The sequence below is a fragment of the Enterococcus alcedinis genome, from assembly GCF_014635985.1.
Classification (GTDB): Bacteria; Bacillota; Bacilli; order Lactobacillales; family Enterococcaceae; genus Enterococcus_I; species Enterococcus_I alcedinis.
Genome location: NZ_BMDT01000013.1, coordinates 1 through 57,671, shown reverse-complemented (window position 1 = coordinate 57,671; position 57,671 = coordinate 1). Strand labels below are relative to the sequence as shown.

The window sequence follows — 57,671 nt, the reverse complement described above, 5'->3', positions numbered from 1 at the left end:
TTAAACCCACTTGGGGTACCTTCTCGTATGAACATTGGACAAGTATTAGAGTTACACTTAGGAATGGCAGCACGTGCCTTGAATATTCATATTGCAACACCAGTCTTTGATGGTGCGAGCGATGAAGATGTATGGTCAACGGTTCGTGAAGCAGGTCTTGCAAGTGATGCCAAAACGGTTCTTTATGATGGCCGTACTGGTGAACCACTCGATGGCCGTATTTCAGTTGGTGTCATGTATATGATTAAATTAGCCCACATGGTTGATGATAAATTACATGCTCGTTCAATTGGACCTTACTCACTAGTTACGCAACAACCTCTAGGAGGAAAAGCGCAATTTGGTGGACAACGTTTCGGAGAGATGGAAGTTTGGGCACTGGAAGCATATGGTGCAGCTTATACTTTACAAGAAATCTTAACGTACAAATCAGATGACGTCGTAGGTCGTGTGAAAACATACGAAGCGATTGTTAAAGGTGAACCAATTCCAAAACCAGGCGTACCGGAATCATTCCGCGTATTGGTGAAAGAATTACAGTCACTAGGTTTAGATATGCGTGTATTAGATATCGACGATCAAGAAGTGGAACTTCGTGATATGGACGATGAAGATGACGATCTAATTACCGTAGACGCTTTAACGAAATTCGCTGAACAACAACAGCAATTACGTGACGCACAAGAAAAAGCACAGCAAGAAGCAAAAGCAGCAGCTGAGCAAGCAACAGAAGAATAAAGGTGTAGCAAAAGTCGCTTTGCTCTGAGCAATTGGAGCGCTTTACGAACAAGTGGGTCTCTCACTTGTTCGTAAAGCGTGAAATTGCCGAGAGAGCAGACCTTAGATACCCGTGAATAAAGGTGATTTTTGAAGTGTCTAGTGACGAGTAATAAGCCAAGAGTCGTTTGAAAGTGTTCTTTACTTTCAAAAAGAATCAGGCTTATTACCGAGTCACTACTTCATAAATCCCGTAGAATAAAGGTGATTGCTTTGGAGCGGTCAGCTGCGAGAGTTAACGAAGCAGATGGAAAAATTGCGTTTTGATTTTATCCATCTGACGAGTTAAATCCGAGCAGTTGCTCCAACAATCCCGTAGATAAAGATGATACGTTTGTCTTTTAAAGAGTGATTATTCTTTGAAAGACGGGCTGTCAATCGTTAAATGTAATAGCCATGAAATGAAATGGAGGGAACCCCTTTTGATCGATGTAAATAGATTCGAAAGCATGCAAATAGGCTTGGCTTCTCCCGAAAAAATTAGAAGCTGGTCTTATGGTGAAGTAAAAAAGCCTGAGACAATTAACTATCGTACGTTAAAACCTGAACGTGAAGGGTTATTTGATGAGCGTATTTTCGGCCCTACAAAAGATTGGGAATGTGCCTGTGGTAAGTACAAGCGTATCCGCTATAAAGGGATTGTTTGTGACCGTTGTGGCGTAGAAGTTACGCGCTCAAAAGTTCGTCGTGAACGTATGGGACACATTGAACTAGCAGCACCAGTTTCTCATATTTGGTACTTTAAAGGGATTCCATCACGTATGGGTCTTGTATTAGACATGAGTCCACGTGCATTAGAAGAAATTATTTATTTTGCTTCTTATGTCGTAATCGAGCCAGGTAACACGAGCTTAGAGAAGAAACAATTATTGACTGAACGCGAATACCGTGAAAAACGTGAGCAGTATGGTCAAGAGTTTAGCGCGGCTATGGGAGCAGAAGCTGTCAAACAATTATTAGACGCTGTAAACTTAGAAAAAGAAGTTGTTGGATTAAAAGAAGATTTAAAAACAGCTTCGGGTCAAAAACGTACGCGTGCGATTCGTCGCCTAGATATCATGGAAGCTTTCCGTGCATCTGGTAATCAACCAAGTTGGATGGTAATGGACGTTGTTCCAGTTATTCCTCCTGATTTACGTCCGATGGTTCAATTAGAAGGTGGTCGTTTTGCGACTTCTGACTTAAACGATTTATACCGTCGTGTAATCAACCGTAATAACCGTTTGAAACGTTTATTAGACTTAAACGCACCAAACATTATCGTACAAAACGAAAAACGCATGTTACAAGAAGCGGTTGACGCTTTAATTGATAACGGTCGTCGTGGCCGTCCAGTTACAGGACCAGGAAATCGTCCATTGAAGTCACTTTCACACATGTTGAAAGGAAAACAAGGTCGTTTCCGTCAAAACTTACTTGGAAAACGTGTTGACTATTCTGGTCGTTCAGTAATCGTCGTAGGCCCAACATTAAAAATGTACCAATGTGGACTACCAAAAGAGATGGCATTAGAATTATTCAAGCCATTCGTAATGCACCAATTAGTAAAACGTGAAATTGCGTCAAACATCAAAAATGCAAAACGCAAAATTGAACGTCAAGAAGACGATGTATGGGACGTTTTAGAAGACGTTATCCGTGAGCATCCAGTCCTATTGAACCGGGCACCTACGTTACACAGATTAGGTATCCAAGCCTTTGAACCTGTTTTAGTTGAAGGACGCGCGATTCGCTTACACCCATTAGTGTGTGAAGCCTATAACGCCGATTTCGATGGAGACCAAATGGCCGTTCACGTACCGTTAAACGAAGAAGCACAAGCAGAAGCAAGAATGTTAATGCTTGCCGCTCAAAACATTTTGAACCCGAAAGATGGTAAACCAGTTGTTACGCCTTCTCAAGATATGGTTTTAGGTAACTATTACTTAACGATTGAAGAAGACGGACGCGAAGGGGAAGGTATGATCTTCCGTGATATGAACGAAGCAGTCACTGCATGGCGCAATGGTTACGTTCATTTACATTCACGTGTTGCAGTCGACCCAAATCATTTAGGTGACAAACCATTTACACCGGAACAAAAATCACAATTAATGGTAACAACAGTCGGTAAGATCATCTTTAACTCAATCATGCCAACAGAGTTCCCTTATTTAAATGAACCAACCGATTTCAACTTAGCGGTGAAAACACCAGATAAATACTTCGTGCCAGCTGGAACAAACATTCCAGAGTTCATTAAAGCACAAGAATTAATTGGACCGTTCAAGAAGAAAAACCTAGGAAATATTATTGCAGAAGTCTTCAAACGTTTCAAAGTAACGGAAACATCTCGCATGCTTGACCGTATGAAAGACTTAGGATATAGCCACTCAACAATGGCCGGTATCACTGTAGGTATTTCTGATATCATGGTTTTAGAAGAAAAACACGTAATCATCGATGAAGCACACAAGCAAGTTAATAATATTACGAAACAATTCCGTCGTGGTTTAATTACGGATGAAGAGCGTTATGAGCGTGTAATTGCTGTTTGGAATACTGCCAAAGATGAAATCCAATTAAAATTAATGAAGACTTTGGATATTAAAAACCCAATCTTCATGATGTCTGATTCCGGTGCCCGTGGTAACATCTCCAACTTTACTCAGCTTGCTGGTATGCGTGGATTGATGGCCGCTCCAAGTGGTAAAATCATGGAATTACCGATCATCTCGAACTTCCGTGAAGGGTTAACCGTCTTAGAAATGTTTATTTCTACCCATGGTGCTCGTAAAGGAATGACGGATACGGCCTTGAAGACAGCCGATTCAGGTTACTTAACACGTCGTTTAGTAGACGTTGCCCAAGATGTCATCATTCGTGAAGACGATTGTGGTACAGATCGTGGTCTTGAAGTTCGTTCAATCCGTGAAGGAAATGAAATCATTGAATCATTAGAAGAACGTTTACTGGGTCGTTATGCACGTAAAGCAGTGTATCACCCAGAAACAGGTGCTGCAATTGTTGTACCTGATCAATTAATTACTGAAGATTTAACGAAGCAAATTATCGATGCTGGCATCGAAACGGTTACGATTCGCTCAGTCTTCACATGTAATACAAAACATGGTGTATGTAAACATTGTTATGGCCGTAACTTAGCGACAGGTAACGAAGTTGAAGTGGGAGAAGCAGTTGGAACAATTGCTGCCCAATCAATCGGAGAGCCTGGTACACAGTTAACGATGCGTACGTTCCATACGGGTGGGGTTGCCGGAGACGATATTACTCAAGGTTTACCTCGTATTCAAGAGATTTTTGAAGCACGTAATCCAAAAGGACAAGCCGTTGTATCTGAAGTTACAGGTGAAGTCATTGATATTTCTGAAGACGCAGCAACACGCGTTAAAGAAGTAACAATTAAAGGTGAAACTGATACAAGAACGTATCAAGTACCATTTACTGCACGTATGAAAGTGGTAGAAGGCGATATGATTGACCGTGGTGCACCATTAACGGAAGGATCAATTGAACCGAAACACTTATTACAAGTATGTGATGTCTTAACAGTTGAGAACTACTTATTGCGTGAAGTACAACGCGTTTACCGTATGCAAGGGGTAGAAATCGGCGATAAACATATCGAAGTAATGGTTCGTCAAATGCTACGTAAAGTACGTATCATGGATCCAGGTGATACGGATATCTTACCAGGAACATTAATGGATATTGCGGACTTTAAAGACCGTAACTATCAAACATTAATCTCTGGTGGCGTTCCAGCAACGTCTCGTCCAGTTCTTTTAGGTATTACAAAAGCATCATTAGAAACAAACAGTTTCTTATCTGCTGCTTCATTCCAAGAAACAACACGTGTCTTAACAGACGCTGCGATTCGCGGTAAGAAAGACCACCTATTAGGATTGAAAGAAAACGTAATTATCGGTAAGATCATTCCAGCTGGTACTGGTATGCCTCGTTACCGTAATATGGAACCAAAAGAAGTGACTGTTGCAAGTAAAAATGTATACAGTATTTCAGATATCGAAGCACAAATGGCTGCGGAAGATGCTGCAGAAGCATTGAAAACAGAGAAGTAATTCGATTCGTTCACATTCTAAATCAAAAGCCTGACAATTTCGGTTGTCAGGTTTTTTTATTGTTCTTTAAATGAGAGTAATAGACTCAAAATGACGAAGAACGGTCGTCAGAATTAGTAGAGGATTTCTACTCTGGAATAGCAAGAAGAGGGCTTTTTGTTCCTGAGATTATTCCAGCTATTCTTTTGAAAAGGTTTTCTTAAAACTGCTGTTATTTAACTCTAGTCATAGTATAATAATTATTGAATAAAAAAATGAAGGAGTGATTGAATTTTGAAGGTGAAATATTTAGGAACAGCGGCAGCAGAACGTGTACCAGCAATCTTTTGTAAATGTGAGGTTTGTGAATTTGCTCGAGAACATAAAGGAAAAGAATGGCGTACTCAACTGCAAACGGTACTTGATGAGGGTGAATTGTTAATCGATTTCCCGGGAGATAGTTTTTTACATCAATGGCAACATGACATTGATTTTAATGATATTGAACATTTGTTATTGACGCATTGGCATGGGGATCATTTATATGCAGAAGATTTGGCACTTAGAATTAGCGGGTATGGCCAAGATTTAGATAAAGTACTACACGTATATGGTAGCCCTTTCACCAAAACGTTCTATGATCGAGCGTTTGAACTAGAGGGTCGTTTTGATGAAAGCCGCTTAGTTTATCATACAATTCGGGCTTACAATCCGATTGAAATTAGTCGTTATAAAGTTTATCCAATCCCAGCACAGCATGGTAATTTTCAAGAAGATTGTCTAATTTATGCAATTGTTGATCGTGAAACAGGTAAATCACTCTTTTATACGCATGATACCGGTATGCCACTTGAAAAAGATTTACAATATTTAGCGACTCAAGGTATCGTATTTGATTTTGTATCACTTGATTGTACGGGTCAAGGTTTTGAGCAAAGTGGTCCAGTTCATATGTCACTAAAAGAAAATGTGCATTTAATTGAAAAAATGCGCCAACTTGGATTGGTTCATGATGAAACGATTTATGTAGCGAGTCACTTCTCACATAATGGTGGGTTGAATCATGAAGCGATGCAAGCTTTAAGTGAAGCTGATGGGATTTTAACGAGTTATGATGGGATGGAAGTTGAATTTTAGAGTCAAAAAAGTCGCCTTGAAATCAAGTAAGAACTGATTTCAAGGCGACTGCTTATGTTTGACTTAAATAAAACGTACAGCGGTCCCGTAAGCTGCGACTGACTGCATGTCTTGTCCGATTGAACCTGAATCAAAGCGCATCATAACAACCGCGTCAGCGCCCATTTTGTCCGCATTTTCAATTAAGCGATTGATTGCTGCCTCACGTGATTCTTCTAACATTTCGGTGTAAGCTTTAATTTCTCCCCCGACAATGTTTTTTAAATTTGCACCAATATTTTTGAAGACATTTTTTGACTGAGTGGTTAACCCAAAAACTTCACCGATAATTTCATATTCTTTACCTGGAATCTTTTCTGTGGTGGTTACAAGCATTCTGTCATCGCCTCTTTCTTATTCTTTGCTATTTAAAATTACATCCTTATACTACTCCTGAGAAGAGTATAGTGCAAGTAATTTGATACGGGGAGAACAAAAAGACTGATTGTAAGTAATCAGTCTTTTTCACGTATTACTTCATTAAGTTTTCGTAGTTAATTGCTGCACCAATCAAATTGGCATCGTTTAAGAACTCGCAAGCAGCAACTTTTGGCATTGCCCCGGGTACGCCGAATTCAACTAATTGATCGTAAAGGCGTTTACGGATTTCTTCTGTGACGTCTGGACGAGCAGAGATACCGCCACCAATAATAATCATTTCTGGATCAATCGAGACTTGAATGTTATAAAGTGCATCGGTTAAATGCGCATACATGCCGTCAAACGCTGCAATCGCTGCTTTATCACCTGCATCGTAACGTTCAAATAATTCTTTTCCAGTAATCACTTCGCCGATTTCTTTTGAAAAACGACCAGCTGTGTTAACCGCTGTACCGTTGGAGCTCAAGTTGCGTCCATTACGGCTAACCATTAAGCCAAATTCGCCACCGAATAAATGAGCACCTTTATATAATTGACCATTAATAAAAATGGCACCACCAACACCGGTACCAATCACGACAAAGGCTACATGATTCATTCCCTGTCCTGCACCTAAGCCCATCTCAGCAATGCCGGCGCAATTTGCGTCGTTTTCAATCGTGATTGAAAAGCCAAGAGCCGCTTCTAGCTCGTCAAAAATTGGACGTTCATGTAAGTAAGGTACCGCGCTAATCCCATCAATTCGACGGTCTTTTACGTTAACTGCGCCTGGTGAACTAATCGCGACACCCGTGATATCGTTACCAAAAGTCGCAATGACGTTTTTCATTTCTTGTTGCATCTCTTCTAGTGTTTCCGGCGTCGTGAATTGCCCAGTTTCACTAAGTTGTTTGTTTTCCCATTTTCCATATTTAACGGCAGATCCGCCAATATCAAAAACTGCTAATGCCATGATTCATCCCTCGTTTATTCAATATTAAACCGCTTCCCTTATCATAGCAAGAAACGCACCAGAATGAAATTGTTTTTGAGTGAATTTTGCAAAAAGGATTGACGTTACGTGACTTTATTTGCTATAGTCAATCACAATTGTTAGGAGTAAACATTCTTCAGTTTGGTTAACTTGAAGGATTTTTATATATAAAAAGGAGTGGTTATTGATGGTAACAACAAAACAACCTTTTCGTGCGGATCATGTGGGCAGTTTTTTACGCCCGACGGAATTAAAAGACGCACGTGAGGCCTATCGCTTAGGAACAATTACAAAAGAGGCGCTAACAGCGGTTGAGGATCAAGCAATTCGTGAATTAATCGCCAAACAAAAGGCAGTGGGATTAAAAGTCGTGACTGATGGCGAATTTCGTCGTCGCTGGTGGCATTTAGATTTCATCGCAGGATTTGAAGGAATTACAGTCTATGATTTTACAACGAACGCCTTTGGCATCGAGTCAGAGATGCAAGCGACATATGTCAGTGGACCGTTACGTTTTTCAAAAGAACACCCGTTTTTAAAACACTTTGCTTTCACAAAAGCTGTTGCAGGAGAGACGTTAGCCAAACAAACCATTCCTGGACCGAATATGATTTTATTAGGATCGGCTATTTCATCGAAAAAGTACCAGGAAAACCCAGTTTATGAAACGATTGAAGCATTAGCGAAAGACCTAGTGACAATCTACCAAGAAACGATTTTGGCCTTTTATGAAGTTGGTTGTCGTTACTTGCAAATCGATGACACGAGCTGGGGCGCCTTATTTGATGAGCGATTCCGCCAAACATTGCAAGAACAAGGTTATGATCCAGAAGATTTAATTGAGTTATTTGCTCGAGTAACAGAAGAAATGTTTCACGTGAAACCTTCTGATATGACAATCACTTTTCATTTATGTAAGGGGAATTTTCAGTCGCATTGGTTGTATAGTGGCTCGTATGATACGATTGCCAAACGTCTATTAAGTTTACCATTTGATGGTTTTTTCCTAGAATTTGATGATGAACGGTCCGGTGGTTTTGAAGCGATGGCAAATTTACAAGACCAACGTTTAGTGCTAGGCTTAGTGACCACTAAAACCCCAGAATTAGAAACAAAAGCGCATTTGAAACAACGAATTCAAGAAGCGAGTCAATTTGTGCCACTTGACCAACTTTGTTTAAGTCCACAATGTGGGTTTTCATCGACACATGAAGGCAATAAAGTTTCGGAAACCGATCAATGGGCAAAAATGGCACTAGTCGTTGAAACAGCTGAAGAAATCTGGGGGGAATAAGGAGTTTTCATCGCCTTTTCTGAAAAAATATGCTAAACTACAACAGTTGAAGATGAGCATTGTAGGTGTAACAAAAGTCATTTTAATCTGAGAAACGAGAGATAAATTCGAATAATCGAGTTTTTCGATTGATCAAATTTAGAGAAGTTGTCGTAAGAGCAGACTTTTGCTACCTATTTATCAAAAATATTCGTGGATAAAAAGGGGATGTGAACATTGTCACAGCCCCTTTTTACGCCATCGATATTGAAAAAGGAAAGGAAACAGCATGTTAAACTTAACAGATATTACCCATCAATTTGCAGATAAAATCTTATATGAAAACTTAAATTTACAAGTCAATCGTGGCGAACATGTCGGCTTGATTGGTCAAAATGGAACAGGGAAGTCGACCTTAATTAAAATTATTACCGGTGAATTATTACCCGATAATGGTCGAGTGGAGATCCCACGTAATAGTCATTTAGGCTATTTAGATCAATACGTTCAAGTCGATGAAACCCTGACGATTTACGATTTTTTAAAGACTGCTTTTCAAAAAGAGTTAGATAAAGAAGCGCGAATCACCGCTTATTACACCGAATACAGTGAAACGATGGATGATCGTTTATTAGAAAATGCCGGACGTCTACAGACGGAACTTGACCAAGGTGAATTTTATCAAATGGATACCTTAATTCACGAAATGGCGACAGGACTCGGGATTCAAGTCTTGGGTCTGGATACCGTCTTGAAAGAACTTAGTGGCGGGCAACGGTCGAAAGTCATTTTAGCGAAATTATTACTCGAAAAACCAGAGATTTTAGTTCTGGATGAGCCGACCAACCATTTAGATGATACCCATGTCTTATGGTTGACCAATTTCTTACAAAATTTTTCAGGCACGTTCCTTGTTGTTTCGCATGACCGTGATTTCTTAAATGAAATTACGACCCATATTGCCGATATTGAATTTGGGAAAATGACGAAATATACAGGAAACTTGAAAAAAGCCTTGAAACAAAAAGAAGCCAACCGTGAAACTTATTTAAAACAATACGAGAACCAAAAGAAACAGATTGAAAAAACCGAAGCCTATATTCGTAAATACAAAGCGGGATCACGCTCGACAATGGCGAAAAGTCGTGAGAAACAACTCGATAAAGTTGAGCGCTTAACACCACCAAGTGAAGCGTTAAAACCGCATTACCAATTTCCGTATCATAATATTGTTTCAACACTCGCTTTGACGACCGATCATTTAGTGATTGGTTACGAAGGCAAGCCGTTGTTAAGTCCGATTCAATTAACGATTCGTTACGGTGAAAAAGTCGCGATTCGTGGCTTCAATGGTGTCGGAAAATCAACGTTACTAAAAACGCTAATTGGAGAAATTCCAGCCGTAGATGGGGAATTTCAATTACCTGCTAATACGAAAATCAATTATTTCTCACAAGATTTGGCTTGGGAATACCCGTTAGAAACACCGTTGCAATACTTAGGCGATCTTTTCCCGAAAGCAAGTATCAAAGAGTTACGTCGTCACTTGTCATTAGCCGGACTCGTCAACCAATTAGCGCAAGAACCGATGAAAAATCTAAGTGGTGGCGAACAAACAAAAGTGAAGCTCGCGCAAATGACGATGACTCCTGGAAACTTCTTAATCTTAGATGAGCCAACGAACCATATCGATCAGCAAGCGAAAGAAAGCTTACAAGAAAGTCTAATAAACTATGAAGGCACCGTGATTGTCGTATCTCATGAACAAGAATTTTATGAAGATTGGGTCGATCGCATCGTTGATATTCGAGAATAGGAGGAGTTATCTTGCGCCAACAGTTTGATCAATTAAAGCTACAAGTTGTTGAATTACCGATTGAATTTAAAGAGGGACAACCCGAGTATGCCGGTTATTTACGTGAATTGCCTTTTATTGCGGCGGAAGCCTCATCGAAAAAACAACTGTATCGCCAATTATTAGAGCAATACCAATCTTATGCGGAAACACAATTAGCCAAACAAGCACTAGAAGTGGAACAAGAAGAAATGACGTCCTCCTTGCTTGATTACGCCGATTTATTAAAATATTATGACGGTGAAACATTCGATGGTTTCGAATGGCCGCATACTTCAGAATAGCAAAAAAAAGGAACAAAAGTCATCGTTAAACATGACTTTTGTTCCTTTTTAGTTATCGAATACGACAGGAGGCTTTACTGGGTTTTTATTTGCCAAAAGATTGATAATTGCTTGCTCAATCGAGAGGTAATCATTTTCAAAAAGCAACGGGTGTACGGATAACCGGTACTCTTGGGTCGGCATTGCAAATTGCTTGACGGTCGAGATAATTAAATCAGCTGATGAAGGGTCATCGACAAACACAAGATGGTATTTTATTTGTAAACGATTCAAAATACTTGAACGAATGTGCGCTAGATGAGCATTAGATAACGGGCATTCCAAGTAAAGATAGACCCGTTTTTTACGCTGCTCTAATGGTGATAAAGATAAGGTTAGCAGCAAAGAATTAATCATAAAATGATATGTATTAAGGTGCGGACAGGTGGGAATAAAAGCTTCTATAAAATGATCGAACCGCTTCATATGTAGCGGATAATGCTCCTTTAACTCGTTTACGGAGACTAAGGGAAAGACACGGAATAAATAAATTTCTTCAGGGTACATTTTTTGAAAATAAAACAAACGAATCAAGTCTGATTTCGTTTCGTTTGGTAACTTTTTTTCCTCACTTGGGAAAAAATAGAAGAAAAGGCGTTCCCAAGTGGCTAATTCTTCCTGATATTGTGGAGCTAAAGTTGCTTGATAGTCAACTTCCTTTGGTGTGTACAAATTAAATAAATAAAGCATAAAGAGGAAAAAATTCCAATCAGCTTCTGACCAGTCATTTAGCTGTTCAGGTTTTGGAATAAAAGCATAATCGCTGAAGGAATCATCTTCAATCAACCAATTTTTTTTAATCCGATAGATTTGTGTCCCGTAAAGTAGAGCAACCATTTCAAGTTGTAAATAAGTATATGATTGATTTAAAACATCTGAAAAGGAGGAGACCTTACGAATGATTGCTTGCTGTTTATCTTCTTCAATCGGTAAGTTCGTGATTCCTTGATAAGTTAAATAATTGGCTAAAAAATAATAAGCACGAATCTTTTCCTCTGGGCCGATGAGTTTTAATTGTCGGCCAATGGAGATTCGAATGCCAAACGGTTGTAAATTTTTATTGACTTGTAGGACTTTTCGTCGGGTAGTTGCCTCGCTGATGTAATATTTTTGACAAAAATCAGTGACCTTAATTGGGTTTTCATAAAATAAATCGGTTAATAAATGGTAAGACAATTCAGAGTAGTGATATTGATTGAGTAGTAACTGCAAATCACCATTATTTTGATACAATCGAAAACCTTGTTTTTGGCTAACGACTAGTTCGAACTCCCCATTTTTATAACATGCTTGAATGTCTTCTTCAATTTCACGACACAACAGTTGCACTTGTTGAGGATTTTTCATTTCCAATTCTGCAGCGATCTCTCTCGACGTTGTATATTCATCTCGATTACTGAGGAAAAATAACAATTGAATTTTTAAAGACGTTTTACGAACCTTACCTAGAAACATATTTGATTCATGAATTTTTGTTTGAAACATCACAAACGACACCCTTCTAATCCCTATGTTTTTGAAATGTTCATAAATAAACTCGTTATGAATGTTAAGAAGAACATTTTAATTGATGTATATGCATTATAATTATTGTATGTAATAAAATCAAGTAAATCAACAGAAACAGCGAGATATGGTGCAAGCATACTCATTTTATTCTGGTGAAATCTTGGTTTTTTCAGCATATAGTTCAATAAACACAAGAGAGGAAGGGTATAAGTGAACAATAAAATCAAAGGCAAGATTTCGACGTTCTTTATGTTAATCGTCTTATTCACACAAACTTTAACCCCTGTGGTAACTGTTTTTGCGGAGGATTTAACGAAGGACACAGAATCGAGTAGCGATATTCGAGTCGAAACACAATCAGCAACTCTAAGCAATAACGACATTGAAAATGTTGTTCAGAGCAGCACAAATACGTTTGAAACGAGTCAGTCAACGATCGTTTCAACTGAAATAACGAATGAAAGTACAACCGTTGAACCATCGACAGAATCAGGTGAGGCGACAACGGAAGAAACAGGTGAAGCAACCGAAGCAACAACGGAAGAAGATGAGGAACCTGCCAGGGAAAGCACGGATACAACGAAAAAGTCATCGCCATCCGTTCAGAATCAAGAAACGGTCGAGGACATCCTTCAATTGCTAACAGGTGTAACAGCACAAATCCAAATTGATGGTAAGTGGCAACCATTTAATCATCAAGGATCAGTTACTGTCGATCCAGAATTGTTAGGTGGTTTAATACTCCACTATGAATTTAAACAGGTTCCAAACGACATTGAATTAGAAGCGGACAAAGTATACGAAATTATTTTACCGAATATAGTCAAGGTTTCTGAGACAAAGACGTGGCAGAATGAGGATGAAAATATCACGTTTGAACTAACTGTAGATGGTAAATTGAACATCGTGTTTTCGGAAAATTTTGTAACAAAAGATCAGCGTGAATTCACAGCAGAAATTAATTTAGCTATCGATCGAACCGTATTTGAAGAAGAACGCTATCAAAAAGTTGAAATTGGTTACGGCGATAATAAAATCTTTGAATCAGAAATTATTGGTGATAACGATAAATATGAAGGTGAAGACAATAAAAAAGGATTCACTTATATTCTAGAAGAGGATGTTAAGCGGGAAACGACAATACGACCAACTCATGCGGATTGGACAGTGACCGTGAATAGTGGCATCAACCGTTACGAGTCAGCCAAAATTCAAGATACGATTGGCGAAGGGCATACGTTAGTTGCAGGCAGCATTGTCGTAACGAAGGTCATACGCAACAAAGTGACTGGAGAAATTCTTGATCGCGAGACAGTAGATGTGCCGAAAGATGCGATTCAAGTTAATGGGCAAAGCTTTACAGTTGATATAGGGGATATTAATGACACCTATGAAGTTTCTTATACGACTTTAATTACAGAAGGTCAGCCAGGAACCGAGAATAAAATTAAAAATAATACTGTGATTATTTTAGACGGTGACGAGACCAAAGTAAACGAAGAACTCGATGTTAGTTGGGGGAAAGAGTATCCAACGATCAAGAAGACATCTCCAAGTGTCGACGGTAAATACATTAATTGGGAAATTAATTATAATTACGCGAATGAAGATTTTGGGGTTGATCCACTGATTTTGACGGATAAACTATCAGAAGGTAGTTACTTTGATTTAAAGGACTTAGGACTTAATATACAAGAAGTCAGTCTGGATCGAGAAGGGAATCCGGTTTATGGCGAGAGCGTTACAATAGAGCCAACCCTCAACGAGCAAGGGCATTTAATTCTTTCGATTCCAAATGCAAAAGGAAAAGGTTACAAGATTACCTATCGCTCTATACTTAAAGGTGATTTAAACGGTGTAACAATTAAGAATGAAGTGACAGTCAATGATCCAGATAAATCAACCGACAGTGCAGAGCAAGTTGTGACTACAACACCAAGTTTAAATAAATCAAGTAAAGTGGTATATGAAGGCGGTAAAGCCTATATTGATTGGACGATTGTGTTTAATGAAAAAGGCTATGCGTTTGATAAATTGACTTTAGTTGATACATATAATACAAAGCATTTAACATTATTGGAAGAAACCATTAAAGTAAATGATGCCGTTTTAGCTGAAAACATGACCTTTAAAAGAACGGACCAAGACTTTACACTAACCATTGAACCAGCTGCAGCTCAACCTTATATTTTAACTTATCGTACAGAAGTGACAGAGTCAGGGCTAAAAGAGGGATTAAGTAATAAAGTCAATGTTGACTGGGGGGATGGACACGGTGTCGAAACTGGAGAAGTCAAACCAGGTGAAATCAAACCAGGAGTGACAAAAGAAGGTAAATACTCCATGGTTGAAGATGAGAACCGTCAAAAAATTGACTGGAAGATTACCTTTAACAACAATAAATTGATTTTAAATAAACCTGTTTTAACCGATACGTTTAATCCAGCTGATTTAGAAGTTATCGATGATGTTGTGATTAAAATTGGTGATCGAGTAGTTGAAACAGGTAAATATACTTACGATAAAACACCTGATGGTTTTACAGTGACATTCAAAGAAAACACTGAACCAGAAATCTACACGATCGAATATTCAACCAATGCACCAGATGCAAGCAATGCTAATAGCGTCAATACCGCGACACTAAAATGGCAAGGAAAAGAGGATACAGCTGAAAGTACTGTGTCCAAACGAACGCCAGGAGTCAATAAAACAGGCGAAACGATTGTTGCGGAAGATGGTACGAAACAAAACAAATGGGAAGTTAAATTCAATACAAATAAACATGTGATTTATGATTTGGTGCTGACAGATACCTTTACACCAGAGACGTCGACACTAGTTGGTGGCTTAGAAGGTGTAAGTATTAAAGTAGGCAGCACTGATTTAAAGGCAGGAACAGACTATACGATTGCTTTTGCAGAAGGGAAAACGAATCAGTTTGTTGTCAAATTTTCAAAAGAAACCGAACCCGTCGTTTATACGATGACCTATGCAACAACGTATACGCCGATTGATGAGATGCAAAATGCGGTCAATAGTATCGATTTAGTATTCCGTGGTGGTACGGAGTCAACAGATAAAACGATTGCAAAACCAACATTAAATGTTGAGAAAAAAGTAACAGGATTAAACAAAAAATCTGATCCTAAAATCTTATCTTGGCAAATTAATGCCAATCCAGGAAAAGAAGCGAAAAATCGCGTTTCACTCTTTGATGCTAAATTGATCGATGAGATTTTAGCCGACCAAGCATACGTTGATGGATCAATGAAGATTGTTCGTTCAGATCAGCCAGAGACGGATTTAGATGTAAAGAAACTCGTCACTTGGAAAGATTCGACCTTTACCATTAGCCTTCCAGATGGTCCGTATGAATACATCGTGACCTATGATACAGCGATTGTGGCATATCCATCGATGAATCCAAATGAGGCAGGCAAATACGATCGTTACTATAATGAAGTCTCACTAACGAATCAACCAGATCCAACGAAAGATCCAGAAAAAGCAATAGCTCATGCTTACAAAGACTACTTTGACGATGGTTCAAACAACAATGCTGAAAAATCAGGTGAACAAAATCCTGATACAGACAATATCGATTGGACAGTCAAGATCAATCCGGCTGGTTTACCGATTCGCGATGCGAAAATCGTCGATACATTGGACGAATACCAAGAGTATCTTGAAGACTCTGTGATCTTGTCACTGGGGGAACTCAAACTTAAAAAAGGCACCGATTACTCGATTGAATTCGGTGAAGATAAAGCCGGGAATAAAACGTTCACCATCATTTTAAATGAACGAAAAGAGACACCAGAAGAAGTCGAAGCAGGCATTAGTTACAATTATCAATTGTCTTATAGCACACGACTACGCGATGGCGCAGTAGGAATCTTTGAGGTCCAGAATGAATTCTCCATCTCAGGTCTCGTCAATGCTGGTTGGACGGAAACGGTCACAACAAGTACGTCAGCTGAGAAATGGACATATGGTGGTAGTGGTTCAGGCGTGCAGCTTTCACTTGAAGGTAAGAAGGTTGATGCTGATCGACCAGATGTGGCATTAGAAGGGGTGAAATTCAACCTTTCGCGTATCACAGGCAGCAATCCAGAAATTAAAAAACCAGCGCCAGGTGAACTTATTACGAATGCTGATGGCGTCATTGCAGTTAAAGAAATTCGTTCCGGTCGTTACATTTTAGAAGAAACTCAAGCCAAACCAGGCTATGAAACAATTCCATCGATTCATTTTATTTTGGGCTACGATCAAAATAAAAATAAGCTCATTACTCTAACCGATAGCAATTGGAAAGCAACAGAAAATCCAAATGTCTCGGTTGAAGAGGGTAAATTGGTGATTCGCAACACGCAAATTACTCGTGCGATTTTGGCGAATAAGATTTGGAGCGATAACTCACCACAACAAAAACCAACGATTTGGTTTACGTTATTCAGTCGAACGAAAGCAACTAAAGCAGGTAGCGCTCGAATTGCCGATTCGACTCAAGAATTATTATCTGGTGAGGAAAATGTATCATGGGACGACTTACCGACTCATAATGATGCGGGTGATATACTCGAATATTATGTGAAAGAAACAGATATAGATGGAACATTATTAATTCCAGAATACTATGAGCAAACCGGTGATGGTCTAACATTAACGAACCATTTCATCGAAAAAACGGTCGAATGGAAAGCAACGAAAATCTGGGAAGATTATGGGAACAAACACTTAACCCGTCCAGAATCTATCTATCTACAACTTTTACAAGATGGTCAAGCTCATGGTGAGATTGTTGAATTAGTCGGATCGAAATTCCTTAATATGTGGGAGCATACTTTCGATAAGTTGCCACAAGTCAATATGATAACGGGTGAAGCTTATGTCTACACCGTACAAGAAGTTGATGAACAAGGGACACCAATTGAACAATTAGGTGACTACGATGTCACTTCGGATGAACAAACGGTGACCAATACGTTACGTAATGTGACGGAATTACATGGTGAAAAAGTCTGGGATGATTTTGATGACCAAGATCAAGTTCGTCCAGCAAGCGTAACCATTAACCTTTTACAAAACGATAAAAAAATCAAAGAAACCACAATTACAAATGAAGAAGACTGGGCCTTTAGCTTCACCGATTTAGTGAAGTACGATCAAGATGGTAATCTTTATGATTATCGCGTGACGGAAGAAACTGTTCCAGGATATACACCAAGCATTGACGGTACGACGATTACCAATAGTTACCGTGGGAATGTCGAAGTCGCAGGTACGAAGACTTGGAAAGATGGGAATAACAAATTCGATAGTCGCCCAACAACGATTACCGTTCAACTATTGCAAAATACGAAACCAATTGATGAACAAATCATTGGTGAAAACGAAGAATGGCACTATGCCTTTACCGATTTAGCGAAGTATGATGAAAACGGTGAGCCTTATGTCTACACTGTGGCAGAAGTTTCGGTCAATGGTTATGAATCAACCATTATTCAAACGTTGGAAGCAATTGAAGGTGAGATTCGTTTCAATCTTATCAACCATTTAGTAACGACTGATGTTCAAGTTGATAAAGTCTGGGATGATTTTGATAATCAATACAACCTTCGTCCAGCAAGTATTCAAGTCAGCCTGTTACAAAATGGAGAACCGCTAGAAAGCGTTGAACCAGCAACCATCGAGCCAGACGAAACGGGTAATTGGCAACACCGTTTTACCAATTTACCGAAGTTTGATTCAGAAGGTAAAGAGTATCACTATACAATAGAAGAAGTGGCTGTCCCAGGTTATGAATCAACCATTATTCAAACGTTGGAAGCAGTTGAAGGTGAGATTCGTTTCAATCTTATCAACCAATTAGCGACCGTGGATATGCCAATTAGTAAAGAGTGGTCGGATAATAACGATCAATACGGTCTACGTCCAGATTCGATTACTGTTCGTTTACTTCAAAACGGCAAAGAAATCGAGTCGGCACCAGCTATCGAAGTGAATGCTAAAAACAATTGGCAGTCTGAATTTACTAATTTACCGAAATTCGACGCAGATGGTCAACCTTTTGAATATATTCTTTCAGAAGATACCGTTACCGGATATGAAGCATCAATTAATCAAGCAACTGGTGTCATCACGAACCAATTGCTGACAACCAATCTAATTGGTGAAAAACTTTGGGAAGATTGGAACAACCAAAGAAATCAACGTCCAGAATCAATTACTGTTAATCTACTACAAGGAGATCGAGTAATCGAGACACTTGAAGTCAAGCCAGATACAACAGGTAAATGGCACTTTAGTTTTGATAACTTGCCGAAGTTAAACGCCAAAGGAGAAGCCTTTGAGTACTCTGTAACTGAAAACGAAGTCGAAAATTATCGCGCGACGATTGAACAAGAAGGAAATACCGTAACAATTACGAACCAATACTTCAGTCGCTTGCCAGGAACAGGTGGCGGCAAGGAGGAAAATAGTGGTGGAAAATTACCAAATACTGGTGGTGGAAGTCAAAAACCACAGCCAGTTCAACCAACCACACCGAAAAAATCATTACCACAAACGGGTGAACAGGTAAATCCATTGCTTTCAATTATGGGTGTCCTATTAGTCGCAATGACTTTGACCATTGGTTTTTATAAACGCCGTAAAAAACAATAATCATTCGCCCCAAAAACCATTAAATGACCTTGAGAGATACAGGGTCGTTTAATGGTTTTTTTTTTTTGAATTAAATGTTCAAAAAAATCACCGAACTACACGCGAGGATGACCAATTATTTATTTACCTATTTTCATCAATGGAAAAAATCAGAAAAGCCGTACTATCAAGAATAATTGTACGATTTATTAAGCATAAATATTGGCAAGAAGGTTAAGATTTGGTTAAATTAACGAGGCGATATCAAAAAATAGGAGGAGTCAATTAAAAAATGAAACATAAAATCAAAGGCAAGTTTTCAACACTATTTATGTTAGTTATTTTATTCGCACAAACGTTAACACCAGTCGTTACCGTTTTTGCTGAAGATACGACATCGGGCACGCAAGCAAGCAGCGAAGTCCAAAGTGTGAATGAAACACTATCAAGCGAAAAAATACCGGCGGAAGGGGTAATTACCACTAGTGCAAGTAGTAGTACCAGCATGCCAACTAGCGAAAATAAAACAGCGTCAACGAGCAGTTCAACAGAACCCTCAACAAGCGCAAATAGCGGAGCAACAGCCGTTAGCCAAGAAGAGACAAGCGCAACGGAAGAAAGTAAAGAAGAAGACGAGGAGCCTGCCCAGAGCAGCACGGGGACGAGTGATGAAACAAGTGAAAAGGAAAGTACAGATGAATTAACGAAAGAGATTAAGCGGAAATCACGCGCAATTTCACAAAATATTATTACTAATTTTAAAATTACGGATCGCTTTGGTAACGAAGGAACGCAAGCTAAACCTTTAAATCCAAACAGTCCAGAGGGAGTCAGTGTTCATTTTGAATGGGCGTTACCAGCGGAACACGAATACCAAAAAGATGACACGTTCGTTTTTTCACTGCCAGATTTGTTCGAGATCAGTGGAGCGATGGAAGGAACATTATCGAACGGGACCACTAATTTTGGAAAATATGTCATTGATACAGATGGCAAAGTAACATTAACTTTTAATGAAAATATTGGTCAAGATGAGGTTAAGGGAACGGTCCAAGTTGATACATGGATTGATATTCAAAAATTAGAAAATGAAACGATCAAAGTAATCGAGAGTCCAATTAGTGGGGACGAAAAAAATTATGTTTTATATTTAGAATCCGCAAATGGAAAGCTAATTAATAAAAGTGGAACAATTGATAAAGGGTTTGGGGCAACAAGTGCAACTTGGAATGTCGATATCAATACGGGATTAGAAAAATTAATCAATCCTTCGGTGTCGGATAAAATTCCAACAGGGATGAAGTATAAAGAGAATAGTTTTGAAGTGATTACACTATCGGTTGGATTAGACGGTACAGTTAAAGAGACCACAGTGAAATTATCTAGTGATAAGTATGAGGTAACAGGCAACCTAGATGTCGTTTTAAAAAATCTAACAGAAGAAGAAAGCTATCAAGCGTATCGTTTGAAATACGAAACAGAGATTGTTGACTCAAATTTAGAAGGAACAAAAACATGGACAAACGAAGCCATTCTAACAAATAACGGAACGGCAACAGAATCTGTCAAGTCATCGGTAAGCTCTGACTATGGAGAAGAATTAACCAAATCAAACCTAGGATACAATGATAAAGAACAAACATTTGATTGGGAAATTCTTTACAACTTAAGTGGTAAAACAATTACCAAAGACAAAGCGATTATTGAAGATACATGGACGCCAAAAGGTTCAATGGAACTGAATAAGTTTAAAGTTTATTCAGTTACACTTGATGAATCGGGAAATGTTATTGCTAGTAGTAAAACAGAGGTTGATAGTAGCCAGTACGACATGAAACCAAAAGCGAATCAATCAGGTTTTGAGTTAACCTTTAATCAAGACGTATCCTCCGCTTATGTCATTGAGTACAAAACAAAATTAATTCAAAACAATGGGGAGATTTTGACTCAAGGTGGAACGATTCAGAATGAAGTAACTTCTGGTACAGGAAAAACATCTGGAAGCGAAGGAACATTTACGCAACCAGGGATTATCAAAACGAGTCCCGGATATGATGTTAAAGAAAAAATCATTGATTGGGAAATCAAAATTAACCAAAACAATTATCAAATGAATAACTTAGTGTTAGAAGATAAATTTGTGGGTGATGGTCTGACATTAAAAGAAGATACTTTTCAATTAATAGATGGTTCCGGTCAGCCATTAGTACGTGATACGGATTATCAATTAGAAGTAACTCCCCCTGCTCCTGGAAATCCCGGAAGTTTTAAAGTTCACTTCACAGGTAACTATGCATCAACGAAGGAATCTTTCACATTAAGCTATCAGACGAATTTTGAGCGAAATTCAGATGGTTCTGCAATATACAAAAATAAAGCAGATATTAAATGGAAAGAAGGAGGAATTGACTATAGTACGAATACTGCTGAAGTTGAAGGGACACCTAGTGGTCACACAGGCCCCAATGGCGTTAAATCAGGAACGTTTAATCCAGTTGATAAACAGATTACTTGGGAAATTAATACCAACTATGCACGTTTGGATATTTCAGCTGAAGATTATAGGATAGAAGACCTTCTTGACGCTTCACAAGAGTATGTCGAAGGAAGCCTAGAAGTATACACTTATACGATTAATGCAAAAGGCGAAATTATAAGCAAGACACCAATTACGAGTGATTATTCACTAAAACAATCAGTAGAGGGTAACCAAAATAAACTGACAGTTACTTTTAAAGAGTCTGCGCGGAAACAGGGTACCATTGGAATTCAATTTAAAACGAAGTTCAAAAATAATCTTATTACAGAAACAGTGATTGAGAATACTGCCACGGTATTAGCTGGCAATAAGGAATATAAGCTTAAAGCTGAAACAACAGCAATTGATGATGGTAATAACTTTGCGAATAAATCTGGAAAACAAACAGGTAATCGAATTAATTGGGAAATTGAATTAAATCCAAACGGTTCTAAAGTGGATGAATTTACCTTGAAGGATACTGTTGCAGCGGCAGGAGACCCTTACAGTGTATTCATTGCAGACAGTGTAAAACTGTATTCAGCAACGATTAATTCAGATGGTAGTTTAACACGAGGAAATCAAGTGCTATCAGAATCCTCAGGGTTATATACATTTAAAGATACGAGTGATCCTCTTACAGGGGAGCAATCTTTTGAATTGAAATTTAATCAAGAAATTAACGAACCGTATATACTGACTTACGATACGTTTATCGATGTTTCAGGAATTTTTACAATCTCAAATAAATATGAGATTTCTGGTAAAAACATCACGACAATTACAGATAGTAAAGTAGAAGAAGTCCCTGTTAAAATGTCCGGATCTTCAGGCTCAGGACAAGGAACAGTCGGATCATTGAAAATTGTTAAACGAGAAAAAGATGGTACAGTGACACCGATTACGGGTGAAGTTGCCAAAGCAGCTTCTTTCGAATTATGGAATGCTACGGGAGATGTGCGTATTCGTCAAGCGGTACATTTAGATGGAGACGGAAAATTAACTTTTGCTAATATTCGTTCGAGTCAATACCGAATTGTTGAAGTTACACCTCCAACGGGATATACGATTAACTCCGAGTATGCTGATCGTGGTGGAAACGATAAAGGAAAACTAGTTGACTTGAAAGATTTAGTTGCTGGAAAGGTCCATGAGTTCGATGCCGAGGATCCTCGCTATCAAGTAATTTTAGAGAAAAAATCTGAGACTGGAGCTCCTTTAAATGGTGCGATTTTTGATTTATATGACGGGACAACCGATGCTATCGTGTCGCAATACCAGGATTTAGAAATCAAAAAAGGTGGAAAATTAGAGTTAAACATTGACCCAGCGCATATTGGAAACGTGATTGAATTGGGCAAAGAATATTATGTCAAAGAGAAGCAAGCTGTTGGGGGCTATCTTTTAAACGAACAACCAAGTGCTCGATTTGTCTTTGAATTAAATTCTAATGGTACGCAAACAGTTCCTACAGTGACAATTATTAACTATCAAGGTTCTGTTCAATGGAAGAAAACCAACAAGAATGATATAGGATTAGCAAATGCTGTTTTTGAAGTACTTAATGAAAAGGGTGTTGTGGTATCAGGAAAAACAGGCAAAACCGATGCGAATGGTATTGTCACAATTAGTGGATTAGCACCCGGGAAATATAAACTCAGAGAAAAGACAGCGCCAGCGGATTATATTAAAAATCCAACGCCTTCTTCTGAATTTACAATTGATGCTTCGGCAAATGGGAAACCTGAGACGATTGTTCTGGCTGGTTCTCTGATTAACTATCAAGGTCAAGCAACAATGAAGAAGATAGACAAAGATTCAAATCCATTGGCTGGAGCAAAATTTGTTATCAAAAAGCTTGATGGGGATAATTATTATAACGGTACCAATGCAAATGGTACGATCAATTGGGTTGCTCAAGAAAGACAAGTGACTGATGTAAACAAATTTACTTCTGATTCAAATGGTATTGTAACAGGCCCGCTTTTAGGCCTAGGTGAATACCAATTTGTTGAAGTAGAAGCACCAACAGGTTATATCATCAACACTAAAGGTGTAAAGTTTGAGATTACAGCAGTAGACAATCAAACCGATGCTGAATTGCCTGTAGTTGATAAAACAGATAAACCGTTAATCAACTATAAAGGTTCCATAGAACTAACGAAAAAAGGCTACAATAACACCCCGTTATCAGACGTAGAGTTCCGATTGCTAGATAGCGATAAAAAGCCAATTAGCGGTCAAGAAAATCTAAAGACTGACACTAACGGGAAAATCAAAATAGAAGAGTTAGCACCAGGAAAATACTATTTTGAGGAATTAAAGGCAGCCGACGGAGGCTACGTATTAAATAAGGAACTCTTAGAATTTACTGTTCCTGAACGTGCAAATGAAAATTTAGCTATCAATTTAACCAAAGATTTTATCAACTATCGTGGTAAAGCAACGTTGACGAAAACATTAGCTAATGAACCGGCAGGATTGAGTGTTGGAAAGACAGCACAATTTTATTTTAAAGATAGCGCTGGAAACTTTTATCAAGGGAGGATTGATTCAGAAGGAGCAGCTGTTTTTAATGCAACGGCTACAGAAATTACCGTTCCAATAACTGGGAATCAAGGGATCACTACGGTCGAAGGTTTAGCACCAGGGATTTATTCTTGGGAAGAGGTAGAAGCACCAACAGGCTATTTATTAAATACTGAGAAACAAGATGTGACGGTTGGTACGGAATATCAGGGAGAACCTACTGCAGAAGCAGCATCTATGACTAACTATCAAGGATCTGCAGAATTAAGTAAAATCAACGAATTGAATCAGGGAGTTGACTTAACCAATTCGGGAGTAGAGTTTAAAGTTTATAAAAAAGATGATTTAGCGAAAACAACAGTGGGTCAAATAGCATACACGGCTGATGGTAAAGTACAAGTCAGTCACCTTGCTCCAGGAACGTATACGATTGAAGAGATCGTTGCGCCAAAGGATTATGTGCGTAATCCAACGACTCTTGATTTCGAGATTTTAGCTAGTGCGTCAGGAGAACCAGCGGCAGTCACGCAAGGACTAACGTTGACTAACTATCAAGGGTCGGCTGAATTTGAGAAAAAAGACAGCCAAAACAATCCAATCAATTTGAACGGCACTGGTGCAATATTTGAAGTATATCAAGTTCAAAATGATGGGACATTAGGAGCAGAACTTCAAGGAAAAGTTACAATCACTGATAATAAAGTTACAGTAACAGGATTAGGATCAGGAAACTACCAGTTTGTTGAAGTTACGGCCCCAACAGGCTATATCATAAACACCAATGGCCCAACATTCACGATTCCAGGTGAAACAAATCAAGAATTAGCACTACAAACAGGCATGGAACTCATTAACTATCAAGGGTCAGCACAATTGGTTAAAAAATCTGGAGAGCAACTTGTTGCTGGTGCCGAATTTAAAGTCGTAGATGGCAAAAACAATGACATCCAAACGGGTCTTATTTCAAACGATCAAGGTGTTGTTAGTGTTGAAGGTCTTGCGCCTGGAAAATATAGTTTTGTTGAAACAAAACCAGCCCCGGGCTATGTTTTAAATACGACAAAAAAAGAATTTACAATAGTTGATACTCACAAAGATTTGCCTGATACAGTAAGTGCGGGTGAATTAAACAATACCCTTACGTCATTTACATTTACTAAACAGGTGGAAGCCAAGCAAGGCTTAACGACGCACGCTTTAAAAGATGTCGTATTTACGATTAAGAATAGCGATGGAAAGCATTATAACGGCTCTTTAAACGAACCAAGCGAAGCATGGGTTGATACAATAGAGCAAGTATCAGATGAAGTGAAAGCGAGCTTGACATCAGATGCAAATGGCAAGGTAAACGTTAACGGTTTAACACCTGGAACGTATACGATTGAAGAGGTTGACGTTCCAACAGGGATTGTGAAAAAAGAAGGCACTGTCCTAACCGTTACAATTAGTGAATTAGGCGCAGCAAGTTTTGCAAACAATGAGTCAACGATTGTTAACGAACGAGAAACGACAACAAGTATTTCAGGTCAAAAAACGTGGATCGATGATAGCAACGTCTTCAACACTCGACCTGCAGACATTACCCTGACACTTTACCGACAAATTGGTGAGGGTGGAACACCGGCGCCAGTACCGGGAAGTACACTGGGTACCAATTACACGATTACAGTAAGTGGTACGGACACAGAGAAATGGGATTACGAATTTACCAATTTAGTGACTCATAATGATAGTGGAGAACCATATATCTTTACCGTTAAAGAAGAAGCGATTAGCGGCTATACAACCACATATGATGGTATGAATGTAACGAATACGTTAGTTCCTACTTCAGTTTCAGGTAAGAAAATGTGGACAGGTGATGGCACTGTGAAGGATTTATCTCGTCCAGAGTCAATTACCCTAACATTACAACGTGATGGAATCGATGCAAAAGATAAAGACGGAAAAATTATCACAGCAACAGCAACAGCTCCAGATTGGAACTATGAATTTACGGATTTACCTGAATTTAAAAAAGCAGATGCAAAGTTTGTTTATACGGTTGTTGAAACTGAGGTTCCTGGATATACAACAGCTTATGATGGAATGAATGTGACGAACACTTTCCAACCGATGACTATTGAAGGTGAAAAAAAATGGTCTGGTGATGATAAGAACACAGCGTTAACACGTCCAGATAAAATTACAATTGAATTGTATCGCAACGGGACAACCGATCCAGTTGATACTCAAGAGATAACGGGCCCTGATTGGAAATATCTATTTACAGGATTACCTAAATTTGATGGACAAAAAGCATATGAATATACTATTAAAGAAGTAGAGCATCCAGGTTATTCATCTGTAACAAGTAACGATAATAAAATCGTCACAAATACACTAAAACTGACTTCTGTTCCAGTTCAAAAAGTCTGGAATGACGCGACAGACCCGACAGCACGTCCAGAATCTGTCACAGTCGAACTTTTACGTCAAGTTAAAGGTGAAGACCGAATTGATGTTGTTACAGAAGCGACTTTAAAAGCGGAAGCGACAAAAGACACTTGGAACCATGAGTTCACAGGATTACCGACACATAATAAAGATGGCAAACCATTTATTTACAGTGTGCGAGAAACGAATGTACCAGCAGGGTATAACGCAACGCAAACGATTGATAAAGATGGGGTAACACACGTCATTATAAATACTTTAATTCCAGAAGGCGTCTTCTTCGCGACAAAAATCTGGGATGATGGAACGGATACAAGTATTCGACCAGATAGTATTCAAGTACAACTTTTCCGTCAAGCAGCAGGTAGTACAAAAGAAGAAAAAGTAGGTACTGAAAGCACGATAGCCATTAAAGACGAACAAAACCCATTAGAATGGCAAACAGAATTTACGGGATTAGCGTCACACGATGCATTAGGGAAAGAATATACTTACTTCCTAAAAGAAATAACAAAATCTGGTAGTTATTTAGAACCTACAGTTAACCAGACAACGATTACCAATACTTTAGAAACAATTAAGAACATTTCTGTTGAAAAAACCTGGGAGGACGAATCAGATATTAGTATCCGGGAAAACGAAGTTATCATTGATTTATATCGTACAAGTAATCCGAAAGTAGAACCTGTTCCAGTGGACGGTCATTCACTTTGGTTGTCTCAAGTTAATAATTGGAAAAGTGAGTTTACAGGTTTAGCCAAAGCAGATAAAGATGGAAAAGAGTTCATCTATTCGATCAAAGAACGTGGAGTCTCAGGCTATACAACAAAAATCACTGGTACTCAAACAGAAGGCTTCGAAGTTACGAATAAACTAGAATTAACGCAAGTAAATGTAACGAAAAACTGGTCAGACTACTCGAATAAGTTTGGCTTACGTCCAGATGCGATTCATTTACAATTAATGAAACGTGTTGGGAAAGAACTTGTTCCAGTAGAAAAACAAACAATTGATAGCAACGGTGAAATCAAAACAACGATCGTTGAAATGACTTTATCGGACATAGTGAAAGAGAATAATCAACAATCAGATGTATTCTCTCGTTTAACAAAATATGATGAGAATGGCGATGAAATTCAATATGCTGTAACGGAAACGCCAGTAACGGGGTATGAGACATCAATTGCCAATGTTACATCTGAGATTGAAGGTCAACAAAATATTAGTATTACAAATACTTTGGAAACAACGACAATCCCAGTGACAAAAACATGGGCTGATGATAACAACCGCTTCGGTTTACGCCCGGCGAGCATTACAGTGAGCTTGTATCAAAATGGGCAAGAATTTAAAATAATTGATCCAGTTGAAATGAAACCAAATAAAGAGGGTGAATGGAACTATACATTCACTGATTTACCAAAAGTGGATACAAATGGTAAAGCGTATGAGTATACTTTATTTGAAGCGACTGTTCATGGATACGAGGGTGTAATTAATCAAGACACAGGCGAAATCACCAACACTTTAGAAACGATTAGTATTCCAGTTAGAAAAATCTGGAAGGATACGTTTAAAGAAACAGAAAACTACTATAAATCTCGTCCAGAGTCCATTACGATTCGCCTATTACAAGGTTTATTAAATGATGGAGCAGATGGTGTCGAGATTGAGCAAATTCCAGCAGAGAAATTAGTAGCAAAAGCAGGAGTTTGGAGTCATACGTTTGAAGATCTTCCGAAGTACAATACTAAAGGTGAAGAGTATATCTACACCATTAAAGAAGACTCGGTTGATAAGTACAAACAAGTCATTGAAGGCAATGCCAAAGATGGATTCGAAGTAACGAACACAAGAAAATCGTACGCAATTGGTGATTACACTTGGATCGATACAAATAAAGATGGGATTCAAGATGCAGACGAAGAAGTCTTAGTCGGTGTCATTGTTGAGCTTTTCGATGAAACGGGTAAAATTAAAATTGGAAAAACAACAACCGATGAGAACGGCCGTTATCTGTTTGATGAGTTAGAAGATGGTACATACACTATTAAGTTCACTCTAACAGAAGAGCAAAAAGAACTTTATGAGTTTACCAAACAAGATTCAGGTAAAGATAACAAAACCGATTCTGATGCTGACCACCTAACAGGTTGGACAACAACGATTACGTTGAACGAAAACAGCAAAGAATTAACAAAAGAGTACAAAGATCAAGAATTCAAAGCAACTGAAGGTATCGATCCAACGTGGGATGCAGGAGTGGTCTTACGTGAAAAGATTGAAATCACAGGTACGAAAGTTTGGATAGGTGGACCAACAGTTAAACCAACGATTGAGTTCCAACTTTACAGAAATGGTGAAGCACTAGGTGAGCCGGTTGAACTGAAAGATGGTACGACGACTTATACTTGGAAAGATCTGTATAAAACAGATACAAACAAGGAAGCTTATGTGTATACGGTCCAAGAAGTTGGGACACCAAGCGAGTACAATAAGACAGAACAAGACTTAACCGTAACGAATACAAGAAAAACGTATGCAATTGGTGATTATACTTGGATCGATACGAATAAAGATGGTATCCAAGATAAAAATGAACCAATCTTATCAGGAGTAAAAGTTGAGCTCTTTGACGAGAAGGGTAAGAAAATTGCGGAAACAACGACAGATGAAAACGGTCGTTACCTCTTCGACGAATTGGAATCTGGCAAGTATAAAGTGAAATTCACTTTAACATCAGAGCAGAAAAAACGTTACAAATTCACGAAACGTCATTCGGGAGATGCAGAGAAAGATTCAGATGCGGATGAGGAAGGTTGGACAATTGATATTGATCTAAACGAAAACAATGCGTTCTTAACATTGGATTACGCAGATCAAACGTTCAAAGCTTCAGAAGGAATTGACCCAACATGGGATGCAGGAGTCGTATTAATAGAAAGTGGCAAGGTACCAGGAACAGGTGGCGATAAACCATCAACCGGTAATAAAGCACCGACAACGGCAGATGGTCAAAAACCATTACCTCAAATGGGTGAAGCGGGTAATCCAGTCTTACTCACAACGCTTGGTATTCTTCTAATCGGAAGTGTTACAAGTATTGTAACAGCAAGACGTCGTCGTAAAGGTTAAACAAATAGTTAAAGAGAGAGATCGCTGAGAAATTTTCAGCGGTCTATTTTTTATTGAGAAGAAAATGAGAGAATAAAAAAAGAGTTTTAGAGTGTGAATGAAAATATTAGTGTGTAATATATCATTCTTGGAATAAATTTATTGACGGGAAAAGCAGTTTATTCACAATGTTTTTTGAATGCATTGTTTTAAATAAAAAGCACATGTTTTTTTAACAATCATTAAAGACGGAACAATCGCTTTTCTTACAATGTATCTGTTATGTATACAATAAAATAAATTGTATACACATCTAATATTCGATAGATTGTGAAAATAGCACAAAGAAAGATAACGAGTTTTATTATTGGCATGAAAATTGCTTTAAATAAAGAGGTAAGGTCCTTTTTAGATAGTAAAAATAAGGGGAGAAGGATTTTGTACATTTAAGCTCGGGAAAGGAAATGAAAAATTTGTTTAAAAAGATAAAATGGTTTGTTAAGGTTGCTGTTGTTTTTGGTTTGTTAAGTGTATCAAATATTCAAATGTTACAAGTCGTATTGGCAGATGATGCTAGTGAGGAAGAACCTGTTATCCGAACACAAGGTGCTCAAAGAATCAATACCAATCATTTGCTGTGGATACCCGTTTCAGAGGCGAATCCTTTGGGTGGAGCAGATGATTTCAATGCAATTTTATTTGATTCATTTATTAATTTCAATGAGACAGGAGGACCCGTAGCAGCGGGGCGTTTTGAGAATATCAAAATTGTCACTTTTGAAGAAAATTTGATTGGGGGGACCAATCAATTTGATGATTACGCGATTCCTAGATTTAATGTAGGAATGATTGCTCAAAATGGGATTACAGGTACTAAAACAAAAATCCATAACGGGGATGTAGTCATTTCGGAGCAACAGTATGGGGATCAAACGGAGCGTAGTTCAGGAAATTCATATATTCGTCAAGAAGCAATCAACACGTTCTTGAGCGATGCTAAATCCGATCTCGTAAATTTACAAAATCAATTGTGGGAGCTACCAACAACGGGCGATTCGGCTACCAACGAGTGGGGGCAAATTACTTTTACTGCGGATAAAAAGATGAACATACTTGAACTGAATCAGCATGAGCGTTCTTCTTTGCATATTGATAACATCGCTGTTGATGGTACGATTATTATGAAAGTGAACACGAATCAATTAAATTTAAATACGATTTTTATTAATGGGGTACAAATTAATCAACAAAATATCAATCAAATTGCTAATCGTCTACTTTGGGTATTTGATCCGTCTATAACAGACTTGCGTTTTAATCAAACCAATTTAATTGGATCGGTATTGGCACCAACAGCTAATATTTGTTTTGTTGACGGATACAGCACGATTAATGGTACGTTGATTGCGAATCATTTGAGTGGTGAAGGTTCAAGTTCAGAATTGCATTACGTTGGGCGTTACATTGGGAAGTTACCTGGAACACCAGAACTACCAACAGTGCCGGATACTAGTACCACCGAACCGAGCAGTACCGCTTCAAGTATCCCTGACCCAAGCACCACTGAACCGAGCAGTATCGATTCAAGTATCCCTGACCCAAGTACCACCAAACCGAGCAGTACCGATACAAGTATCCCAGACCCAAGTACTACCGAACCGAGTAACACAGGCTCAAGTACCACTGAGCCAAGCGTAACCGAGCCGAGTAGTCCGGACTCAAGTACTACTGAACCAAACGATAAGGATTCAAGTACCCCGGAGTCGTCAGATAAGTCAGGCACCTCTAGCTCTACGTCAGATTCGAGACTTCCTTTAGAAACGCCAGAAGAACCAAACAGGCCCGGAAAATTACCACAGACCGGAGGAACACCGGATAAACAATCAGTTGTTGGGAACAATCAAAATAAACAACCAACGACACCTAAACAACCGAATAAAGCCAACCGTTATCGAACGTTGCCGCAAACAGGAGAGGGAGACAGCTTGATTGAAAGTCTTCTTTCGCTGGTGGGGCTCGGAACGATTTTTGCAACAGGTTTTATTTATATGAATCTCTACCGTAAAAAATAAAAATAGAGCCAGAAATCGAGTCTTCGTTTGACTCGATTTCTAGCTCTATTTGCTTTAAATAAATGATTGAACGATTAAACTAATCACTCCAATGGCAACTAATACTAGGCCACCATAGAAAGTAATTTGGTGAAATGGCCAGCGAGAAGTAGTTATTTCATTGGTTTGATGACGTTCGGCACGAGTTGGTTGCGCTTCTTCTTCTAATGTTTCGCTCATTTCAATCACTGGTTCACTTTCGTCGCTTGGCTCAATTGCCTCCTCCAACATCTCCTCATCAGTAGGTGCTTGATGTTCGGAAACGAGTGGAACGGCTTCGAATGTTTCTAAATCCAAATCGTTTTCGTCTAATTCGTTAGCAATTTGATTGTTCTTTTGTGGGGATGATTTTGGAATGAAAAAGCTCATTAAGAAGAAAAGAAAGCCAATCATCATTGTACCCAGTGCTAGAATTGTTAATTGGGTAATTTCAAAAAATTGAATAATACTATTTAGAAAAGAGTTGTTTTTGACTTTTTCCTCAATCTTGGAGCTGTTTTTACTGTAAGGAACAGCAATTTCAGGCAAACTGTCGGAAATTAGAGGCAAGTTATTTGTTAAATAAAGGCGTCCCTCCTTGAGTTCAAGCGTCGCATCGGCGGTCTTAGGTAAGACGGTACCGAAGTCGTTTTCCAGATAAAAAGTTGTTCGATTGAGTGTCTGTTCACCTTTTTCAGCAAGTACACGGTATTCATATTGTTCGAATACATGATTTAAAAGAGCTTCACCAGCGATCGTCATTGGGCTTAATTGGTTTTCCATGGTAAAGGTATCATTTGCCCCCATAAGTAGACTAATCACGGTCATATCGCCTTGTGTTACCGTAAAAAGACCGCTTGTGTGTTGCAAGTTACTATAATCCATTAACAAGCCATTGGCGCCTTTGATTGCATTGGGTTGTCCAAATAAAAAAGGATTGCGATTGGTAAAGCTTTCTTGGGTTATTAAAGAACCTTGTACAACGACCTCAGTTTGTTTTGTGATATCGAAAACTTCTGGGAATTTATTTACGAAATGAAAAGTTAACAAAGCAAGATCCTTAGCTGTCGATTGGTTTGCTTGTTGTGGTGTCAGGTCAATTAGTGCTGGGTTTTCTTGTAAGCTCGTTGGGGTTAAACCGCTCGGACTATAAAAGGTCGTTTGCTTTAAACCCAATTGTTGCGCAGTTTCATTCATCTTAGTGACAAAATCGTCCAAGTTTGGCGTGATTAGCTCCGCTAGTAAATAACTTGCGGCAGTAGATGTTGGAAAGCTAACGAGTTTAATTAAATCTTCTAGTGTATAGGTTGCCCCAGCAAAAATCGTGTTGTTGGGCAAATACTGAAGTTGACTTAACGCTTGGTGTGTTTCATTGGCTGTAATCGTTGATTGCCAAGTGATTTCCTCTTTATGCAAGGCGTCATAGGTTAAATATAGTGTCATGAGATGGGTTAAATAACCGGGATCAATCGTCTGATTGGTGTTGTCCTCCCAAAGAATTTGTCCGTTTGTCGCTTCAATAACGAGGCTTGTGGTGGGTAAATTTTCTTCAGCGACTAATTGTTGGCCATTTAAGAGTGTGCGTAAATCATCTTCCGCATGAACATTTGGCGAAAACAGACCGAAGCTTAGCATGAAGAGAAAGCTGGCAATCATATATTTTTTTAATTGTTTCAAACAAAAATACCTCCTAATAAATGTACTGTTTGTTTCTATTTTACCATCAAAAAAATAAAACAGAAATAGAAAAGAGTCTAGAAAAATGGGAATACCATTTGGCTAGACTCTTTTTGTTATTCTTTTACCCCATTTTCGTGAAAGGCGCGCCAATCACCGGTAGGTACTGGGAAGCTTTCTTCTAAGAAATTCGGATCATTTTCGACCGCATAACGGTAGACATAGGCTTGAATTTCACGATCATAGGCTTGTGTTTCTTCGCTCCAAAGTTCGACCGTCAAAATTTCACGGTTGTATTCATTTGGTTCAGTCCCTTGATTGTAACCTTCAAGGACGTCAAGGCTGGGTAGAGTCGTATCAAATTCATGTAGGATAAAGACTTCCCCATAGACCCATCCTTCACCAGGAAGCAAGGCCGGATAACCTTTTTTCGAGAGGTGAAAGAGTGAACCATGCACGCGCGCTTTGACAGGTACGCCAACGGTTCGGTTTTTTAAGTAAATATTGTAGTTAAATAAGTTATTCATTAGGCTTCCATAAGCAAATAATGGAAGGGGTTGATCAATTTGCATTAGTGAGTCGTTCCTTCAATCGTTTTTAAATCTTCTTTTCCGTCAAATAAGACGATGGCTTCAATTGATTTTTCCAAACTTTTCGTAATATCTTGTAGGCTCATAAAAGGTTGATTGCCTTTATCGATTACTTGTTCTGCGATGAATGGTACGTGGATAAATCCACCTTTCATTCCAGGGAATTCTTTTTCGATTAGGTAAAGCACTTGATACATAATGTGGTTACATACGAAAACGCCCGCTGTGTTTGATAATGCAGCTGGAAGACCAGCGTCACGAATGTTTTTAACCATCGCTTTAATCGGTAGCTGTGTGAAGTAAGCGGCAGCGCCATCTTCTTGGACAGGTACGTCGATTGGTTGATTGCCTTCGTTATCAGGGATACGTGCATCGTCTACGTTAATTGCGATACGCTCAGGCGTTACGCTAAAACGTCCACCTGCTTGACCAATACTTAAGACAACATCTGGTTGCTCTTTTAAGATTGCTTCTTTGACAACATCTGCTGATTTACCAAAAACGGTTGGGATTTCCAATTTGATAATTTCTGCGCCTGCAATGGTATCTGGTAAACCTTTCACCGCTTCTAATGCGGGATTAATCGGTTCGCCACCAAAAGGATCAAAGCCAGTAACTAAAATCTTCATGTAAAATTCCTTCTTTCTTTTGTTGTCTGATTTAGAGAAATCATTCATAAATTTAAAAATACTTATTACTCGTTATAAATCGCTCCAATAATGACCTCTTGTTGAAACGGTATTTCTGGAGCAAGTGTTCGGAGATAACTCTTCCTCTGGATAAAATCAAAGGGCGATTTTTCCATAGGCTTCGTTATCTCTCACACCTGACCGCTCCATAAATGACCTCTTTTTAAAATGCTAAGAAATACATTAGGGCTACGTGGATTGCGAGTAGTAAAATTGCGATTGGAGCTTGGGTTTTGATTACGCCGTTTTGGTCTTTCATTTCTAGTAATGCAACCGGTAGGGCGTTAAAGTTAGCGGCCATTGGCGTCAGTAACGTTCCACAAAATCCAGCGGTCATTGCAAGTGTTCCAGCAATTACTGGGTCGCCACCTTGTGCGATAACGAAAGGCACGCCGATTCCAGCTGTGATAACAGTGAAGGCTGCGAAACCATTTCCCATTACCATTGTGAAGAGCGCCATTCCCAAACAGTAAGCTAAAACGCCTAAGAAGCGGCTGCCATCAGGAATAAAACCAGAAATCGCATTTGAGATGACATCACCAACGCCAGCTGCAGTAAAGATGACACCAAGTGCTGCTAATAACTGTGGTAAAATGCCGACAGTACCAACGGATTGGAACATGCGATCTGTATCGTCTAAGACTGTTTTTGGTTTGGCACCGGTTAAGGCCATAGCAACAATTAAAGAAACAAATGAAGCAATACCGATTCCAACTTGTCCTCCAAGTGGTGTGTAAGAAATAATTACGGCAACAGCGGCTAAAACAATCGCCGGTAAGAAGATAAAGCTACCAAGACGTTTGGCACCAGCTTCGCCTTCTTCTTCTGTCACAGGGGCTGTTTTTCCAACTTTGACTTGTTTGAATAACGTCAAAGCACCCATAACGGTTAATAAAATTCCAGAAACCATGTAAGGGATCAAGTTACCAGCGGCAAAAATCACACCAAGTAGTAACCAGAATAAACTTGTTCCATAACGAACAGGATTCGTTTTGTCATTGAACGTGCGAACCGCAGTCATCATGAGTAAGAGTCCAATTAAAATGTAGAAAAATTCAAGAATATTTTTGATGATTACATCCATTTTATTTGTCCCCCTTTTGATTCTTTTTCACACCGTATTTACGATCCATACGATAGTCAAAGAGTAAGTTGTAAATCGTTGTGATAATCAAAGTGATAATCGCAACGATAAATGCGGTTTGCGAAATCGCAGAGACGGGCACATCATAGCCGAGTGATTTCAATGTTCCGCTAATTAATAGCACACCAGAAGCCGCCACGAACGTGTTTTGTGCGAAGAAGTTCCCAAAGTTTTCATTGGCAGCAGCCATTGCTTTGATTTTGTCTTCATCTTCTTCAGAAATATCACCGTAACGAGCTTTTGCAGCACCTTGTGCCATTGGGTTAACGATTGGACGTACAAATTGTGGGTGAGCTGAAATACGAATACCAAATGCACCAGCGATTTGGCGGATCAGAACGTATAAACTAATAAAGCGCCCAGTTGTTAGTCCCTTCATCTTCTCAATTAAAATGACTGCTTGTTGGCGTAATCCGAAACGTTCAGAAATACCAATCATTGGTAATGTGAGTAAAAAGATTGTGACGAGTCGGTTGTTGACGAAAGCTTCTCCTAATAGAGTAAAGAATTCTGTGATGGAAATACCAGATACAAGTGCAGTAGCGAGGGCTGCGATGATAACAACAGCAATCGTGTCAAACTTCAAAATAAATCCAATAAGAATAATTAAAATACCGATTAATTTAATCCATTCCATGTCATTACACTCCTTTTTATTTACTATCAAAATTATACGAGAAAAACGTCTAAAAGGACACTGAAAACCTATATTTTTGACGAACCATTCTATTTTACACGGACTAGCTTATCGTTGTCAAAGATGTTAAAATTATCACAAATGTTTGAAAAGGAGATTTTTTTAATGGAAGCGAAAATAACTTGTACAACAGAATTGGTTCAAGGTGGCTGTAATGCCTGTCCTGTCGTACCTTCTACGAGCTATGCGATTTGTTTTGATCAAACGGCCATTCCCCTTGGAGGACTAGAGGTCGAGTCATTAATTATGGCAGTCGCATTAAAAAAAGGTTTTCGTCAAGACTTAGTGATGGGTTTTGATGAAGATTATACTGTTTTTAAAAAAGAGCAGCAACAGGTCACATTCAAAGATTTTTATGGTTCATTGACCTACGAAAATTCTAGTCAGAAAATGACACTCAAAAATACGTATGATTCGAAAGAAGAATTGTTCACCCAGGTCAATCGTGTATTGAATGAATTGTTTCAAATTGAGTCCGTCGCATTTAAAGTGGAGGAAGTTGAAGCTTAGTAACCATCCATTAGCCTATCATTTGAAGGAATCACAACAAACGTGATAAAATAAATGAAAAGGAAAACGAGGTGTAGTATCAATGAATCAATTATTGAATCAAAAAAACTATGCAACAATCGTTAAAAAAATTACCGATAATGCGGGCGTCAAACAAGTACTCGCAAAATCAAATGATCTAGCAGTTAAGAAAATCGCACCGTCGATTTATAAACAAGGCAAAGAGCGCGGACGAATCGAAGGGGCGCTAGGTGCCTTCGCAATCGGTACACTTGTCGTCGGCACGTATGTCGGTGTGCGCAAATATCTAGAAAAGAAAATGTATGAGCCACGCAGTGCAGAAGAAGAAGCAATCATTGAACATGAACTGGATGAGGCGGTTACCTCTTTTAAGGAAGCCTTTCATGAAGCGACAGATGAATGAGTCGAAACGATTAGAGTTGTGATGGGAAATCATGACTCTTTTTTTGACGTGTGGGTGCCTTTTAGACGGAAAAATGCTAAGATAAGTTTGAGGTGATCGGATGATTCAAAAACATCGAAAAAATGGTAATTTCTATTTATTCATCGGTTTTTTAATGATGGCGATTTTATTTTACAGCTCATCACAAACATATGAACAACAATCACAAATCGGTTTTCTATCGCAATTACTTAAAAATGAACCATTCAAAGAGCTACTCAGTCAGATTTCCTTTTCATACGCAGGAAGTGAAGTGAGTATTGCTAAAAGTGGTTACTTTGCATTTGTTGAATTTTTCATACGCAAAGGGGCGCACTTTGGTACGTATTTTATTTTAGGTAGTAGTTTTTTCTTAGGATTGAATCCGAGGATCAAACAATATGCGTTAACAGCTATTTTTGCTTGGCTTTCAGCAACAGGCTATGCGGCACTTGACGAGTTTCATCAAATGTTAACAGGTGGTCGTAGCCCACTTTTTCAAGACGTGGCACTGGATGCAGCTGGGGCGTTCACAGGCATTGTATTATGCTGGCTGATTTTAGGGATTAAAAACAAACGGATTATATAGGAGGTATTTTTTATGGCAGGTCATAGTAAGTGGAAGAATATTCAGGGAAGAAAAAATGCGCAAGATGCAAAACGTGGAAAAATATTCCAAAAGTTATCGCGTGAAATTTTTATTGCCGCAAAAAACGGGGGCGATGATATTTCATCCAACCCAAGCTTACGTTTAGTGATTGATAAGGCACGTGCGGCGAATATGCCAAAAGACAACATCGATCGCGCAATCAAAAAAGCAACGAGCTCCGCAGACGGTGCGAATTATGCAGAAGTAACGTACGAAGGTTATGGTCCAGGTGGTGTGGCTGTTCTAGTTGAAACGTTGACAGACAACCGCAACCGAACGGCAACCAATATTCGCGTCGCTTTTAACAAAAATGGTGGGAATCTAGGTGAAACGGGTTCGGTGAATTATATGTTCGACCGTAAAGGTTATTTAGCGGTTGAGCGTGAAGGTTTAGCGATTAGTGAAGATGACTTCTTTGAGAAAGTCCTTGAAGTCGGTGGTGAAGACTTAATTACCTCACCAGAAGTCTTTGAGATTTATACCGCAGCAGAAGATTTTGTTGCTGCCCGTGACGCCTTGGAGCAAGAATTTACCTTAGCTCAAGCAGAATTAACGATGATACCTCAAACTACAACCGCACTCGACGAAGCCCAACAAGCCCAACTTGAAGGATTAATCGAGAAACTAGAAGACGATGACGACGTGACAGAAGTTTACACATCTGTCGAAGAAGCATAAAACATACAGCGCCCACCAAGAACGACACAGTTTTTGGTGGGCGTTTTTATCTAGAAAAAGCAGTGACGTGATAAATATTAGTGAACCGAAGAGAATCATTGGTACGGAGCCGTGTCAAAAGATTCGATGTGAATTACGGAAGCTGGATGCTTTAGCAACTAGCTTTCCGTTTGAAACGGTCTCACGGACTCCTAAAACCAATGAATTCTCGTAGGTGAAGGGGATTTTAATGAAAAAAAGAACCGATAGAGGAAAATAATCCTCTGCCGATTCTGAAAAATTCGCTATTGATTTGTAATGTTTAAAAAACTAACACCGGTACACCAACGTCAATCATGCCATACAGTTGTTTCATGACATTTGGTGGGGTATTGATACAGCCGTGTGAGCCAACCGTTTTCCATAATTCGCCACCGTAAGCTGGTTGCCAATCGGAATCATGAATACCGACGCCTGTCCAATCAATCGGTACCCAGTAATCAACGGGTTCCGCATATTTCGAACCGTCATCATTGGTTCCGCGTAATGTTTCATCAAGTGCTTTGTTCCATGCATAGAAAACACCTGCAGGAGTCGGTGTTGAAGGTTTCCCTGTCACAACCGGTGTATCCAGTAATAATTGGCCATCTTTGTAGTACCACATATGTTGATTAATCAGATCAATCTCGATATAAGTATTACCAAAGAGCGGGCTACCCGAGTTGGCACTTCCTTGGGCAATTGGTGAACGGCTGAATGATTCTCCAGCCAAAATGCTTGCGATCAGTTCATCTGTTTCAGTTTCAGTCGCAATGGTCCAGCTTAATGAACCAGCTGGTACACTGACTTCGCCGCGTTTCGTACTGACAAAAGTCGATGGATTCGTACTCGTATTGTAGTCGACTCCTAATTGTGTCACATACGCATGAACAAGTTCCCGATTCAGTGAAACTTTGCCATCTTGATAGATGATCCACTCATTAATTTTTTCAGATGGAATTTGGAAAGAGTTGCCATTAATCACATACGTTGCTTCGACTTGTGCGATTTTATTAATCGATTCAAGTTCTTGGGTTAGTTTTGGATCGTCCGATTTCACGCTTGGTTTGACGATGAAATCTGTTAATTCAATGTTTGAGGCACCGTTTAGCAATTGATTTTGAAGATCTTCAATTACTTTTTTCGTATCAACGTTATCTCCTTGGACTTCCGGAACAATTTCAAAGCCGCTTTCTTTTCTTTCAAGTGTCGCGTTCTTTGTTTGTGTCCGTTCTTTATTCCAAGCAACCAACTCTGTTTCAAGTTTTGCTGTTTGTTCATTTAAGGTCTCTTCGTTAAACGCACTAGGAGCTAGTTTTAAATTCGTTGGACCAGCGACGTATTGCACGCCCCATTTCCAAGGATTTTGCTTTTTTTGTAAGGCTTCTAGTTCCGTTTCAAAATTTGATTCAAGACCGAGCTCGGTTTTTTTGAAGCTCTTCCATTCTTTTCCATCCGCTTCGATGACAAAAGAAAGATCGCTTTGTGCTTGAACGAGTTTTTCATTGGCTTCTTTGACGGATAATTGGCTGACATCGAGGTCACCAATAAAGGTTTTTGGTAGGAAACGTTCTTTATAAGTTTGGCTTTGGACGGTATAGCCGCCTGCACCAAGTAGTAGCACGCCGAGAATGACTCCAGCGATGATTCCTTTTTTGTTTATTTTATTTTCCGTTTTGCGGTTATCTGAACGACGATCAGAACGTGGCATGTGGTGATCAGCTCCATTAAATTTATTGTAGTTACGCGCCCCATTCTAGCATAGTCCTATCCAAAGTGAAATTGAGAGGCTTCATTTATGTGAGAACTTTAGGAAAACTCAAAGAAAGAGTCGCGAAATTCCTAAGTCTATTCTTTTATGTTCTATTATTTTTCGCTCGCTGCATCGAATTCGGCCAACTCTTTGAAGGCGGAATCTAAAATCTCTTGCAGTTGTTTAGCAGAAGTGGCCATTTTATTTTGTTCGCTATCATTTAATGGGATTTCGATGACTTGTTTGATTCCTTGTGCATTGATGATGGCAGGAGAACCGATGTAGACATCGCTCAGTCCGTATTCCCCATCTAAGTAGACAGAAAGTGGTAGAATGGCATTTTCATTGTCGAGAATTGCTTGGGTGATACGCGTTAACGAAACAGCAATCCCGTAAAAAGTCGCCCCTTTTTTCTTGATAATATCGTAAGCCGCGTCCCGGACGTTAAAGGATAAATTGACCATTGCTTCTTCGTCAATTTCAGGGTGTTTCATGACCCAATCGTAAATCGTTAATCCAGCAATGTTGGCATGTGACCAAACAGGGAATTGAGAATCGCCATGTTCACCTAAAATATATGCTTGAACATCTCGGGCATCAACTTCAACCAGTTCCGCTAACGCCTGACGGAAACGAGCCGAATCAAGCGAAGTTCCAGAGCCAATCACGCGTTCTTTTGGGAAACCTGAAAATTTCCAAGTCGAGTAAGTTAAAATATCCACCGGATTCGCTGCCACTAAGAAAATACCTTTAAAACCAGAAGCGACAATTTGAGTGACAATTGAACGGTTAATGAGTAAGTTTTTATGAACCAAATCGCGTCGTGTTTCTCCAGGTTTTTGAGCAGCCCCAGCCGTAATGACTACAATATCGGCGTCATGTGCATCCGCATAATCCGCAGCGTAGATTTTTTTCGGCGAAGTAAAGGCTAAGGCATGTGATAAATCCTTTGCATCGCCTTCTGTTTTTGCGCGATCGATATCAATAATACCGATTTCTTGTGCAATGTTTTGGGTCACTAAAGCAAAAGCATAACTGGATCCAACGGCACCATCACCAACTAATATGATCTTTTGATTATCTTTTTTATTTGATTGTGTAGACATGTGGAGCACCAACTTTCCTTATTTGTATTGACAAGGATAGGTTACCATTTTAATAAAATATTGTCATGCAAAAATAATAGAATTCCAAAATTAATTGAAAACGTTCCAATTTTAAAGATTTTTGAAATCTAGGAAGACCAATGAAGACAAATACAAGGCTTGTGTTATAATAAAATAAGTTTAAAAAATAGCATATTAAGTAAACGAACACCCATTGAGAATGTGAAAAAGACGAAATCTTTTTCCATGCTCAATCTTTTTGCGTGTTTGTTCTTTAAAATAGATAATGGAGAAATGTATACAATGAAAATGATTGTTGGACTAGGGAATCCTGGCAAAAAATATGAAAAAACAAAACACAATGTGGGCTTCATGGTTGTTGACGAGTTAGCCCGTGCACACAATGCAACGTTTCAAAAAAATCCGTTCGAAGCAGAAGTTGCGACGTTTTTTTTGAATGGCGAAAAAATCGTTTTAGTTAAACCGTTAACATATATGAATGAATCGGGTCGTTCAGTGGGACCATTGATGACTTATTTAGGTATATATCCAGAAGAGCTTGTGGTGATTTATGATGATTTGGATTTAGCATTAGGCAAAATTCGTTTGCGTCAAAAAGGGAGCGCAGGTGGGCATAACGGCATGAAGAGTTTGATTGCGCATTTAGGTACGCAAGAATTTTATCGCATTAAAATTGGGATTGACCGTCCGCGTAAAGGGCAAAGTGTTGTGCAACATGTGTTGAGTCCTTTTAGTAAGGAAGAAATGCCACATATTGAGGATAGTTTAGATTTAGCGTTTAAAGCGAGTCAAGATTTTTTAGAAAAACAAGACTTCATTGGAACGATGAATCGTTTTAATTAAAGAAGGAGTAGTCCATGAATATTATTGATTTAGTGAATCAAGGCGCCCTCTTTAATGAGTGGCAAATCAAATTAAAAGAAAAAACACCAAGACAATTGCTGACAGGACTGTCGGGTTCTGCAAAAACATTGGCGATCTTAGGTGCTTACCAAACATTAAAACAGCCCATTCTTGTATTGACGGCTAATTTGTTTTACGCGAATCAATTAGCAGAAGATTTGCGGAATTTTGAAGAAGACGTTTATGTCTTTCCAGTGGATGAAGTGATTTCAGCGGAGATGGCTTTTGCCTCGCCGGAAGCTCGAGCGGAAAGAGTCGAGACGTTAAATGCCATCACTTCGGGACGTCCAGGTATTTATGTCGTTCCAACCGCCGGCATGCGTAAATTTTTACCAAGCAAAGAAACATGGAAAGAACATCAGTTGCATTGGAAAATCGGTGGAGAAGTGACACTCGAAACCATCGCGCAACAGCTTGTTTTTATGGGATATGAGCGACAAGGGATGATTGGAAAGCCAGGTGAATTTAGTTTACGTGGTAGCATTATTGACATTTATCCGCTTGATATGGAAAATCCTGTACGTGTGGAATTGTTTGATACAGAGATTGATTCATTGCGTTCTTTTGATGTCGAAACGCAACGTTCGTTAGAAAAATTAGAAGAAGTTTTTCTTTCACCGACTTCTGACTTAGTCTTTTCGGATGTCAATTTTCTTGATGCCTGTGAAAAATTAGAAGAGTTATTAAGCAAGCGTTTAGCGGTTACCAAAGATGTCGATGATCGTCAGCTATTAGAAGATTACTTTGGTCAATTACGAACACAGTGGCAAGAAGGAATTGCTGGTGATGAGGCGGTCTTTTACACAGACCTTCTGTATCGTGAGAAGCGGACGATTATTGATTTCTTTCCATCCGAAACGTTGGTGATGATTGATGACTATCCACGAATTCTAGAAACGACTCGCGAGATTCAACGGGAAGAAGCAGAGTGGCATACGCAAAAAATCGCCGACTTGCGTGTTTTTTCAGAACAAGTTTTTGGTGGCGATGTGCATCAGTTGTTAAGTCAAATTGAATTTCCAACGAGTTATTTTTCTGTCTTTCAAAAAGGGATGGGGAATTTACGGTTCCAGGCAATTCATAATTTTCAATACCGTCCAATGCAACAGTTTTTCGGCCAAATGGGCTTACTGAAAACGGAAGTCGATCGTTGGGAAAAACAACAGCAAACCGTCGTCTTTATTGTAGGCGATCATGAACGTGGCAAGCGACTAGAAGCAGAATTTCGTGAGCACCAAATATATGCTGTTGAAACAACGACCGATCGTATTTTCACAGGGCGTACGCAAATCATTCATGGTGCGTTGCAAAATGGTTTTGAGTTACAACAAGACCATCTTGTCGTGGTTACTGAAAAAGAGATCTTCCAAAAAGTCTCACGCAAACGCGCGCGACGCCAAACGATTTCGAATGCCGAGCGTCTAAAAAGCTACAACGAATTAAAAGTCGGCGATTACGTCGTTCACGTCAATCACGGAATCGGTAAATACTTGGGAATGGAAACCATCGCAATTGATGGTGTACACCAAGATTACATTACGATTTTATATCAAAATGAAGATAAACTCTTTATTCCAGTTACCCAGTTAAACTTAGTCCAAAAATACGTGGCGTCAGAATCGAAACAACCAAAAGTCAATAAGCTTGGCGGTAATGAATGGGCTAAAACCAAACGCAAAGTTGCGACTAAGATTGAAGACATTGCCGATGACTTGATTCAACTCTATGCTAAACGTGAGGCGGAACGAGGCTATGCTTTTGGACCAGACGACGGCTACCAAAAGGAATTTGAAGATTCGTTTCCATATAGTGAAACGGATGATCAGTTACGTAGTACGAGTGAAATTAAGCGTGATATGGAAAAACCAAAGCCAATGGATCGTTTATTAGTCGGTGACGTTGGTTTTGGTAAGACAGAAGTAGCATTACGTGCCGCTTTTAAAGCAATTAAAGACGGCAAACAAGTCGCATTTTTAGTGCCAACGACGATTTTAGCGCAACAGCATTATGAAACGATGCTCAGCCGTTTTGAAGGATTCCCTGTTGAGGTGGCCGTTTTAAGTCGTTTCCGTACGAAAAAACAACAAGAAGAAACGTTAGAGAAATTACGTAAAGGGCAAGTCGATATTATTGTCGGCACCCATCGCTTACTATCAAAAGATATTAAATTTGCTGACCTTGGCTTATTAATTGTCGATGAAGAGCAACGTTTTGGCGTGAAGCACAAAGAGCGTTTGAAACAATTGCGTTCAGAAGTTGATGTTCTAACATTAACAGCGACACCGATTCCACGAACACTGCATATGTCAATGCTAGGTGTACGTGATTTGTCAGTCATTGAGACACCACCACAAAACCGTTACCCGATTCAAACGTACGTCATGGAAACCAATCCAGGTGCGATTCGAGAAGCAATCTTACGCGAAATGGCTCGTGATGGACAAGTCTTTTATTTATACAATCGTGTCGCAACGATTGAGCAAAAAGTAGCCGAACTCGAAGCGCTTGTCCCTGAAGCGCGAATTGCGTATGCTCACGGACAAATGTCAGAAATTCAACTGGAAAATACCTTGTTTGATTTCATCGAAGGGCAATACGATGTGCTTGTTTCAACAACGATTATTGAAACAGGCGTTGATATTCCGAATGCCAACACGTTATTTGTTGAAAATGCGGATTACATGGGCTTATCGACGTTGTATCAATTACGTGGACGTGTCGGACGAAGCAATCGTGTCGCGTATGCTTACTTCATGTATGAGCAACAAAAGATTTTAAATGAAGTCAGTGAAAAACGACTCCAAGCAATTAAAGACTTTACCGAATTAGGATCGGGTTTCAAAATCGCGATGCGTGATTTATCGATCCGTGGGGCCGGAAATTTATTGGGTGCGCAACAACATGGTTTCATTGATTCTGTCGGTTTTGATTTGTATTCACAAATGTTAACCGAGGCCGTTCAGCGTAAACAAGGGAAAAATACCCAAACAGAGAAAACGTCGGTGGAAATCGATCTTGGACTGGATGCGTACTTACCGGGCACTTATATTGAAGATGAACGTCAAAAAATTGAGATATATAAACGAATTCGTGAACTTGAAACCATCGACAGTTTAGATGAGTTACAAGATGATTTACTCGATCGTTTTGGTGAATATCCAAGTGAAGTGGCTCATTTACTTTCAGTCGGCGAATTGAAAATGAATGGTGATCGCAGCTTAATGGAACGTATTCGTCGTCAAGGACAGCAAGTGATCTTAACTTTAAGTAAAGCTGGTACGAAAGCTTACGATATGGAGCAACTATTTGCGGCATTGAGTAAAACCAAGCTGAAATCAACGCTTGGTGTCGAAAAAGACCAAATGCATGTTAAATTAACGATTCCAAACGATATGAAAACAATGGTCTGGTTGAATGAAATTCAATCCTTTGTCGCAGCCTTGCGTAAAGAACGTTTCAAGAAGCAAAAAACGACAAAAAAAGGTGAGTAGGAGGCGTCTATGGCTAGATATGAGTTGAAAGAAATGATGCGTGGCGCAATCGTTTTGACGCTGGCATCTTTTATCGCCAAAGTATTGAGTGCCGTTTATCGTGTGCCCCTGCAAAATCTGGTCGGCGACGAAGGTTTTTATGTCTATCAACAAGTCTATCCTTTTTATGGAATTGCGATGACACTGGCTTTAACAGGTTTACCGCAATTTATATCTAAATATGTCGCAGAAAAAAACGATGAAGATGAGACCGAAACCTTAGGACAGTTAACGACGTTTGTCTCGGCACTCTCACTTGTGTTGTGGGGGATTTTGTTTAGTTTTAGTTACCCGATTGCTTTTTTGATGGGCGATGTTGCCTTGCAAGGCAGTATCCAAGTTGTTTCTTTTACTTTCTTATTAATCCCACCACTAACAATCTATCGGGGACATTTGCAAGGACAACTCATTTTAGTGCCGACTGCCTTGTCACAAGTCGTCGAACAATTTGTTCGTGTCGGTGTGATTTTACTCGCAGCAGCAGGTTTTCATTGGTTGAGTCTGACGATTTATCAAGTCGGTGAAGTAGCCATGCTCGGGTCTTTTATCGGAGGAATGGTAGCGGTAGCGATTTTGTTTTATGCTCACCAACGCCATTCGCAAACCCGACTACCTTTTTGGAAGAAGTCCTTTTGGCAATTTCCTAAAAGCGGTATTCGTCGTCGTTTTCTAGTGGAAGGTGGATTGGTTTCGTTATATAGTGGCTATCTATTAATTTTACAGTTAATCGATTCATTCTTCTTGGTCAATGCGTTACACTTTGGTGGCGGCACGATTGCCTTTTCGCGCATTGAAAAAGGCATCTTTGACCGTGGGCAACCACTCGTACAGTTAGGCTTGGTTGTGGCTCTTGCATTAAGCACGAGTTTTTTACCAACGTTGACGAATTATGCCAAAAATAAAAAATCAACGACGTATTTATTTGCTAGTCAATTATATTTGCGCTTAACCGTGGCTCTTGGTTTGGCAGCGTCTGTCGGTTTGGCGTTGGTTATGCCGTATATCAACTATACGTTATTTAAAGATGATTCTGGAAATCAAGTGTTGAGTGTTTTTGTCTTTTCAATCGTATTAATGGCTGTTGTTCAAGGCTACCAAAGTATCGCCCAAAGTCGTAATCATTTTCGAACGGCCTATCAAGGCGCGTTTGCGGGCTTCGGCGTTAAAGTTCTGTTGACCCCGTTACTTGTTTATTTTATGGGAACACTCGGTGCCAGTTATGCTACCCTTGCAGCCCTTTCATGTACACTCATTTGGTTTGTCAAAAATGAAACGAAAGCCATCAATCAGTTTTGGACACAGCGTCACTTTGGTTGGCGTTTGTTAGCCTCGATTGGTGTGATGACCGTATCGATTCGCTTATTCTACCGCCTGTTTACCTTTTTCTACGGCACAGTAATCGATCGACAACTTGCTCTTTATCTGACCTTGATTGGTGTTGGGATCGGTATGGCGAGTTTCCTTACAGCGTTAGTTTACTTCAAAGTGTTTAGTATTAGAGAGTGGTTTTATTTACCCTTTGGCAAAAAAATATTAAAGAAAATGAGGAAGAAAAAATGAGATTAGATAAATTTTTAAAAATTTCTCGCATTATAAAAAGACGTTCAGTCGCAAAAGAAGTGGCGGACAAAGGCAGAATTCAAATTAATGGTAAAGTGGCCAAATCAAGCAGCAGTGTCAAAATTGGTGATCAATTACAGATTCAATTTGGAAATCGCATTGTTATTTATGAAATTCGAGAACTACACGAATCGACTAAAAAAGAAGATGCAGCGCAAATGTACACGTTAATTTCAGATGAAAAACAAGCGTCGGAGGACTAATTTAGGTTAGACAACCTATTCGGATGTTGGTATAATAAAATGGACTGTCGCATGAACGGAGGGATTAAATGAATCAAGAAGAAGACAATAAAATTGAATTTCTTGAAAATGACTACGCGAGGCAACATTACGCGCAACAAGTGAAGAAACGTAGAGAGGTCATTTTTCGTCGCCGCCGTTTAGCGCTAATTTTTGGTGTCGCAACATTAATCTTTGTGAGTGTTGGTATTTCATTATTTAATGATTACCTCCGTCTACAGAACTTAGAGAATTATCAAAGTGAAGCAATCTCGGAAAAAAACGCTTCGACAAAAGAGAAAGCTGCTTTAGAAAAAGAAGTCAGTCTTTTAGAAGATGAAGATTACGTTGCTAAAATTGCCCGTGATCGTTTCTTGTACTCGAAAGAAGGAGAACTTGTTTTCCCACTACCAGAACAAGAAAAAAACAAAGAATAAAGCTATGAATGATACTATTCAATCGCAAGTCATGCTATAATCGGATTCAATCATTATTGTTGTCTAACGAGGCGATTGCTTTGCTAGGCAGTGATGACCAAATAAATGGGTAAAATATTAGGAGGAACAAAGGTTTTATGTCAATCGAAGTTGGAGTTAAACTAAAGGGAAAAGTATCGGGGATTACGAATTTTGGTGCATTTATTGATTTAGGAGGAGGCAAAACAGGCCTTGTTCATATTAGTGAAGTCTCAGATGGTTTTGTAAAGGACATCAATGAGGTGCTAAAAGTAGGCGAAGAGGTAACTGTTTTAGTCACGACTGTTGGAAACGACGGGAAAGTTGGATTGTCAATTCGCAAAGCAGTCGACAAACCAAAAGAAGAACGACGTGAATTTCCTAAAAAAGAATTTCAACGTCCGAATACTAAAAAACCATTCGTTAAAAATCAGAATACGAATTCAAGCAATATGGGTGGTAAGCAAGATTTTGACTCACTAATGAGTGGATTCTTAAAAGATAGTGACGATCGTTTGTCAACATTACGCCGAAGCACAGAAGGTAAACGTGGCGGACGTGGCGGACGCCGCAACTAATTAAAATGTGAAACAGGTGGACGTAAAAACGAACCACCTGTTTTTTTATTGAGAGGTCGTTGCTTTGGAGCGCTCAGGTGCGAGTGATAGCGAAGCCTATGGAAAAATCGTTTTTTGATTTTATCCAGAGGAAGAGCTATCACCGAGCAACTGCTCCAACAACACCGTTTACATGAGAGGCTATTGCTTTGGGGCGTTTTGTGACGAGTAATAAGCAAAGAATCGTTTGAAAGTGTTCTTTACTTTCAAAAAGATTCTGGCTTATTACCGAGTCACAGCCCCAACAATGCCGTTTATCTGACAAACATTCAATAAAAAGGAAGGTCGATTAAATGTTGGTAGATCAGGTGCAAAAAATAGCCATCGATAACCACTTGTGGCACAATGAATCTAGAGTGTTAATTGCCGTTTCTACTGGCCTAGATTCGATGGTATTGTTGCATGTTTTACAAGAGCTAACGAACACAGGACTAACCATTGGTGTGGCGCACGTGAATCATCAATTACGCGAAGTTTCTATTAAAGAAGAAGCATTTATCGCCGATTATTGTCACAAAGAGAAGATTCCTTTTTACACGCAACGTTGGCAAGTACCTGCAAAAGGCAATATTGAAAGCCAGGCACGTGAATTTCGCTATGATTTTTTTAAAGAAATCATGGAAAAATATCATTATGACGTGTTAGTGACCGCTCATCATCAGGAAGACCAAGTCGAAACAATCTTGATGAAAATGGTTCGGACGGGTGATCTTTTTGCCAGTCAAGGGATTGTGTTAACGCAAGTGTTTGGATCTGGTCGCTTGGTTCGCCCATTACTCTACCATTCGAAAGAAACGTTGCGTCAATATGCGCAAGAGCACCAACTGATTTTTTTTGAAGATGAAACCAATCAAACATTGAACTATCAACGTAATCGGTTAAGACATCAAGTGCTACCTGTTATAAAATCCGAAAACGAACAAAGTTTTGCACATTTCCAACAATTATCCGAACAAATTCAAGAGTTGGATGGTTGGTTGAGTCAACAACAAAAAAACTGGTTTGCACAAAATGTTCAGACTGGATTCGAGGAATTGACGATTGACCTGGATTGGTATGCACGTGTGTCGCCTTTTGAACGAAAGTACTTTTTGAAAGAAGTCGTGCGTTTTGCGCAAGTGACTTGGCAGTTAGTAATTTCGAAGAAACAATTAGACAAAATGATGACACTTTTAGACCAACAAGGAAAACCTCAATGGCAAATTGATTTAGTGGAAGGCTGGCATTTTAGCCGGCGCTATGGTGAGCTTCACTTAAAGAAAAATCAAACAAAATCGATCAAACAACAAGCAAGAACCATCGCGTTAGGGCAATCTTTTTTTCTAGCCGAGGATCAATGGGTGGGCTTCTTTCCGGTAGGTGAAGAAAAAATTCCAGAAAAAGTCAAACTTTGGTCAGAATTTCGCCAAGGATTTTGCGTAGACTCAGTACAATCGCTCGTTTTACGAAAACGGGAACCAGGAGATCGATTTTTGTTGAATAAACAACTCCGTAAGAAGGTTTCACGCTATTTTATTGATCAAAAAACACCACTAGAAGAACGGGATAAGGCGTGGCTTGTTGTTGATCCAGAAAATAAAGTTATCGGAATCTTACCATATACACTTTCCTATTTGAGTATTATGGAAGAAACTGATAAAATACACTACGTACTTCTTTTTAAATATAAGAAGTGATGATTGGAAGGAGAACTTTATGTTAGCAAATGATATCGAAAAAATCTTAATTACAAGAGAAGAAATTAGTCAGCGTTGTGCTGAATTAGGTCAAGAATTGACCAAAGAATATGCAGGGAAAACACCATTAGTAGTCGGTGTCTTAACGGGAGCTGTTCCTTTTATGGCGGATATTGTCCGTGAAATGGATTGCCCATTAGAAATTGATTTCATGGATGTTTCAAGTTACGGGAATGCGTTGGTATCTTCCGGTGAAGTTAAAATTGTGAAGGACTTAAATACAAACGTTGAAGGTCGCGACCTTTTAGTCGTAGAAGACATTATTGATAGCGGTCGTACATTGGCGTATTTAGTCGACTTATTCAAATACCGCAAAGCAAGCTCAGTCAAAATTGTCACGTTATTAGATAAACCAGAAGGACGCGTTGTTGATATTAAAGCGGATTATGTTGGTTTTGATGTGCCAAATGAGTTTGTTGTAGGCTATGGTTTGGACTATGAACAACACTATCGTAACCTTCCGTATGTCGGTGTTTTGAAGCCGGAAATCTATCAGACTCAAAATTGAGCGTTTTCAAAGTAACAGGAATACAGTATAATGGTCAGAGATAGACAAAATGCTAAGGAGGAGTCCCATGAATAATAAGAATAAAGGTACCGTTAGAAATACCCTTTATTATGTACTAATTTTATTAGCGATGGTCATGGTGGTCTACTTTTTCTTCGGAAACGGAAATAGTCAGACACCTGAAATTGAATATTCAAAGTTTTCACAGCAATTAAAAGATGGTACAGTTAAAGAATTTACGATCCAACCTGCAAATGGTGTGTATCGAATTACTGGTGAGTTTAAATCAGAGCAAAAAGTTGAAAATAGTAATGGCCTAAGTGTGCTTGGTTCAACTCAAGCAGCGACGAGCCGCTTTACAACGATTGTTTTGCCAAATGACTCAACCTTACACGAAATTACGTCGACTGCCAAAGCAGCAGGCGTTAAAACAGTGATTCAAGAAGAATCTTCAAGTGGTATTTGGGTTTCACTCTTACTTAGCTTCTTACCAATCGTGATTTTCATCTTCTTCTTCTATATGATGATGAGTCAACAAGGTGGCGGCGGAGGCGGCGGCGGAGGTCGTGGCGTGATGAACTTCGGTAAATCAAAAGCCAAAGAAGCCGATGCCAAAGCTGTTAAAATTCGTTTTTCAGACGTTGCTGGTGCAGAAGAAGAAAAACAAGAATTAGTTGAAGTTGTTGAATTCCTAAAAGATCCACGTCGTTTCGTGGCATTAGGTGCTCGTATTCCAGCTGGTGTTCTTTTAGAGGGACCTCCAGGAACGGGTAAAACATTACTTGCAAAAGCCGTTGCTGGTGAAGCAGGCGTACCATTCTATTCGATTTCAGGTTCTGATTTCGTAGAGATGTTCGTCGGTGTCGGTGCCAGTCGTGTACGTGATTTATTTGAAACAGCGAAGAAAAATGCTCCTGCTATTATCTTTATTGATGAGATCGATGCAGTTGGTCGTCAACGTGGCGCAGGTATGGGTGGCGGACATGATGAACGTGAACAAACCTTAAACCAATTATTAGTCGAGATGGATGGATTTGGTGGAAACGAAGGCGTTATCGTCATTGCTGCAACCAACCGTTCAGACGTCTTAGATCCGGCGTTATTACGTCCAGGTCGTTTTGACCGTCAAATCTTAGTTGGTCGTCCAGATGTTAAAGGACGCGAAGCGATTTTACGTGTTCATGCTCGTAATAAGCCATTAGCAAACGATGTTGATTTAAAAGTTGTTGCACAACAAACACCAGGTTTTGCTGGTGCAGAATTAGAAAACGTCTTAAACGAAGCAGCACTTGTTGCTGCGCGTCGTAATAAAAAGAAAATTGATGCTTCAGATATTGATGAAGCACAAGATCGTGTGATTGCAGGTCCTGCTAAAAAAGACCGCGCAATTAATAAACGCGAACGCGAGATGATTGCTTATCACGAAGCGGGTCATACCATCGTAGGTTTAATTTTAAGCCGCGCACGTATTGTCCACAAAGTAACGATTATCCCTCGTGGTCGTGCAGGTGGGTATATGATCGCATTACCAAGAGAAGAACAATTCTTACTTACAAAAGAAGACATGTTTGAACAAATCGTTGGCCTTTTAGGTGGACGTACAGCTGAAGAAGTGTTCTTCAACGTTCAATCAACAGGTGCATCTAATGACTTCGAACAAGCAACAGCTCTTGCACGTAGTATGGTAACCGAATATGGAATGAGTGACTTAGGTCCGGTTCAATATGAAGGAAACCATCAAGTCTTCGTTGGTCGTGATTATGGTCAAACAAAAGCATACTCTGAACAAGTTGCATTTGAAATCGATCAAGAAGTACGCCGTATCTTAATGGAGGCGCACGAAAAAGCGCGTGAAATCATTGAAGAACATCGCGAGAAAAATGAATTGATTGCTCAAAAATTACTTGAATTTGAAACACTTGATGCCAAAGCAATCAAGTCACTCTTTGAAACAGGTGAAATGCCAGCCGATTTCAAAGAGGATGAATTCCCAAGTGAACGCGTTGCCCAATCTTATGAAGAAGCAAAACGTGCACTAGAAGAAAAAGACGCTCAAAAACAAGTAGAAGAGCATGAAGAATTTGAAAGCGAAAAAGCAGAGTTAAACGAAGAGTCAAAAGAAGAGTCGAAAGACGAATCAACCGATAACTCAGAAAAATAGTTCAAATGAGAGGTTACGCCGATGATGGCGTAACTTCTTTTTTTAATGGCATAAAAGAAGTTACGACTCGTAGATAGTCCTACCTCCGAATAAAATCAAGCAGCGATTGTTTCTACGGTCGGCTTATCTCTAGTTGTTAAGCACGTTTTTTATGTTTCTTTTTATTAAAATTTAGGCATCCTTGTTGAAAAAAATAAGAGATGCTAGTATGATGCAATGAGTAAATAAGAGGAGCGAACCGAATAATGAAAGATTACATTACAAAAGCACTCGTCTATGATGGGTACATTCGAGCATATGCAATTAACGCAACAGAAACAGTGACAGAAGCACAAAAAAGACATGATACTTGGCATAGTTCTTCGGCGGCTTTAGGTCGTGCCTTAATCGGAACACTACTATTAAGTAGCGCGGATTTAAAAACAGATGGCGATCGTCTGACGGTTAAGATTCAAGGAAACGGTCCAGGAGGTGCCATTATTGTTGATGGTGACGCAAATGGGAATGTTAAAGGGTACATTCAAAACCCACATGTGAGTATTCCTTCTAATGAACATGGGAAAATTGATGTTCGTGGCGTTGTGGGAACAGAAGGTATTTTTAGCGTGATTAAAGATTTAGGCTTGAAAGAACCTTTCTCAGGTCAAGTACCGATTGTTTCAGGTGAGTTAGGTGAGGACTTTACTTACTACTTAGCTGCGTCGGAACAAATCCCTTCAGCTGTTGGCTTAAGTGTATTAGTCGATAAAGATGAAACGATTAAAGCAGCAGGTGGTTTTATGATTCAAGTGTTACCTGGTGCCGATGAAGTAGTCTTAGCGAAACTGGAAGAACGTCTAGCTCAATTGCCACGTGTTTCAGATTTAATTGATTCAGGTAAGACGCCAGAGGAATTGTTGGAAGTGATTTTTGAAGGGGAACGCATGTTGTTCTTAGAAGAGCAACCCGTTCAATTTTCGTGTGATTGTTCAAAAGAGAAGTTTTCACGTGCCATTTTAACCTTGGGTACAAGCGAGATTCAAGCAATGATTGATGAAGATCAAGGTGCCGAGACTGTCTGCTCATTTTGTAATAATAAATATCACTTTGATGAATCTGACTTAACGGATCTGATTGAAGAAATTACTGGAGGCAAGAAGTAGATGGAGCAAGGTTGGAAAATTGGTGATGTTGCCATTCCAAACCGTGTCGTTGTGGCACCAATGGCGGGGATTACGAACGCCGCTTTTCGGGTAACTGTCAAAGAAGCCGGTGCCGGTCTGGTTGTGTGCGAAATGATTAGCGATCAAGGGATTCAAATGCGCAACAAAAAGACACTCGAAATGTTGTACATTGATGACGAAGTTGAGCATCCATTAAGTTTACAAATTTTTGGTGGCACGAAAGAAACACTTGTCGAGGCAGCGAAGTTTGTCGCAGAAAATACGACAGCCGATATTATTGATATCAATATGGGGTGTCCCGTGAATAAAATTATTAAAGCCGAAGCGGGTGCAAAGTGGTTACTAGATCCGGATAAGGTTTATGAAATGGTGCATGCTGTTTCTTCAGCGATTGAAAAACCAGTAACCGTTAAAATGCGTATTGGTTGGGATGATGAGCATATTTTTGCTGTTGAAAATGCGAAGGCTGCTCAGGCCGCAGGTGCAGCAGCGGTTGCGATGCACGGTCGTACACGAGTGCAAATGTATGAAGGCAATGCCAACTGGGATGTTTTGCGTGAAGTGAAAAAACACCTATCAATTCCATTTATGGGGAATGGTGATGTCCGTACGCCAGAAGATGCCAAAAGAATGTTTGAAGAAGTTGGCTGTGATGCGGTGATGATTGGACGTGCTGCGATGGGGAATCCTTGGATGATTCATCGAACAAAACATTACCTTGAAACAGGTGAACTGATTGCTGAACCAACACCACGTCAAAAAATCGATACAGCGAAGCTTCACTTTGAACGTTTGATTCAATTAAAAGGTGAGAAAATTGCTGCTAGAGAATTTCGTCAACACGCTGCCTACTATCTAAAGGGCATTCCACGTGCTGCGAAAGTCAAAGCAGCGATTAATCAATCCGAAACAAGAGAAATGACGCTGCAGTTATTGACTGAGTTCTTGGATAAGGTCGAGAGTCAAGCAACTGTGCGTTAAAAAGTCAAGAGGAAGTAAGTAGAAGAAGCAACTTCAGCTTGCTTTTTCTCGTTTTCATTGGCATTATAGAAAAGTAGTGAAAAATAGAACGGAGGATGACTCGTGACAGAGGAACGCCAAACACAAGAAGAACTAAACGATCAAATGTTAGTTCGCCGTCAAAAGATGGAACAATTACAACAAGAAGGAATTGATCCTTTCGGAAAACGTTTTGACCGTACCCATAATTCTGCCGAGTTGCATGAATTATTTAACCAACGATCAAAAGAAGAACTGAAGGAAATGGCATTAACAAGTAGCATTGCTGGAAGAATGGTAACGAAGCGTGGAAAAGGGAAAGCTGGATTTGCGCATTTACAAGATCGTGAAGGTCGCATTCAAATTTACGTCCGTAAAGACCAAGTCGGCGATGAAGCGTATGAGTATTTCAAACAAGGTGATTTAGGAGATTTCTTTGGCATCACAGGAGAAATCATGAAGACTGATACAGGAGAAGTTTCGATTAAAGCAACGGAACTAACCTTATTATCAAAATCTTTACGTCCATTACCAGATAAATACCACGGCTTAACGAACGTTGAACAACGTTACCGTCAACGTTCATTAGATTTAATTAGTAATAAAGAAAGTTTTGATCGTTTTGTTAAGCGTAGCAAAATTATTAGTGAAATTCGTCATTACTTAGATGGACAAGGATTCTTAGAAGTTGAAACACCTGTTTTACATAATCAAGCAGGGGGAGCTGCCGCGCGTCCATTTATGACACACCACAATGCATTGGATATCGAATTAACTTTACGCATCGCTTTAGAGTTACATTTGAAACGTTTAATCGTTGGTGGAATGGAAAAAGTTTATGAAATTGGTCGTGTTTTCCGTAATGAAGGAATCGATACAACACATAACCCAGAATTTACAATGCTTGAATGTTACGCAGCTTACACTGATTATAAAGATATTATGAATTTAACAGAAGGTATTTTCCGTCACGTAGCAACAAGTGTCTTAGGCACTCCTGAAATTAGTTATGATGGGAAAACAATCGATTTAGGATCAGATTTCCGTCGCGTGCATATGGCAGATGCAGTTAAAGAAGTAACAGGTGTTGATTTCTGGGCAGAGATGACTGTCGAAGAAGCACACGCGTTAGCCAAAAAACATGAAGTACCTGTAACGAAAAATATGAGTGTTGGACACATCTTGAATGAATTCTTCGAAACTTTTGTTGAAGATACATTAGAACAACCAACCTTTATTTACGGACATCCGGTAGAAGTTTCTCCGCTTGCGAAGAAAAATCCAGAAGATGGCCGCTTTACAGATCGTTTTGAATTATTTATCGTTGGGCGTGAATTTGGAAATGCCTTTACCGAGTTAAATGATCCAATCGATCAAAGAGAGCGTTTTGAAGCACAAGAAAAAGAACGCTCAGAAGGAAACGATGAGGCACATGGTGTCGATGAAGAGTTCTTAGAAGCGTTAGAATACGGAATGCCGCCAACAGGTGGACTAGGAATAGGTATTGACCGTTTAGTGATGTTACTAACCGATGCGCAATCGATCCGTGATGTATTACTATTCCCAACAATGAGATAAAAATATTTTTTTAAGGCGTAAAGCAAAGGAAAGTCTTTGTTTTGCGCCTTTTTCATTGAGGTTAATGAAAGAAATTGGAACAAGATGGATTAAAATGCGAACGAAAAGAAGTAAAATAACACTTAATTGTCGTAAGTTATGTTAGGGGAGGTGTTAGATTGTTGATTGACCTAACGCTGTTTCCTTGGTATATTAGTAGTTGTTGGAAATACGAAAAGTTTTTTTAAAAAAACGATTGACGTGTGTTTAACAAAGTGCTATTATAACTAAGTCGCAAACACAACATAAAATAACAAATTTTCAAATTGAAAAAATGTTAAAAAGTAGTTGACAAGTAACAATGCGATTTGTTATTATAACGAAGTCGCTGTTAACAGCTGAAGGTTGTTTAAAAACTTCCTGAAAAAACTTTTATAAAAAGTGTTGACAATGAAAACTCAACCTGATATGATATAAGAGTTGCTAACGACGCGACAACGTAGACCTTTGAAAACTGAACAAAGCAAGCAAAACAAACAACAAACGTGTAGAATGTTTCTATTA

35 protein-coding genes (1 of these 35 running past the window's edge) are annotated in these 57,671 nt (G+C 39.2%); 25 read left to right on the top strand and 10 right to left on the bottom strand.

Going from position 1 to position 57,671, the window contains the following annotated elements:
- From rpoB to IEV09_RS11445, 3 genes are all read left to right on the top strand, one after another.
- Nucleotides 1-738: the 3' portion of a DNA-directed RNA polymerase subunit beta gene (gene rpoB, locus IEV09_RS11455; protein WP_188368448.1), read on the top strand. Its footprint begins 2,856 nt before the window's first position; only the last 738 of its 3,594 coding nucleotides appear in the window; its start codon lies beyond the left edge, outside the window; its stop codon occupies nt 736-738.
- A gap of 461 nt (nt 739-1,199) precedes the next feature.
- Nucleotides 1,200-4,859 carry a DNA-directed RNA polymerase subunit beta' gene (rpoC, locus tag IEV09_RS11450; protein ID WP_306450310.1) on the top strand — a complete coding sequence of 1,220 codons (3,660 nt, stop codon included), beginning with the start codon at nt 1,200-1,202 and terminating at the stop codon, nt 4,857-4,859.
- A gap of 279 nt (nt 4,860-5,138) precedes the next feature.
- Nucleotides 5,139-5,975 carry an MBL fold metallo-hydrolase gene (locus IEV09_RS11445; RefSeq protein WP_229731715.1) on the top strand — a complete coding sequence of 279 codons (837 nt, stop codon included), beginning with the start codon at nt 5,139-5,141 and terminating at the stop codon, nt 5,973-5,975.
- 63 nt (nt 5,976-6,038) lie between these two features.
- On the opposite strand, the gene IEV09_RS11440 is transcribed toward IEV09_RS11445, so the two are convergent.
- Nucleotides 6,039-6,350: a heavy metal-binding domain-containing protein gene (locus IEV09_RS11440; RefSeq protein WP_188368446.1), complete on the bottom strand. Its 312-nt coding sequence runs from the start codon at nt 6,348-6,350 to the stop codon at nt 6,039-6,041.
- Between the two features lie 136 nt (nt 6,351-6,486).
- Complete coding sequence (locus IEV09_RS11435) at nt 6,487-7,347, bottom strand: ROK family protein (RefSeq protein ID WP_188368445.1); 861 nt, start codon at nt 7,345-7,347, stop codon at nt 6,487-6,489.
- 208 nt (nt 7,348-7,555) lie between these two features.
- Here IEV09_RS11435 and IEV09_RS11430 point away from each other — a divergent pair, with 208 nt between their 5' ends.
- The 3 genes from IEV09_RS11430 (at nt 7,556) to IEV09_RS11420 (ending at nt 10,780) form a co-directional block, all read left to right on the top strand.
- Nucleotides 7,556-8,662, top strand: a complete 1,107-nt coding sequence (locus IEV09_RS11430; RefSeq protein WP_188368444.1) for a 5-methyltetrahydropteroyltriglutamate--homocysteine S-methyltransferase — start codon at nt 7,556-7,558, stop codon at nt 8,660-8,662.
- A gap of 268 nt (nt 8,663-8,930) precedes the next feature.
- A complete protein-coding gene (locus IEV09_RS11425; RefSeq protein ID WP_188368443.1) occupies nt 8,931-10,457 on the top strand; it encodes an ABC-F family ATP-binding cassette domain-containing protein in 1,527 nt (508 codons plus the stop codon).
- Between the two features lie 8 nt (nt 10,458-10,465).
- Entirely contained in the window at nt 10,466-10,780 is a 315-nt protein-coding gene (locus IEV09_RS11420; RefSeq protein WP_188368458.1) for a hypothetical protein, read from the top strand.
- 48 nt (nt 10,781-10,828) lie between these two features.
- Here IEV09_RS11420 and IEV09_RS11415 read toward each other — a convergent pair whose 3' ends face one another.
- On the bottom strand, nt 10,829-12,304 hold the full coding sequence (locus IEV09_RS11415) for a helix-turn-helix domain-containing protein (RefSeq protein WP_188368442.1): 1,476 nt from the start codon (nt 12,302-12,304) through the stop codon (nt 10,829-10,831).
- 234 nt (nt 12,305-12,538) lie between these two features.
- Here IEV09_RS11415 and IEV09_RS11410 point away from each other — a divergent pair, with 234 nt between their 5' ends.
- The 3 genes from IEV09_RS11410 (at nt 12,539) to IEV09_RS11400 (ending at nt 31,645) form a co-directional block, all read left to right on the top strand.
- Nucleotides 12,539-18,997, top strand: a complete 6,459-nt coding sequence (locus IEV09_RS11410) for a Cna B-type domain-containing protein (RefSeq protein ID WP_188368441.1) — start codon at nt 12,539-12,541, stop codon at nt 18,995-18,997.
- A 271-nt stretch (nt 18,998-19,268) separates the two neighbouring features.
- Nucleotides 19,269-29,594, top strand: a complete 10,326-nt coding sequence (locus tag IEV09_RS11405; protein ID WP_188368440.1) for a Cna B-type domain-containing protein — start codon at nt 19,269-19,271, stop codon at nt 29,592-29,594.
- A gap of 443 nt (nt 29,595-30,037) precedes the next feature.
- A complete protein-coding gene (locus tag IEV09_RS11400) occupies nt 30,038-31,645 on the top strand; it encodes a collagen-binding domain-containing protein (RefSeq protein WP_188368439.1) in 1,608 nt (535 codons plus the stop codon).
- A gap of 54 nt (nt 31,646-31,699) precedes the next feature.
- Here the strand turns inward: IEV09_RS11400 and IEV09_RS11395 are convergent, their stop codons facing one another.
- The 5 genes from IEV09_RS11395 to IEV09_RS11375 all read right to left on the bottom strand — a co-directional run bounded on the left by IEV09_RS11395 (nt 31,700) and on the right by IEV09_RS11375 (nt 36,400).
- Complete coding sequence (locus IEV09_RS11395) at nt 31,700-33,340, bottom strand: DUF1958 domain-containing protein (protein WP_188368438.1); 1,641 nt, start codon at nt 33,338-33,340, stop codon at nt 31,700-31,702.
- A 116-nt stretch (nt 33,341-33,456) separates the two neighbouring features.
- Nucleotides 33,457-33,912, bottom strand: a complete 456-nt coding sequence (locus tag IEV09_RS11390) for a gamma-glutamylcyclotransferase family protein (protein WP_188368437.1) — start codon at nt 33,910-33,912, stop codon at nt 33,457-33,459.
- Entirely contained in the window at nt 33,912-34,559 is a 648-nt protein-coding gene (gene pcp, locus IEV09_RS11385) for a pyroglutamyl-peptidase I (protein ID WP_188368436.1), read from the bottom strand. The genes IEV09_RS11390 and pcp overlap by 1 nt, the downstream gene beginning before the upstream one ends.
- A 223-nt stretch (nt 34,560-34,782) precedes the next feature.
- Nucleotides 34,783-35,703 (bottom strand): DUF979 domain-containing protein, encoded by a 921-nt coding sequence (locus tag IEV09_RS11380; RefSeq protein WP_188368435.1) that lies wholly within the window; start codon nt 35,701-35,703, stop codon nt 34,783-34,785.
- A 1-nt stretch (nt 35,704) separates the two neighbouring features.
- Nucleotides 35,705-36,400 (bottom strand): DUF969 domain-containing protein, encoded by a 696-nt coding sequence (locus IEV09_RS11375; RefSeq protein WP_188368434.1) that lies wholly within the window; start codon nt 36,398-36,400, stop codon nt 35,705-35,707.
- A 165-nt stretch (nt 36,401-36,565) separates the two neighbouring features.
- On the opposite strand from IEV09_RS11375, the gene IEV09_RS11370 reads away from it, so the two are divergent.
- From IEV09_RS11370 to IEV09_RS11355, 4 genes are all read left to right on the top strand, one after another.
- Nucleotides 36,566-36,970 (top strand): DUF4809 family protein, encoded by a 405-nt coding sequence (locus IEV09_RS11370; RefSeq protein ID WP_188368433.1) that lies wholly within the window; start codon nt 36,566-36,568, stop codon nt 36,968-36,970.
- Between the two features lie 82 nt (nt 36,971-37,052).
- Nucleotides 37,053-37,394: a hypothetical protein gene (locus IEV09_RS11365; RefSeq protein WP_188368432.1), complete on the top strand. Its 342-nt coding sequence runs from the start codon at nt 37,053-37,055 to the stop codon at nt 37,392-37,394.
- Between the two features lie 100 nt (nt 37,395-37,494).
- Nucleotides 37,495-38,001, top strand: a complete 507-nt coding sequence (locus tag IEV09_RS11360) for a VanZ family protein (RefSeq protein WP_188368431.1) — start codon at nt 37,495-37,497, stop codon at nt 37,999-38,001.
- Nucleotides 38,002-38,013: 12 nt separating this feature from the next.
- Complete coding sequence (locus tag IEV09_RS11355) at nt 38,014-38,739, top strand: YebC/PmpR family DNA-binding transcriptional regulator (protein ID WP_188368430.1); 726 nt, start codon at nt 38,014-38,016, stop codon at nt 38,737-38,739.
- Nucleotides 38,740-39,040: 301 nt separating this feature from the next.
- Here the strand turns inward: IEV09_RS11355 and IEV09_RS11350 are convergent, their stop codons facing one another.
- Nucleotides 39,041-40,468, bottom strand: a complete 1,428-nt coding sequence (locus tag IEV09_RS11350; RefSeq protein WP_188368429.1) for a L,D-transpeptidase family protein — start codon at nt 40,466-40,468, stop codon at nt 39,041-39,043.
- A 155-nt stretch (nt 40,469-40,623) separates the two neighbouring features.
- On the bottom strand, nt 40,624-41,616 hold the full coding sequence (locus IEV09_RS11345) for an L-lactate dehydrogenase (protein ID WP_188368428.1): 993 nt from the start codon (nt 41,614-41,616) through the stop codon (nt 40,624-40,626).
- A gap of 303 nt (nt 41,617-41,919) precedes the next feature.
- Between IEV09_RS11345 and pth the strand changes: the two genes are divergently transcribed.
- From pth to lysS, 12 genes are all read left to right on the top strand, one after another.
- Nucleotides 41,920-42,480: an aminoacyl-tRNA hydrolase gene (pth, locus tag IEV09_RS11340; RefSeq protein ID WP_188368427.1), complete on the top strand. Its 561-nt coding sequence runs from the start codon at nt 41,920-41,922 to the stop codon at nt 42,478-42,480.
- 14 nt (nt 42,481-42,494) lie between these two features.
- Complete coding sequence (gene mfd, locus IEV09_RS11335) at nt 42,495-46,031, top strand: transcription-repair coupling factor (protein WP_188368426.1); 3,537 nt, start codon at nt 42,495-42,497, stop codon at nt 46,029-46,031.
- A 9-nt stretch (nt 46,032-46,040) separates the two neighbouring features.
- Nucleotides 46,041-47,630, top strand: coding sequence for a putative polysaccharide biosynthesis protein (locus tag IEV09_RS11330; RefSeq protein ID WP_188368425.1), 1,590 nt, complete (start codon nt 46,041-46,043; stop codon nt 47,628-47,630).
- Entirely contained in the window at nt 47,627-47,893 is a 267-nt protein-coding gene (locus IEV09_RS11325) for an RNA-binding S4 domain-containing protein (protein ID WP_188368424.1), read from the top strand. The genes IEV09_RS11330 and IEV09_RS11325 overlap by 4 nt, the downstream gene beginning before the upstream one ends.
- Nucleotides 47,894-47,961: 68 nt before the next feature.
- Nucleotides 47,962-48,348: an FtsB family cell division protein gene (locus IEV09_RS11320; RefSeq protein ID WP_188368423.1), complete on the top strand. Its 387-nt coding sequence runs from the start codon at nt 47,962-47,964 to the stop codon at nt 48,346-48,348.
- Nucleotides 48,349-48,485: 137 nt separating this feature from the next.
- Complete coding sequence (locus IEV09_RS11315) at nt 48,486-48,944, top strand: S1 domain-containing RNA-binding protein (RefSeq protein ID WP_188368422.1); 459 nt, start codon at nt 48,486-48,488, stop codon at nt 48,942-48,944.
- Between the two features lie 332 nt (nt 48,945-49,276).
- Complete coding sequence (gene tilS / locus IEV09_RS11310; protein WP_188368421.1) at nt 49,277-50,659, top strand: tRNA lysidine(34) synthetase TilS; 1,383 nt, start codon at nt 49,277-49,279, stop codon at nt 50,657-50,659.
- A gap of 19 nt (nt 50,660-50,678) precedes the next feature.
- Nucleotides 50,679-51,227 carry a hypoxanthine phosphoribosyltransferase gene (gene hpt, locus IEV09_RS11305; RefSeq protein WP_188368420.1) on the top strand — a complete coding sequence of 183 codons (549 nt, stop codon included), beginning with the start codon at nt 50,679-50,681 and terminating at the stop codon, nt 51,225-51,227.
- A gap of 67 nt (nt 51,228-51,294) precedes the next feature.
- On the top strand, nt 51,295-53,388 hold the full coding sequence (gene ftsH / locus IEV09_RS11300; protein ID WP_188368419.1) for an ATP-dependent zinc metalloprotease FtsH: 2,094 nt from the start codon (nt 51,295-51,297) through the stop codon (nt 53,386-53,388).
- A 245-nt stretch (nt 53,389-53,633) separates the two neighbouring features.
- A complete protein-coding gene (gene hslO, locus IEV09_RS11295) occupies nt 53,634-54,530 on the top strand; it encodes an Hsp33 family molecular chaperone HslO (RefSeq protein WP_188368418.1) in 897 nt (298 codons plus the stop codon).
- Nucleotides 54,531-55,532: a tRNA dihydrouridine synthase DusB gene (gene dusB / locus IEV09_RS11290; RefSeq protein ID WP_188368417.1), complete on the top strand. Its 1,002-nt coding sequence runs from the start codon at nt 54,531-54,533 to the stop codon at nt 55,530-55,532.
- Nucleotides 55,533-55,634: 102 nt separating this feature from the next.
- A complete protein-coding gene (gene lysS, locus IEV09_RS11285; RefSeq protein ID WP_188368416.1) occupies nt 55,635-57,128 on the top strand; it encodes a lysine--tRNA ligase in 1,494 nt (497 codons plus the stop codon).
- Nucleotides 57,129-57,671: the final 543 nt, after the last annotated feature.

What these genes read in the sequence shown, in the direction of transcription:
- IEV09_RS11320 (WP_188368423.1), top strand. Translation starts at nt 47,962, where the DNA reads ATGAATCAAGAAGAAGACAATAAAATTGAATTTCTTGAAAATGACTAC.
- IEV09_RS11425 (WP_188368443.1), top strand. Translation starts at nt 8,931, where the DNA reads ATGTTAAACTTAACAGATATTACCCATCAATTTGCAGATAAAATCTTA.
- IEV09_RS11315 (WP_188368422.1), top strand. Translation starts at nt 48,486, where the DNA reads ATGTCAATCGAAGTTGGAGTTAAACTAAAGGGAAAAGTATCGGGGATT.
- IEV09_RS11360 (WP_188368431.1), top strand. Translation starts at nt 37,495, where the DNA reads ATGATTCAAAAACATCGAAAAAATGGTAATTTCTATTTATTCATCGGT.
- IEV09_RS11435 (WP_188368445.1), bottom strand. Translation starts at nt 7,347, where the DNA reads ATGGCATTAGCAGTTTTTGATATTGGCGGATCTGCCGTTAAATATGGA.
- IEV09_RS11345 (WP_188368428.1), bottom strand. Translation starts at nt 41,616, where the DNA reads ATGTCTACACAATCAAATAAAAAAGATAATCAAAAGATCATATTAGTT.
- IEV09_RS11415 (WP_188368442.1), bottom strand. Translation starts at nt 12,304, where the DNA reads ATGTTTCAAACAAAAATTCATGAATCAAATATGTTTCTAGGTAAGGTT.
- IEV09_RS11375 (WP_188368434.1), bottom strand. Translation starts at nt 36,400, where the DNA reads ATGGAATGGATTAAATTAATCGGTATTTTAATTATTCTTATTGGATTT.
- IEV09_RS11350 (WP_188368429.1), bottom strand. Translation starts at nt 40,468, where the DNA reads ATGCCACGTTCTGATCGTCGTTCAGATAACCGCAAAACGGAAAATAAA.
- IEV09_RS11390 (WP_188368437.1), bottom strand. Translation starts at nt 33,912, where the DNA reads ATGCAAATTGATCAACCCCTTCCATTATTTGCTTATGGAAGCCTAATG.
- hslO (WP_188368418.1), top strand. Translation starts at nt 53,634, where the DNA reads ATGAAAGATTACATTACAAAAGCACTCGTCTATGATGGGTACATTCGA.
- IEV09_RS11405 (WP_188368440.1), top strand. Translation starts at nt 19,269, where the DNA reads ATGAAACATAAAATCAAAGGCAAGTTTTCAACACTATTTATGTTAGTT.
- IEV09_RS11325 (WP_188368424.1), top strand. Translation starts at nt 47,627, where the DNA reads ATGAGATTAGATAAATTTTTAAAAATTTCTCGCATTATAAAAAGACGT.
- IEV09_RS11380 (WP_188368435.1), bottom strand. Translation starts at nt 35,703, where the DNA reads ATGGATGTAATCATCAAAAATATTCTTGAATTTTTCTACATTTTAATT.
- hpt (WP_188368420.1), top strand. Translation starts at nt 50,679, where the DNA reads ATGTTAGCAAATGATATCGAAAAAATCTTAATTACAAGAGAAGAAATT.
- IEV09_RS11330 (WP_188368425.1), top strand. Translation starts at nt 46,041, where the DNA reads ATGGCTAGATATGAGTTGAAAGAAATGATGCGTGGCGCAATCGTTTTG.
- pth (WP_188368427.1), top strand. Translation starts at nt 41,920, where the DNA reads ATGAAAATGATTGTTGGACTAGGGAATCCTGGCAAAAAATATGAAAAA.
- IEV09_RS11365 (WP_188368432.1), top strand. Translation starts at nt 37,053, where the DNA reads ATGAATCAATTATTGAATCAAAAAAACTATGCAACAATCGTTAAAAAA.
- IEV09_RS11440 (WP_188368446.1), bottom strand. Translation starts at nt 6,350, where the DNA reads ATGCTTGTAACCACCACAGAAAAGATTCCAGGTAAAGAATATGAAATT.
- tilS (WP_188368421.1), top strand. Translation starts at nt 49,277, where the DNA reads ATGTTGGTAGATCAGGTGCAAAAAATAGCCATCGATAACCACTTGTGG.
- IEV09_RS11400 (WP_188368439.1), top strand. Translation starts at nt 30,038, where the DNA reads ATGAAAAATTTGTTTAAAAAGATAAAATGGTTTGTTAAGGTTGCTGTT.
- pcp (WP_188368436.1), bottom strand. Translation starts at nt 34,559, where the DNA reads ATGAAGATTTTAGTTACTGGCTTTGATCCTTTTGGTGGCGAACCGATT.
- dusB (WP_188368417.1), top strand. Translation starts at nt 54,531, where the DNA reads ATGGAGCAAGGTTGGAAAATTGGTGATGTTGCCATTCCAAACCGTGTC.
- IEV09_RS11355 (WP_188368430.1), top strand. Translation starts at nt 38,014, where the DNA reads ATGGCAGGTCATAGTAAGTGGAAGAATATTCAGGGAAGAAAAAATGCG.
- IEV09_RS11370 (WP_188368433.1), top strand. Translation starts at nt 36,566, where the DNA reads ATGGAAGCGAAAATAACTTGTACAACAGAATTGGTTCAAGGTGGCTGT.
- mfd (WP_188368426.1), top strand. Translation starts at nt 42,495, where the DNA reads ATGAATATTATTGATTTAGTGAATCAAGGCGCCCTCTTTAATGAGTGG.
- IEV09_RS11430 (WP_188368444.1), top strand. Translation starts at nt 7,556, where the DNA reads ATGGTAACAACAAAACAACCTTTTCGTGCGGATCATGTGGGCAGTTTT.
- ftsH (WP_188368419.1), top strand. Translation starts at nt 51,295, where the DNA reads ATGAATAATAAGAATAAAGGTACCGTTAGAAATACCCTTTATTATGTA.